Source organism: Yinghuangia sp. YIM S10712, assembly GCF_051388935.1.
In the GTDB taxonomy this organism is placed as follows: Bacteria; Actinomycetota; Actinomycetes; order Streptomycetales; family Streptomycetaceae; genus Yinghuangia.
Map to the genome: position 1 here is coordinate 208,592 of NZ_JBPKBI010000009.1, position 54,241 is coordinate 262,832.

Sequence of the window (54,241 nt, forward strand, 5' to 3'; positions counted from 1 at the left end):
CCGCGACCGGGTCACCGGGTCGGTCGCTCTGGCGGCGGTCGGCGGGCTCATCGCGGCGTCCGTGGTCGTCGGCATCGGCGCGGCCGACGCGATCCCCAAACTCGGCGACCTGGGCGCGTGGCTGCCGAACTCCGGTGACGGCAGTGCCTCGCACGTCAACGGGCCGACCGGCCGCACCGACGGCCGCGTCGCGCTGCCCGGTACGCAGGGACACCCCGTCCAGGTGGCCGAGGACGACTCGACCGTGCTCGTCGTCGACCAGGAGACCGGCGTGGTCTCGCGCATCGACCCCGCGGAGCTGTCCGTCCCGTACCGCTACGACTACGGACTGCCGGGCCTGCGGCTCGTCACCGGCGGCGGCAGCGCCTGGCTCGTGGACGAGGCGCAGGGCACAGTCCGCCCGATCGACCCCGTCGACCTCACGCCGCTCGCCCCGGCCGTCGACCTGGGGGACAAGCCGCTGGGCCGGGCCCAGGCCGACTCGCGGGCGACGCTGTGGGTTCCGCTGCCGGGCAAGGGGCAGATCGTGCCCGTGCGCGGCGCGGTGCCCGGTGTTCCGGTGCGCGTCGCCGAACCGGGCGGACCGCTGCGGCTCACGCTGGCCGGCGACCGTCCGGTGGTGACCGACCCGCGCGCCAAGACCGTCACCGTCGTCGAGGCCGGTGGGCCGACGCTGACCGTACGCCTCCCGGACGCACTTGGAAACGCCGACCCCGCAAGGGTGTTGACGCCGGAGACCACGCCCGGGTCCCTCGTCCCGGTACTCGCGGGCGACACCGGGACCCTCGTGCTCGTCGACCTCGACCTCGGCTCGGTGACCGCCGTGCCGCTCGGAATCGGCGCCCCCGCCGAGTCGTTCGCGCCGCCGCAGGTTCTGGGCGCCAAGGTCTACATCCCCGACCGCGCACACGGCAACCTGTTGGTGTACGACACCGCCAAGGCGCAGTTCGACCCGCAGATCAAGGTCACCGGGCAGCCGGGACCGCTGGAGTCCTTCGTCCGCGACGGCATGTTGTGGGTCAACGACCAAGACAGCTCGGCCGCGATGGTCGTCGACACGTCAGGAGCCGCGCACCCGGTCGGGAAGTACGCGTCCGAAGCCCCTGAAGGCACCGACGCCGAGGCTTCGCAGGCACCGCAACAGGTTCCCGGCGATCCTGCCGGGGGGCGCGGCAACGACCAGGGGGACACCGAAAGTTCGGGTGGCAGCAGCGGCAGCAGCGGCAGCAGTGGCGGAGGGGGCAGTGGCGGTGCCGGGAACGACCGGGACGACCGCGCGACGCCCTCGCGGCCGGAGCCTCCCGCGACCGTGCGCCCGTCCGCGCAGTCGGCACCCGCACGACCCACGGTGACCTCGTCGCCGAGCCGGCCGCCCGCGTCGCAGCCGGCCGGGCCCGGCGAGCCGACGGTGCCCGACGGGCCGCCGGTGCCCACGGGACCGGCCGTACCGGTGCCTCCGCCGGTGACGACCGTGCCCGAGGAGACCGGCGAAGCGCAGCCGACGACGGCCGCGCCGACGACATCGGCCCCCGCGACGACGGCCCCGACCACTTCGGCCCCCGCGACGCGCCCGCCGACGACGAGTGCCGCGCCGCCTTCGCCGACGCCGCCTCCCGAGCCCGTCACACCGCCCGGCCAGCCCGAGGCGACCTCCGGGCCAGGACGGATCGTCATCACCTTCGCTCCGTCGGCGGGCGCGCGCCCGACCCGGTACACCGTCAGCGGCCTGGCCGGCGGACAGACCGCGAGCCCTGCGGCCGTGGACGCCGACGGCCCGTTCCAGTTCACCGTCAGCGGCGGCTCCTGCACCGAGGAGTACGGCTTCAAGGTCGTCGCGCACTACGCGGACGGCCGTACGGCGACGTCGCCGGCGTCCACGCCGGTTCGCCCGTGCACCGTCCCGGGCTCGGTGGGCAAGGTGCAGGCCACACCGTCGGAGGGCGGCCACGGCGGCAAGGTCACCTGGCGCGCCGCGCCGAAGAACGGGGCGTCCGAGGTCTGGTACACCCTTGAGGTCGACGGCAAGTCACAGCGGATCGAGGGGCTTTCGCACACGCTGACCGGGTTGGAGAACAGCCGCAGGTACCAGGCCACGGTGACCGCGGTGAGCGAGGCCGGGCGGAGCACGGCGGGACGGGGCACGCTCGATCTGACGCCGCCGGCCAGGACGCTCAAAGTCGGCCCCAACATCCCCAACGGCGTCCCCGTCGGCGTGCGCAACGAGCCGACCACGCAGACCGGTGGCCGGGCCGGCGAGATCCCGGCGGGCTACACCGGGAACATCACCGTGCACTGCCAGGTCACCGGTGAGCGCGTGACCCGCCAGGGCGAGAGCACCGCGAGCGCGATCTGGGACCGGGTGACGTGGGAAGGCAAGCAGGGGTGGGTGAGCGACCTGTACATCCGCACGACCAACGCCGACAAGGGGACGTACTCGCCCGGCCAGTTGTGGCAGTGCACGTGATCCGTTTCCTGCCCCCGACCCTTGTCCGCCGCGTGCGAGGAGTGTCCCGGTGACCACGACTGTTCCGGTTTCCGCCGACGGAACCCCCACGGTGCCCGGCCCCCTCAAGCTGTTCGCCGAGTGCTTCACCGCGCTCGCGGACAACATCGAACGGGTCGTCAAAGGCAAACGCGACGTCGTCGAACTGGCCCTGGTATGCCTGTTCGCGGAAGGCCACGTGCTGGTCGTGGACGTGCCCGGCACTGGAAAGACCACGCTGGCAAGGGCGTTGGCGGCCTCACTCGACGGCACCTGCGGCCGCGTGCAGTTCACCCCGGACCTGCTGCCTTCGGACATCACCGGAGTGTCGGTGTTCCGGCAGGACAAAGGGCAGTTCGAGTTCCTTCCCGGGCCGGTGTTCGCGAACGTCGTCATCGGCGACGAGATCAACCGCGCCTCGCCCAAGACCCAGTCCGCGCTGTTGGAGGTGATGGGGGAAGGCCGCGTCACCGTCGACGGCGTCACCCATGAAGTGCCGCGTCCCTTCCTGGTGTTCGCGACTCAGAACCCGGTGGAGATGTCGGGTACGTACCCGCTGCCGGAGGCCCAACTCGACCGGTTCATGATGCGCGTGTCCGTCGGCTATCCGGACCACGCCTCCGAATTCGCGGTCGCCGCAGGCAACCTGGCCGAATCGGTCGGCACCCTGCCGACCATCGCGACGGCCCGGCACGTCGAGGAGTTCGCGAGAGTGGTCCGCGAGCGGGTGCGCGTCCCCGACCCGGTCGTGGACTACGCCATCCGTATCGCGGTCGCCTCCCGCGACCGCTCCGACGTACGCCTGGGCGCCGGACCGCGCGGCAGCGTCGCCCTCGTCCGCGCCGCCCGGGTACGCGCCGGCGCGCGCGGACGGACGTACGCCCTCCCCGAGGACGTCAAGGCGCTCGCCGGGCCCGTCCTCGCCCACCGCCTCCTCCTCGCACCCGAGGCGGAACTGTCCGGGGTGACCGCGGACGACGTCATCGCCGAGATCGTCGCCCGGGTCCCGGTGCCGCAGCCGACCGCCGTGCGGGACGGAAGCCCTGTTGGCACGGGGTGACGAGTCGCCGGACGCAGGCGCGGGCCACAGGGACGGGCCGGGCGCCGCGTCCGCAGCCGACAGCGCGGGGAGCGCAAAGACGCCGCGAGCTGCGGTCCGCGGCGCCGCGACACCGGGTCGCGGAAACTCCGGCCGTCCCGAAAATGCCGCGAACTCGGTCGTCCTGCCGGGCATTTCGTCCTTGCGCTTGCGAGACCGGTGGCCGTGGACCGCGCTGGGGACCCGCATCCTCGCCTTCGGGATCCTCCTGCTCGCCGCCGCGTGGCCGCTCGGCTACCCCGAAGCCGCCGTGCTCGGAGGCGCCGCGACCCTCGCGGCACTCGGCGCGCTCGCCTGGACCGTGCCGCCGCGCCACGTGACGGCAGGGCGCACCATCACCCCCGCCCGGGTGCCGCGCGGCGACCCCGCCGAGGCCGTCGTCACCCTCGTCACCCGCGCCCGGCGCGGCCTGCGGCGCTTGGATCTGGAGGACCGCTGCGGCGGGCACCCCGTGCCGGTCCGGGTCACCGGGCTCCGGCCGGACGAGCCCCGCGAGGCCCGCTACCGCCTGCCCACCGACCGGCGCGGCCGGGTGACCGTCGGACCGCTGTTTGTCGTACGCGCCGATCCGCTCGCCCTCACCCGGCGCACGAGCCGGTGCGCGGGGGAGACGGCGCTGCTGGTGCGCCCGCGCGTCCACCCCCTGCCGCTGCTCGCCTCCGGGCGGGCGCACCACATCGACGGGCCGAACTCGGCGAACGCGGACGGCGGCAGCCAGACCTTCCACGCCCTGCGCGGCTACGTGCTGGGCGACGACCTGCGCAGCGTGCACTGGCGGTCGTCGGCGCGCACCGGAGAGCTGATGGTCCGTCAGATGGTGGATGTGAGCATGCCGCACACGACCGTCGTGCTGGACACCCGGTCGGTCGCGTACGAAAACGCCACCGACGACGGGGAGTCCGCCTCGCACGACACCGAGGCGGCCTTCGAACTCGCCGTCGACACAGCGGCGTCGGTGGCCGGCGCGGCACTCCTGCGCCGCTTCCCGCTGCGCCTGCTGCGCGAGACAGGCGGCGCGCTGGCGGACTCGCGCCGGGGCCTGACGCCCGACGAACTCCTCGACGCCCTCGCGGTGGTCGGTCTGTCCCAGGAGCCGTCCTTGGCCGGGGTGTTCGACGACTTGGAGCGTGACCGGACCGGCGGCACGCTGGTGGTCGTGACCGGACGCCACGATCTGACCGGCGCGGGGGCGCTCGCGCGGCTCGCCGACCGGTTCGAGCGCACCGTGGTCGTCCGGACGGCCGCGCCGCACGCGGGTGAACGGACGGCGGAGCGCGCGGTGAAGCCCCGGCCGACCCCACGTCACCGCGAAACCGCGGAGGCACAAGGCACGTTGCCGGACGACATCCCCCGTCTGCTGGTCGACGGCCCGGACAGCCTCGTGGCCGCGTGGCGTCGTGAGGCCCTGCGATGACGCGACACGACACGGCCCCGACAACGGAGCGTGCCGCGAGTTCGCTTCGTCCCACCTCGATGCGAGCCGCCCCGGCGCGTGGCGGCCGTTCTGCCGCCGCGCCCGTGTCCGCGCGGCCCGCCACCGCGGTGAAAGGCCGTTCCAGACCTGCTTCCCGGGCCTCGGCGCCCGCGCTCGCCTTCGTCCTCGCCCTCGCCGCCGGGCTGGCGTTCCATCGAGCACACGGCCTGCGGGCCGTCGCGCCCGTCGTCGCCATCGCCGCCGCCGCACCCGTGGTCGTCTCCGCCCTGCTGTCCCGGTCGCACCGCAACTCACCCGCCCCACTGTGGCGTTCGCTGCTCGCTCAGCCTGTCGCCTGGTTCCTGGTCGCGTGGGGCATCCTGTACCGCGACGCCGTGCCGAGCGCCGAACTCGGCCGCCGCATGGGCGTGGACCTCTTGGACGCACCGCACCGCGTCCTGACGACAGTTGCCCCGGTGCCCGCCGAAGGTGCCTTGCTGGTCCTGCCTTTCACCGCCGTGTGGCTCGCGGCGTACGCCGGCGCCGAACTCGCCCTGCGCACCCGCACGGTGCTCACACCCGCGCTGCCCGCTTTCGCGGTGTTCGCTCTCGCGGTGGTGACGGGCGCGGGCGGGCCGGGCTCCAACGTGGCTCCGGCGGGCGGATTCGCCTGCGCGATTGGGGCGTTGGTCATTGTTCGGGCCGGCGCCGCGAACGAGCCGACCGATGGCCGCCATCCGCGGCCGTTCCGACTGGGGGCACTGGCGTCGTCGGTTCCCTTGGTGGTCTGCTGCGCCTTGCTCGCCGCGTTGTTCGCGCCGGCGCTGAGCGGTGTCGGCGGACGTACGCCGCTGAGCCCGCGCGACGAAGCCGCCGCACCCGCACCCGCCCCCCTTGCCGGAGCCAACCCCCTCGCCCTGGTGGGCTCATGGCTTGCCGACCCGCTGCGCCCGATGTTCCGTGTGCAGACCACGGCGGATTCCGTCGAGGAGGCGGAACGGCTCGCGGACCAGGATTGGCGCCTGGCAGTGTTCACCGACTTCGACGGCAGGACCTGGTCGCCCGCCCCTTCGCTGCAACCGACCGGAGGGCGCATCCCCGACGACACGGAACGCCGCCCCGCCGGCCCGGACTCGGGGGTGCGCACGGTCGCGCTCGACCAGAGGATCACCGTCCAGCGACTCGGCGGCGTATGGCTGCCGAGCGCGGACCGGCCGTCGCGGATCGAAGCTCCGGCGGACGTCGACGACTTGGCCGTGGACCCCGACAGCGGTGCGCTGGCGACCCGCGTGCCACTGCGGGACGGCGACACCTACCGCGTCGAATCGCACGTGCCCGTCTTCGACCCCCGGCGGATCCAGTTCTCCCGTCCCGCCGACGACCCGGCGATGACGCGCATGCCCGACAGCGAGATCCGTGACCGGCTGCGCGAACTGGCCCAACAGGCGACTGCAGGAAGCGAGTTCCCGTACCAACAGGCGCTGCGACTTGCCCAGTGGCTGCGTGACAACCACGTCTTCGACGTGTCCGCGGTGCCCGGACACACCTACCGCGCCCTGGAGTTCTTCCTCACCGAGTCCAAGCGCGGCACGTCGGAGCAGTTCGCCACGGCATTCGCCGCGATGGCGCGAACACTCGGCCTGCCCACGCGCGTTGCCGTCGGCTTCCACCGGGGCACCGAAGAGGCCGACGGCTGGCAGGTGTTCGGGCGCGACGCGGTGGTGTGGCCGGAGGTCGAGTTCGAGGGCGTCGGGTGGGTGCCGTTCCACCCGACGCCCGGCGAGGATGCCGGCGGCGGAGCGCCCGTACCGCCGCAGGCCGTGCCGGTCCCGGCCGAGCCCGCGCCCACCGGCCCACCGCCGGGCGCCGCCGAGCAGCGCCGGATCGAGGACGAGCGCATCATCGACGCCCACCGCGACGCCCCGCCGCCGGCAGAGCAGGTTGAGGACTCCGGCGAACAAGGTGGGCTGCGCTGGTGGTTCTGGCCGTTCGCCGCCCTTGGCCTGTCGGCCCTGGTCCTCGCCGTACTACGCCTCAACAGGGCTCTGGCCCCCTGGCGAAGGCGCCGGGGCGAGCGCCGCGGCGAGCCCGCCCACCAGATCATCGCCGCCTGGCGCCACGTCGTCACCGCCCTGCACCGCCTCGGCATGCCCGAGCCCGCGACCACCACCGCCGAAGACGTCGCCGCCTACGGCCTGACCCGCCTCCGCGACACCCCGGACACCCCGGGGCTCACCACCGTCCTCCCCGCCTTCGCGGCGCTGGTCAACGACATCACCTACGGCGACCACGCCCCCACCCCGGAGGAAGCCGCCGAGGCCTGGCGACATGCCGATGCACTCGCCCACGCGGCCCGCAAAACGATGGCCGCCTCATCGGCCTCCACACCCGCCCACGGCCAAGGCCCTGTCCGGTGGCTCTTTTCGTACCGGCCCGCGTGGTGTGGGGCGTGCGATCACCGGGGGCGGGAGAGGCTCGTACTCGGCGTGCTCGCTTGCCGGGGCCGGCGGCCCTCCTTCGCCCGCAACGCCGCGAGCATGCGTGCACGCCGCTCGCGCCCGGAGGGATCCACCGAACAGGCTCCGGCGGGCGACGCGTGCGCGCGTGCCGGGCGCATGTGCGGGCGCGATACGGCTTGGGTGTCCTCGGTAGCCTGGCCGGATCATGGAACTCTTCAGTACGGCGTGGGGCGACTTCGATCTTGTCCGGTTCCCGGAGGATCGCCGGGGGCTGCTGCGGGCCTGGGATGCGGCGGATGCCTACCTGTTGCGGTGGCTTGCCGACGCGGGTGGGGTCAAGGGCGAGCCGGTCGTCGTGGGGGATCGGTGGGGGGCGCTGACCACTGCGCTTGCGGGGTTCGGGGTGACGCAGGTCGGTGACTCGTTCACGGCACAGGAAGCCACGCGCGTGAACCTCCGGCGCAACGGTGTCGATCCGGACGCGGTGCGTTTGCTGGCGTCGCGCGACGTGCCGCCCGGGCGGGTCGACACGCTGGTGGTACGCGTGCCGAAAAGCCTCGCGCTGCTGGAGGACCAGTTGTGCCGGTTGGCGCCTTCCGTACACGCCGAGACCCTGGTCGTGGGCGCTGGCATGGTGAAGGAGATCCACACGTCGACGCTGGCGCTGTTCGAGCGGATCATCGGGCCGACGCGAACCTCGCTCGCGGAGAAGAAGGCGCGGTTGATCTTCAGCACGCCGGACCCGGGTGTCGCGTCACAGCACAGTCCGTGGCCGCGCAGCTACGAACTGCCCGGCGGGGTCGGCGCGGTGTCCGGGCGTACGGTGATCGAGCACGCCGGGGTCTTCAGCGCCGAACGCCTGGACGCCGGGACGCGGCTCCTCCTGGAAAACCTGCCGCGGCGCGGCGGACCCGAGCACGTCGTGGACCTCGGGTGCGGCAACGGTGTCGTGGGACTTGCCGCCGCGCTCGGCAATCCCGAGGCGCGGGTGACGTTCGTCGACGAGTCGTTCCAGGCGGTGGCCTCCGCCGAGGCGACCTACCGGGCGAACGTGCCGGAGGGCGGCGACGCCGAGTTCGTGGTCGGGGACGGTCTGGCCGGTTTCGCGCGCGGCAGTGTCGACCTGGTACTCAACAATCCGCCGTTCCACAGCCACCAGGCCACGACCGACGAGACCGCGTGGCGGATGTTCACCGGATCACGCGCGGCGTTGCGCCCGGGCGGCGAGCTCTGGGTGGTCGGCAACCGTCATCTGGGCTACCACGTCAAGCTGAAACGAATCTTCGGGAACTGTGAAGTCGTCTCCGGGAACCGCAAGTTCGTCGTGCTGCGCGCGGTGCGCCGGTGATGCCCGTCACCGGCCGACCGTGGTCACCGGCACCTGCACGACGACCTGCTCGCTGTCTCCCAGGTGTAGGACGCCGCGCCCGGGTTGCACGGGCTGGCCGACGAAGGCGCGCGGCAGGCGTACGCCGATCAGGTCGCCGTCGAGGGTGTTCTGCGGCGACAGGATCAGGCCGCGCCGGGCCTTCTTGGCCTCGACCTGCCACCCGGAGAACCCGCCGCAGATGCTGTCGGCGTCGCCCGCGAGGATCAGTCCGAGGTCGGGGCGCAGCGACCGGCGCGTGAGGCGTGCGAGGTCCGGGCCCGCGTCGCAGTCGCGGAGGAGTTCGGCGTCGTCGACGAGGACGACGCCGGGACCGGGGAGGGCCTCGACCGCTGCGAGGAATTCCTCGGCCGGCACATCGGTGCCATCGAAGACTCTTACCACGCCCGGGACTTCGCGCAGGCTGTGAAGCGGTGAGTCGCGCGGGGCCAGCACGATCAACCCCGTCCCGACCGCCAGGTACGCCTTCGCCGCAGCCGCGAGAGCCGTGCTGCGGCCCGACTGTGCGGGACCCGCGATCACGAACGCCGGGGCGCCGACGGCCAGATCGGGCCCGAGTGCGGTGAGGGAGTCGCCGCCGACCGCGACCATGCCCCACAGCGGACTCGCGGACACCGGCGTGCCGCCGCGCCCGCGCAGTGCCCAGGCTGCGGCGAACTCGATGCGCGACGGCAGCACATCCACACCGAACGGGCGTTGCGCACGCGGAATTTCCGCGTCCCGCAGCCGCGCTGCCTCGCCGATTGCGCGGAGTTCGGCGGCCTGTGCCTGGCCGGCCGGGTCGGGGCCGAGCATCGCGACGTGCAGTTCCACCGCGCCCACCCGGTACGCCCGCCCCGGCGCGAGCTCGTCCGGGGCCTGCCGCGACATCAGGCCGACCAGGCCGTAGTCGTTCTTGTCGCTGAGCCGGAACGCCAGACGGTTCTCGGTGAGTTGCGAGATCCGGCCGGTGAGCAGCGTGCGGTCGCCCGTCGCGATGACGTGCACGCCCGCGCTCGCGCCCTCGCGCATCAGCCGCAGGATCGTCTCGGTGTGCTCGCCGTGGTTGAGATCGCCGACGGTGTTCGTGAAGCCCTCCCACCGGTCCAGCAGGAGGACGATGTGCGGCAGTCCCTCGCCGGGGGCCGCGTGGGCGCGCTGCTCGCCGATGTCGGTGAAGCCGCGCTCGCCGAGCATCGCCATGCGCTGCTGCACCTCGTCGGCGAGCTTGCCGAGGAGGCGCACGGCCCGCTCGGTGTCGGAGGCGCGGACGACCGCGCCGCAGTGCGGCAGCGCCTCCAGCGGCAGCAGCGCACCGTTGCCGCAGTCGAGGGCGTAAATGTGTACGTCGGCGCACGCGTTGGTGGTCGCGAGGGCGCCCGCGATCGTGCGCAGGAGCTGCGATCGTCCGCTGCGCGGTGCGCCGGCGGCGATGAGGTGCCCGAACGACGCAAAGTCGATCGTGCGTACGTGGCGGGCCTGTTCGCTGGGGACGTCCTCCAGCGCGTACGGCGCCGGTGTCAGAGTTCCTGCCACCACCTCCGGTTTCCCGGAGGCGAGTTCGGCGAGTGTCAGGATGTCCGGCAGCGGCGGCGCCCACGGGCTGTGCTGGGGCGGGATGCCGAGTCGGTCGTTTGCGTCGCGGATCGCGTCGACCAGCACCGAGAGGTCGGTGAGAAGGTCGTCGTTGTCGGTTTGCGGTCCGCGCGGGGGCGGCGGCAGCGGCGACCCCAGCGCGGACCAGGGCAGTTCGACCACGCGCGGGGCGGGCAGCGCGGCTCCCACGGTCGGCGCGCCGGGGCGCCTCCCGCCGACGCGGGCGGACTGGAACGGCAGCAACGACGCTGCGCCCAGGCGCACGTACGCCCGGCCCGGCGTGGACTTCGCGATGCGGCCGGCGTCCGGCGCGTCGATGACGTCGGCACTTTCCGCACTGTCGGTGACGCGCAACGCGATCCGCAGGTTGGTGTTGGCACGGATCTCCGGTGACACCGCGCCGCTGGGCCGCTGCGTCGCCAGGATCAGGTGGATGCCGAGCGACCGACCGCGCCGGGCGATGTTCACCAACGCCGCGACATAGTCGCCCATTTGCGTGACCATCTCGGCGAACTCGTCGATGACGATGAGCAGGCGTGGCAGCGGACGGAGTTCGGGGTTGGTGCGCCTCGCGACCTGGTAGTCCTCCAGGTCCTTGGTGTCCGCGTCGGCGAGGATGTGCTCCCGGCGCCGCAGTTCAGCGGCCAGCGACTCCAACGCGCGCTCCACGAGGCGGGCTTCGAGATCGGTGACCATGCCCACGGTGTGCGGGAGCCTCGCGCAGTCCTTGAACGCAGCGCCTCCCTTGAAGTCGACCAGGGCGAACGTCATCTCGTCGGGGCGGTTGGCGATCGCCAGCGATGCGACGATGGTTTGCAGCAATTCGGACTTGCCCGAACCGGTGGTGCCCGCGACCAGTCCGTGTGGCCCGTCGCGGACGAGGTCCACACCGAAGGCGCCGTCGAAGGACTCGCCGACCACCGCGACGGTCGACCGGCCGCCCAGCGACCAGCGTCCGGCGATCAGCTCGGCGTCCGGCGGCTCCATGTCGAGGACGTCCAACAGCCTTGAGGAGTCCGGGAGTCCGGCGGCCTCCTCGGTCTTCGCGTCGCGCAGCGGAGCCATCGCGCGGGCGACCTCCTCGCACCACGCGGCGGAGACCGCGTCCGGGCGTACGCTGTCGGCGGTGTCCGCGCCGGTCCGGGTCACCGTCAGCAGGCCGTACCAGTCCTCCTCGACCACGGCACCGCATTCCTGCGGCAACAGGCTGCGGTCCGCGTCGAGGCAGACGGCGTACAGGCCCACCGATGGCCCGTCGCGCAGGAGTTGCGTGACGCCCGGGACGGAGCGCAGGCGCCGGGATCCGTCGAGGACGACGAGATGGTCGGGGCCCGCCGGGGCGCCGGCGGCGCCCGCGCCCTTCACCGCGTCCTGGCGGGCCGTCAGAAGGGCCAGCAGTTCGGCGATTCGGCGGCCCACCGACTCGGCGTCGGTGCCGAGCAGCGCGACCGCCTGGGTGTCCTGCTCGGGGCGCGCGTGCGGGAGCCAGCGCACCCATTCCCAGTCGGGGGCGCCGGCATGGTCGGTCAGCACGCACACCCGCAAATCGCCGGGACTGTGCAGCACCGCCGCCTGCGCCACCAGCCAACGCCCGATCGCCCGGGGGAGGTTCGCCCGGCCGGCGACGCCGAGCACGCCGCTGTGCGTGAGCGGCACGGTCACCGGGACATCGAGGAGCCGACGCGGATCCGCCCGCCGGTGTTCCTCCCGCCGCGGGTCCATCACCTCGATTTCGGACGGCAGTTCGCCCGTGCCGACGCGCAGCACCAGGCGGTCCGCGTCGCTGTGCCGGCGCTCCCACAGCCGCCGCCGCGGTCCCGTCGCGATGAGTCCGATCTTCGCCGGATCCGGCGACGCCGCGCGGCGCTGCAACGTCTCCAGCCGGATGGCGTGCTCGACCTGCTCCTCGATCGACGCCTTGCGCTGGTGGTAGCGCGCCAAGCGCTTGCGGTAGGAACGGCGGCCGTGGCGCTTGTTGGTGAAGTACATGCCGATCATCGACAGCGGGCTGAGGACGGCCAGGATGAGGAACCGCGGCGTCTTCATGACGTACGCCATGACCAGCGCCCCCACCAGCGGCCCCAACACCATCAGCCACGGCAGCGGCTGCGCCTCGCCCTGCTCGGGGCGCGTGGGGATCTGGAACTTGCGGCGGCGCGGCAGCGGCAGCACACGGGGCGGGCGGTTGAAGTCCAGGCCCGCCCCGTCCTCGGCCGGGCGCAGCGCGCTGTCGGGGAAGGTCGGCACCACGCGCTCGAACACCGTGTGACCGCACGTCAGCACGCCGCGCAGCGGCCATTCCGCGGCGCCGTCGAGGAGTTCGCCGTCGACGCGAACCTCGGCGCCGGGCAGCGCGTGCACGGTGACCGCTCCGTCGACCGCGACGTCAACCTCGGCCGCGGCCGCCGGCAACGCCGGGTCGGCGACGCGGAGCCACGCGTCCGGCCCCGAACCGAGCACCGCGGTGCTCGGGCCCAGTCGGAACACCGCGCCGGCGTCGGGGCCACCGGTGACGTGAACTTCCGTGTGCCCCATGGATGTCGGCGAAGGCGTGGGACCGGGTGCGCCCACCCCGACGACGATGCCGTCCCGCAGCGGGGATTCCGCCACGGTCGCCGCGGCGTCGAGGCGGTGGCCCGAGACGTACAGGTCCGGGGGAGCGCCGTGCGGGCCGGTCGTGCCGACCGCGTGGCCGAACTCCGCGGCGAGGGCGGCGACCGGTACGTCGGGGTCGGCTTCGACGACGACATCGGCGGTGGTGTCCGCCGCGGCCAGGCTGAGTCGAATTTCCACGATCCCCCTTGGCGTTCCGGTCGGATTCCCGATATCCCTGATAGTGCAGAGCACCGCTCGCCGAGTGGATATCCGAATTTCCTGGAAGGGTACAACGATGGCATTCACCACCGGAGACCTGGTCGTCGATCTTCCGGCTCTCGACATCTTTGCCAGACGCCTGGACCTGATCCGCCAGACGATGAACGACACACCGAAGGAAGTCGACCGCGTCGACGCCGCTTTGGGGCATTCCGGTGCCTCGGACGCCCTGCACGGCTTCGCCGACGGATGGCGGGACGGCCGGAAGAAGCTGGAGGGCACCATGAAGGCACTGTCCGAAATGGGTCACTCGGTGGTCCGCGAGCTCACCGCCACGGATCAGAATCTCGCAAATGCGGTGAGCCGGAACAAGAATTCACCGTGACATTTCCGGGTGTTCACCTTCGATATCCCGAGTGCTTCTCCACAGGCCGCTAGAAAGCGAAGAAGCGCGTTTCACGGGGAAGCGGGGGCAGGGTGCGGAGCACGCGTTCCACGGCACCGGTCGGTGTGTCCATCACGGTGCCGCAGCACTGGTACGAATTCGACATCCATCCGGCGAGCCGCGACGACAACATCCGCCGCGCGGTCAACGACCGCATCCGCGAGGCTCCCGAACTGGCGGAACATCGCCCGGCGCTGCTGAAGCTGCTGCGTGCCATGGCGCGCGACGCGTGGGACTCCGGTGCGCTGTACTGCGGTTGCCACGCGGAGGAGGTGGACGGCACGCCGGTGACCGCGAGCGTCACCATGGCCGTGGTCTCCACGCGCTCACCGACCGGGGAACTTCTCGACACCGACCCGCGTGCGATGGCCGCGGCGCTCAAGCCGAAGACCGCGCAGCACGAAAACGACACGTGGCAGCGGGTGTCCACGGTCGACATCCCCGAAGTCGGTCCGGCGGCACGGTCCGAGGGGGTCGAGGACGTTCAACTCCCGGGCAGCCCGCGCCGGGTGCGGCTCGCGACAATGCAGACCTTCGTCCGTGTGCCGGGAAGCGCCGAGCACCTCGCGGTCATCACCGGCAGCACGCCGGCCGTCGCGCTCCAGGACTCCTTCCTCGATCTGTTCGACGCCATCACGTCGACGTTCCGCTTCGACCACGCCCCCTGACCGGGCGTACCACCGCGAGCCGCACCGGCCCCGAACGCACCTCACGCAGTCAACGCACCCACGCACCGACAACGAAGGGCACCCCATGGCCAACGTCAACGTCACGTACGAGGAGATGCGCAAGGCCGCGCAGGACCTCTCGGACGGGCACGCCGACATCATCGACAAGCTGACCGTGTTGCAGACCCTCATCAAGACCCTCGTCAACGGCGGTTACGTCACCGACAAGTCCAGCAAGGCTTTCGAGACGTCGTACGAGGAGTTCAACCGCGGTGCCTCGCAGACCATCGAGGGCCTACAGGGCATGAGCGGCTACCTCAAGAAGGCCGCCGAGACGTTCGAGCAGGCCGACCAGCAGCTCGGCCAGGGCCTGAGCTGACACGGAGCGCACCGCGCGCCCGGCGTGCGCGCGCCGAACAGGGCGCCGAGACGGGCGCCTTCGAGGCGTGGACGCGGAACGGGGGACACCGCGTCCGCGCCGCGCGACCACCACGAGGGGAGAACCACCATGGCGCGCCCGCCCGACTGGAGTGCCCTGCCGCCCGGCACCGATCCCACGCCCGGCGACCCCCAGCAGGTCGAGGCGCTGGGCAAGGCATTCACCGCGCTGGCGACCCGCGCCGCGACCATCCACAACGAGACCAGCCAGATGCGCGCGGACGGCGTGATCCAGCAGTGGGTCGGCTTCTCGGCCCAGGCCTACAAGAAGCACATCGACCCGGTGCCCCCGGACGTCGCCAAGCTCCGAGACTCGTACGAGACCGCGGGCAACGCGCTGATCGCGTATGCGTCGGCGCTCACCACCGCGCAGGGAATCGCCGACCGCGCGCTCAGCGCCGCACAGACCGCGCAGACGGACAAGCGGACGGCGGAACGCGCCAAGACGACGGCCGACGCCTGGGTCACGCGCGCCACGAACCACCTGGACAGGCTGGAGAACCACAAGGCGCACAACATCCCCGAGCCGACTCCGACGGAGCTCCAGGCCGCCCGCGACGACAAAACCAACGCGCTGTCGGCGCAGACGAAGGCCGGCAACGACATCACGGCCGCCACCAACGCCCTGAACGACGCGGTCAAGAACCGCGCCACGGCCGTCACGAACCGCGACACCGCCGCGAGCACTCTGGTCACGAAGCTCCAGGAGGCGTCGAAACAAGGCATCCAGAACCTCAACTGGTTCGAGCGTGCCGCCGACTGGTTCTACGACAACGTCGTCCCGTGGCTCAAGGTCGCCGTCGCCGTCCTCGGCGTCATCGCGCTGTTCGTCAGCGGTCCCCTCGGCTGGATCGTCCTCGCCCTCGCCGCCGTGGTGCTGGTGTCGACGATCGTCCAATACGCGCGCGGCAAGGCCGGGTTGGGGGACGTCTTCATGGCCTTGTTGGACGTGATACCGGGCATGAAGAACCTCACGCTGATCGCGAAGAACGCCAAGTGGGTCACCAAGGCCGCGAGCGGGCTGACGAGGGCCGGCCGCGCGGTGCGCTCCAGCAAGGCCGGGTTCGTCGTCAAACCGGTCGCGTGGGCGGGCCGTACGACCAGGAACACGGTCGCGGCGTTCGGCAGGAACAGCAAGGTGATGCGCGGTTACAACGGCAAATGGACGGCGACCGGACGCTTCGCCAAGACCAAGGTCGCGGTCACGAAGTACAGCATGCAGTACGCCGCCAACGTCGGCACGAAGTACACCACGACCCTGTCGGCGAACTACCTCAACGGCAAGGACGTCCGCCTGTGGGACCCGGCCGCGTTCGTGAACGCCGCCGCCGGCGCGGTGGTCAGCGTGGGCGGCAAAGGCGTCGGGGACAAGATCAAGCACCGTTTGTCCACCGGTCGTTGGAAGTCCACCGAGCCCGACGCCAACGGCACGCCGCGCAACCAGCCCGACCCGTCCCGCCAGGGCACCGAGCGCCCGGCGAGCCAGCGGACCCAGGAACGGCACACCGAGCAGGCCGACACCCACCGGCAGGCCGCGGAACGCCACGAGAGGTCGGCCGAGACCAGCCGCCAGGAGGCGGACACCCACAGGCAGCAGGCCGAGAACGCGACCTCCCGCGCCGACGGCCACGACCAGACCGCACAGCAGCACCGCACCGACGCCGAGACGCACAGGCAGGACGCGAAGACCGCGGCCGAGGAGAGCAAAGCCGCCGACACGCGCGCCGACCGGCACGAGAACCAGCGGGTGGAGCACCAGAGGGCGAGCGACGAGCACCGCGCCGCCGAGCAGACCCACCGCGACGCGGCCGCGCAGCACACCAAGGACGCCGAGCGCCACGAAGGCACCGCGCACAACCGCACCGCCGACGCCGAGCGGCACACCCAGACAGCGAACGACCGCTCCCAGGACGCTCAGACCCACCGCGACGCCGCGGACCAACACCGCGGCGAGGCCCGGACCCACCGCGACACGGCCGAACAACACAACAACCGCGCGCACGACCACGAGACCAGGGCCCGCGAACTCGACGCCAAAGCCGACCGCGACCCCGCGAACGCCCAGCAGCACCGCGACGCCGCCTCGGCCGAGCGCGACGCGGGCGTCAGGGAGCGGGCCGAGGCCGACACGCACACCGCCAAGGCCCAGGACGCCGAGACCAGGGGCAGGGACGCGGAAACCCAGGCGAAGCAGGCGGAGCAGGACGTCAGGACCGCCAGGGATGCCGAGACGCAGGCCCGCGAGGACGCCAGGCAGGCCAAGGACGACGCCCAGACCTCGCGCGACCAGGCGAAGACGGAGACGGACCGGGCCGACCAGGCCAGGGACAAGGCCGACGAGGCGCAGGCCAAGGCCGACGAGGCCGCGAACCACCGCGACGACGCGAAGACCGAGGCCAAGCAGGCGGACGACGCGGCGAAGAAGTCCGAAGAGGCCGCAGCGCAATCGACACACAAGGCCGAGACCGCCGAGAAGAACGCCGCGACCGCACGCGAGGAAGCGGCCGGGTCACGCGACCAGCAGCAGACCGCCGAACGGAACGCGGAACGCTCCGAAGCCCGTCAGCAGGACGCCGAAACCCGGACCCGGATGCACGAGAACCGGGCGGCCGGGAAGGACGCGGACGGCGGCCTGCGGTACGAGAAGCCGTACCACCGCCTGCTCGACACGACCGCCGACACCCTGAACTTCCGCCGCCACTGGTACACCGGCGGACTCAACAGCATGCTGTCCAGCATGGTCGGCAAGTCGGCCGAGAACGTCTACCTCATGACCGCGCAGAACCAGGCCATGACGGCCGGATCCTTCGCGTCGAGCGTGGCGTGGAGCGGCGCGGGCGGCTTCGCGGGAGGCGCGATGCAGCAGGTCGCCATGAAGTACCAGTTGCACAACCCCGCCTTCACCGGCCCGGGGTTCCGCAACCCGCCGGGCGACCACGCCTTCCAACTGCGCCCCAACTCGCCCGGCTGGCAGCACTCGACGACCATCGAGATCGCCACGAAGCGCGTGGGCAAGGTGCTTCCCGAGGCGCACATCCTGGCGCAGGACCTGTGGACGAACGCCACCGACTGGCCCCTCAGCCCGGCGCCGTAGGGCCTGTCTTCGAACTAGCGTCGCGCGGACCGCGTCGTCCGGTGCCGTGCGGCCAGGCCAGGCCAGGCCTGGCGTGCGGCCGCGGCGGCTGTTCGAGGACAGGCCCCGGGCGCCCCGACTCCTCGGGGGATCAGGCGGGTTGCTCCGCTCCGCCCGCCTCGCGCGCTACATGCGCGGGCGCGTGGGAAATGAACCGCCGCGGAGTTCGACCCGCGTCCTCGGCGCCTGCGGCGATCGATCCCGGAACCGCCCAGGTCGCCGGTGCGGCCGTTGTCGTTCCCGATGGACCGGGGGCGGCGGGGAGCGTGCCGGCGGCGCTCGGCAGGCCGGTGGTCGGTGTCGGCCCCGAACTCCCCGGCCCCGTGGAAGGAGTGCCGCTCGGGCGCGCGGGGCACACCTGCGCGGCGGGCGCCAGGCCAAGAGTGTTGTCGGGCAGGCGCACCAGCGTGGTGACCGTGTAGCAGACGGGGCCGGTCGGCGTGAGCCCGGCGCGCGGCAGCGTGAACACCGCGTTCGTCATGGTCGACGGGGTGTTCCTGCGGTCGACCGCGGACCCCTGCGCGTCCTGGGCGAGCACCAGGTAGCCGGCCACCTGGGCCTGCGCCGCCGCGTCCGCCGGAGGCTGCCATGCCACCTGCACGCTGTCCCCGAAGGCCACGGTCGTGACGTCGCGCGGCGCGTACTGCGAGCCCTCAGACGGCGTCAACAACCTTGCGGGGCCGCCCGGTCCGCTCGCGCCGGGCGGGGCGCTCGGCGAACTCCCCGCCGCGGGGGCCTTCTTCCCGCCTCCGTCGTCCATCCGGACGATCGCCCACGCCCCGCCCGCGAACAACAGCGCGCCGGCGACGGCCATCGCGATCAGCCAGCGCCGCCGTCGGCGCTGCCGGGCCTCGTGCTCGGGGTCGTCCTCCTCGTCCTCGTAGGGCTCTTCGGGAGGATCGGGCTGCAACAGCGGGTCCGGCTCGTCCGGTTCCGGGTCGAGGCGCGGAACGCGATCCGCCACGGTCGCCGGCGCCAACGCGCACAACGCGCCGTGCACTTCCGCGACTGATGGCCGGTCGGCGGGATTCGGGGCGAGCATGCGCCGCAGCAGCGCAGCCAACTGCGGCGGCAACGGCCCCCCGCGCGGTGTCGCGACCCGGCCCTGCGCCAACGCCCGGTACGCCGCCTCGACTTCGTCCGGTGGGGCGACCAGCGGCGCTAGTGCGGGGTCCGCGCCGATGGGCTCGGGCGGCAGGGTGAGCGACGCGCCCGCGACGGGCCGTCCGGGACGCTGATCCCCGGAACCGTCCAGCAGCGCATACATCGTGGCCCCCAGCATCGCCACGTCGCACGCCGGGCCGGGGGGCTCCCAGCCGGTCAACTCCCGGGGCGCGTAAGCCGGATCGTAGGAGCGCCGGATGCCGGGTGCGGCTCGTTCCACCGCGCGGGCGACCCCGTGCCCCGACAGGTACACCTCGCCGTCCGTGCCGCGCAGCAGCGCTCCGGGCCGAACGTCCAGGTGCAGCACGCCTCGCCGGTGCGCGGCGCGCAGCGACAGCGCGGCGCGGATGCCCGCAAGCACGACTTCGTCGACGGGGACCGGTTCGTCGGCGGGGAACGCGCCGCCGGGGTACCAGTCCATCACCAGGCAGCAGTCGCCGTCCCCGGTACCGACGACGTCGCGGACCAGCGCGGTGCAAGGATGCCGCGCGGCGGCTGCGGCGGCCAGTAACTCCGTGTGGAAACGCGCGCGTTCGGCGGGCGCGGCGGGCCGGGGCCGCAGCACGACCAACACGGTCTCGCGATCGCCGGCGGCCGGCTCGCGGCACAGCAGGGTCATGCCGTAGACGCCCGTGCCGAGCACGCGGACCGGCTCGTAACCGTCGGGAGGCCGGACCGCGAGGGAGTCGGTTGGAGACCAGGCGGCGACCTCGGACCCCCGCACGCGTTCTCCACCCCCACAAGTCCGTCCACCCGACTCGGCTATCCACGCATCCCCGGGTGTCCTCGGGGTGAACACCGCAGGGCGCGGGGGCGACGATCGGGAGCTTCACCGAAAGCCCCGCCAGGCGAGGCCGGGCCTCGCGAAGGCGGTGTGCACGTGGCGCCGGCGCGGGGCTGCGCCCGCCTGCCCGTTACGACGATGAGCCGTTTCCTGTCCGCCCGCGCGCGACGCGATAATCGCGACCATGTCGCGACGCAAGACCGCCCGCCCGCAAGACCGCTCCGCCCGGCCCGTTCTCGACCCGGCGGGGCCGTGCCCGTGCGGCCTGGACGCCTCGTACGCGGACTGCTGCGGGCGCTTCCACCGCGGCGAGGCCGCCGCGGCCACGGCCGAGCGGCTGATGCGGTCGAGGTACTCGGCGTTCGCGGTCGGTGACGAGGCGTACCTCCTGGCGACGTGGCATCCCGGGACGCGGCCCGCGCGGCTCGGACTGGATCCGCGCACGCGCTGGACGGGGCTCGATGTGCTGGCCACGACCGACGGGGGCGTGTTCCACCAGGAGGGGACCGTCACCTTCCGCGCGCACTACCGCGAGGGCGGAAGGGACGCGGTGCTGGAGGAGCACAGCACGTTCGCGCGCGTCGACGGGGCGTGGGTCTACGTCGAAGCCGTCTGAACGCGGCCGCGCCGTCGGCCGCCGCCCACCCCGGTGGCGCCGACTCTGGCAGGAGGCAGCCCGCGTTCGCCGGCGCGCGCGTTCGCTCACGCGCCCCGAAACCGGGTGGCGGCGGCTCGGGCACGGGATGCCGGCGGATGCCGGCGCGCGTTCGCTCACGCGTTCCGAAACCGGGGGCGGGCGCTCCCTCGGGCACGGGGAAGCATGCGGACGCGCCCGCCACGGACGTCACTCGTCCCTGACGCGCCCGTCCGCGACGGTGATCCGGCGGTTGGTCGCGACCGCCTCCAACATCCGGCGGTCGTGGGTGACCAGCAGCAGCGTGCCGTTGTACGACGCCAGAGCCGATTCGAGCTGTTCGATCGCCGGCAGGTCGAGGTGGTTGGTCGGCTCGTCCAGCACCAGCAGGTTGACCCCGCGCGCCTGGAGCAACGCCAGTGCCGCGCGCGTGCGTTCGCCCGGTGACAGCGTCGCCGCCGGGCGCAGGACGTGCCCGGCTCCCAGGCCGAACTTCGCCAGCAGCGTCCGCACGTCGCCGGGAACCATGTCGGGTACCGCCGCGCCGAACGCGCCCAGCAGCGCGTCGTCGCCGTCGAAGAGGCCGCGTGCCTGGTCGATCTCGCCGACGACGACGCCCGGCCCGAGCGCGGCCTGTCCCTCGGCGAGGGAGATCCGGCCGAGCAGAGCGCCGAGCAGCGTCGTCTTGCCGGAACCGTTGGGGCCGGTGATGGCGACGCGGTCGCCCCAGTCGATCTGGAGGTCGGCGGGGCCGAACGTGAAGCCGCCGCGCCGCACGACCGCGCCGCGCAGGGTCGCGACCACCGCGCCCGCCCTCGGCGCCGCGGCGATCTCCATGCGCAGCTCCCACTCCTTGCGGGGTTCCTCGACCACCTCCAGGCGTTCGATCATCCGCTCGGTCTGGCGGGCCTTGGCGGCCTGCTTCTCGCTCGCCTCGGAGCGGAACTTGCGCCCGATCTTGTCGTTGTCGGTGGCCTTGCGCCGGGCGTTCTTGACGCCTTTGTCCATCCACGCGCGCTGCGTGCGGCCGCGTTCTTCGAGGGCCGCCCTGGTGTCGGCGTACTCCTCGTATTCCTCCCGCGCGTGGCGGCGCGCGACCTCGCGTTCGTGCAGGTACGCCGCGTACCCGCCGCCGTACGAGCGGACCTGCCGTTGGGCGAGGTCGAGCTCGACGACGCGGTTGACGGTACGCGTCAGGAACTCGCGGTCGTGGCTGATCACGATCGTCCCGGCGCGCAGCCCGGTGACGAACTTCTCCAGGCGGTCCAGGCCGTCCAGGTCCAGGTCGTTGGTCGGCTCGTCCAGCAGGAACACGTCGTACCGGCTGAGCAGCAGCGAGGCGAGCCCCGCACGGGCGGCCTGGCCGCCGGACAGCGACGTCATGGGCTGGTCGAGTCCGACGGTCAGCCCGAGGTCGGCGGCGACCGCCTCGGCGCGTTCGTCCAGGTCGGCGCCGCCGAGGCCGAGCCAGCGCTCCAGCGCGACCGCGTACTCGTCGTCGGCGCCCGCACGGCCCTCGACCAGGCCCTCGGTGGCGCTGTCGAGGGCGGCCTGCGCGGCGGTGACGCCGGTCCGGCGGCCGAGGAACGCGCGTACGGTCTCGCCCTCCCGTCGCTCGGGTTCCTGCGGCAGGTGTCCGACCGTCGCCGTCGGCGGGCTCACATGGATCGAACCGCCCTCGGGCGCGTCCAATCCGGCGAGCACGCGCAGCAACGTCGACTTCCCGGCACCGTTCGCCCCGACCAGGCCGACCACGTCGCCCGGTGCGACCACCAGGTCCAGCGCGGAGAACAGCACCCGGTCCCCGTGCCCGGCGGCGAGGTCCTTGACGACGATCGTGGCGCTCATGGGCACGTGATCGTATCGGCAGACCGCACAGCGGCTCGCCCGCGTCGCGCACGGCGGCGGGGGGGGGGGGGGGGGGGGGGGGGGGGGGGGGAGGGNGACGATCGTGGCGCTCATGGGCACGTGATCGTATCGGCAGACCGCACAGCGGCTCGCCCGCGTCGCGCACGGCGGCGGAACGGCGGAACCGGGGAGGACAAGGCACCCGGTGCCCGGTCCTCCCCGGTTCCGCCGTTCCGGCTCGCCCGCGCCGCCTACCTGCGCCCGCCCAAGTACTCCTTGACACGCGGGTCACTCCGGGACGAGTCGGAGGCCGGGGGTTCCTTGGGCCACACGCTGTAGGTCAGCGCGATGATCGCGTTGATTCCGACGATCATGCCCATGCGCCCCTGCCACGCGCTCAGTTGGTCGGTGCGCGACGCGTCGTCCACCCACCAGACCGCCAGTTGCAGCAGCCCCGCGGCGATGCCGCCGGCCAGCGCGGTCATGCCGGCGATCCGCCACTCGTGCGCCGCGCGGGCCACACCGTACTTCGGCGGTTTCACCGGCGCCGGGCCGCCCGCGAACCGGTGTGCGAACCGGACGTCGGCCCACTTGACCAGGTAGTGGCCGTACGCGACGGAGAAGCCGATGTACGCCGCCGACAAACCGTGCTTGAAGTCCGCCGTCGCGCCGCCGCGCAGGTCCATCACCGTCGCCACGAGCAGCACCACGTCCACCAGCGGCACCGCCACCAGAAGCGCGGTGCTCGTCCGGCGCATGCGGAACACATAGCGGGCGCTCAACGCGAGGCCGAGGATGACCCAGAACGCGACCTCGCACGCGATGATCAGGCCGATCAGCATGACGCCTCCCTCGGGGTTGCCGGTTCGTCGCGGTGTCCGGCGGGAGCCTCGTGCTCCAGGGCCCCCGCCGTCGCTTCCAGGCTCCCGGCTCACGGCCCTCGGATCGTCGTCGGCGCCGACGATCGGCCGCTGCATACTTCGATGTACGCCGCCTCCGCACGGACACGACCCGGTGGGGACGGCACGGCGTAGCCGACCGTGGTGCGATGGACCCCGGCGCACCTTCGAGCCACCCCGATGCGCCGCCGACCCACCCCGACGACCGGCACGAAAGGCGGGGCATGGCACGCAGACGCCCCCACCCGCACGACTACGCGATCGCCGCCGCAGGGCTGGTCAGCGGGATCGTGCTGCTCCTCGTGGACCTCATCGCCGACTACGGCGACCTGCCCGACGAGTGGACCCTGCTGCCCCTGGCCCTGATGACCGTGGCCGAAGTGCTGCGCCGCGTCGCGCAGAAGACCGCGCTCGCCGTCGCCCTCGTCGCGCTGGTCGGCGACCAGTTCCTGGGCTCCAACGTCGCCACGATCGTGATGTTCACCGACGTCGTCTACGCCGCGACGCTGTACGGGCCCGAACGCCTTGCCCGCCGCCTCGCCCCCGCCGCGGTCGTCGCCACCGTCGTCGCGACCGTCGTCGCCGTGGGACTGGCGCGCGACGCCAAAGGCCTCATCGTCGGTGTCTTCGCGGGCCTGGTCACGCTCACGCCGTGGTGGACCGGCTGGACCATCCGCACCCACCGCGAGGAGGCCGCCGCCGAACGGCTGCGGGCCGAACAGACCGCGCTGCTGGCCGAGTTGGACCGACGTGCCGCCGTGGAGCAGGAACGCGCCCGGATGGCACGCGAGTTGCACGACGTGGTGGCGAACCACCTGTCCGCGATCGCGATCCACTCGACGGCGGCGATGTCCGTCGCGAAAGGCGATCCGGAGGCCACGGCACGAGCGCTGGCGGTGATCCGGGAGAGCAGTGTGCAGGGGCTCGCCGAGATGCGTCGCCTGATCGGGCTGCTGCGCAACAGCGGGGGCGGCGAGGCGGCGGCGGGTGAGGGGTCGGAGGCCGCCGTACCGCGCCTGGACTCGCTCGACGCGCTGATCGCCCGCGCTTCGCGCAGCGGCGCCGACAACGGGCTGCGGTTCGCCCTGGACGACCGCAGGCCGCGCGACGAGACGTTGCCGGCGCCGGTCGAGCTCGCGGCGTTCCGGATCGTGCAGGAGTCCTTGACGAACGTGCTCAAGCACGCCGCCCCGGGGACGGTGACGGTACGCCTGGACCGGTCGGCGACGGCACTGCTGGTCGTGGTGGACAGCCCGTACGCCCCCGATCCCGAAGGCCCCCGCGCGCCGGGGGCCGGGGCGGGACTGGTCGGCATGCGCGAGCGCGCCTCGTTGCTGGGCGGCACCTTCGACGCCGGCCCACGGGCCGTCGCGAACGCCTGGCGCGTCCGCGCCGAACTGCCGCTGTGCGACGCCGAGGAATGACCGCGCGACCGCGCGAGACCTGCCGAACCGACGAGAGAGGGAACACCAAGTGCCCACCGACACCCCCGCGATCCGCATCGTCGTCGCCGAGGACCAGGCCGCGGTACGCGCCGGGCTGGTCATGATCCTCGGGGCGGCACCGGGCATGGAGGTCGTCGGCGAGGCCGCGGACGGCGAGGAGGCCGTCCGCCTCGCACGCGAACTGCGCCCCGACGTCGTGCTCATGGACGTGCAGATGCCGCGCATGGACGGCGTCGCCGCGACCCGCGAGGTGGTCCGCGAAGGGCTCGCGGACGTGCTGGTCCTCACCACGTTCGACCTCGACGAGTACGTGTTCGGCGCGCTGCGCGCGGGCGCCTCGGGCTTCCTGCTCAAGGACTCCGACGCGGAAGCGCTGACCGGCGCCGTGCGGCTGGTCGCCCGCGGCGAGGGCATCATCGCCCCGGCGGTCACCCGCCGCCTGATCGCCGCCTTCGCGTCCGGCCCCGGGACGACGGCCGGCCGCCCGCACCAGGAAGCGCTCGCCGCCGTGCGGTCGCTGACGCCGCGTGAGCGGGAGGTGCTGGTGTGCCTGGGCCGCGGCATGTCGAACCAGGCGATCGCCGAGCATCTCGCGATGGCCGAGGCGACGACGAAGACGCATGTCAGCCGCATCCTCCCGAAGCTCGGCGTGCGCAGCCGCGCCCAAGCGGCGGTATTGGCCCACGAGTTGGGCCTGGTCGACGGCCGCGACGCGGACGTCTGACGGTCGGCGCGCCCGCCGGACACCGGCTTGGTCGTCCCGCCCGACGTCGCGCACGCCACACCGCCGTCACTTGCCCTGCGTCGCCGCGCTGCGCGAAGCTGTCCCCGCACCGACCACCGTCGGTGCGGGGAGGGCGTGGCCAGGAACCCGGTGCAAGTCCGGGACGGTCCCGCCACTGTGACCGCGCGTCGCCGCCCGCAAGGGGCGACGTGTCGGAAGTCAGGAACTGCGCGTCCGCCCCGTTGTCCGATGGGGCGAGGACCCCGGAGAGGCGCGCACCGTGACGACGCCGTCGTGCCCGCAGCCACCCGCCGCCACCCGCGCGTGCGCACCCGCATCCCGCCGCCCGGGGGTGGCCCGGTGATTCTGTTCCTCTCCACCTCCGACACGGACCTGCTGAGCGCCAAGGCCAGTGCGGGCGACTGGCGGCTCGCCAACCCGGCCCGTACGTCCGTCGACGACCTGCCCGAACTCCTCGACGGCACCGATCTGGTCGTCGTACGCCTCCTCGGCGGACGCCGCGCGTGGGAGCAAGGCCTCGACGCGCTGCTCGCCGGCCCGCGCCCGGTCGTGGTCGTCTCCGGCGAACAGGTCGCCGACGCCGCGCTCATGGAACTCGCCACCGTGCCCGCCGGGGTCAGCGCCCAGGCGCACACCTACCTCGCGCACGGCGGCGCCGAAAACCTGACGAACCTCTACCGGTTCCTGTCCGACACTCTCCTGCTCACCGGGCACGGCTTCGACCCGCCCGTCGAGGTCCCCGCCTGGGGCCGCCTCGACCGGCCCACGCGCAACCCGGACGCGCCCGGCGTCGGCGTGCTCTACTACCGCGCCCACCACCTCGCGGGGAACACCGCGTTCGTCTCCGCGCTGTGCGACGCCATCGAGGACGCGGGCGGCCGGCCCGTCCCCATCTGGTGCGCGTCGCTGCGGGGCGCCGAGCCGTCGCTGTTCGAGGCGCTGGCCGAGGTCGACGCGCTGCTGGTGACCGTGCTCGCCTCGGGCGGCACCCGCCCCGCCGAGGTGTCCGCGGGCGGCGACGACGAGGCATGGGACGTCGGCGCGCTCGCCGATCTCGACATCACCGTCCTCCAGGCCCTCAGCCTCACCACCAGCCGCGCCGAATGGGAGGCCGGCGACACCGGCCTGTCGCCGATGGACGCCGCCACCCAGGTCGCCGTGCCCGAGTTCGACGGGCGCCTGATCACCGTGCCGTTCTCGTTCAAGGAGACCGGCGCCGACGGGCTCACCTACTACGCAGCCGACCCCGAACGGGCCGCGCGCGTCGCCGGCATCGCGGTACGCCACGCCCAACTGCGGCGTGTGCCGGCCGCCGAGCGCCGCATCGGCGTCGTGCTGTCCGCGTACCCGACCAAGCACGCCCGCATCGGCAACGCCGTCGGCCTCGACACGCCCGCCAGCGCGGTCGCGCTGCTGCGCGCGATGCGCGAAGCCGGGTACGACGTCGGCCCGGTCGACGGGCCCGACGCGCTGCCCGGCCTCGAACCGGCCGACGGCGACGCGCTGATCCACGCCCTGATCGCCGCGGGCGGCCAGGACCCCGAATGGCTGACCGAGGGGCAGCTCGAAGGCAACCCCGTGCGCATCAGCGCCGCCGAATACCGCGAGCGCTACGCCCGGCTGCCGGTCGGCCTGCGCGCGAACATCGAGGAGCACTGGGGGCCGCCGCCCGGCGAACTCTACGTCGACCACTCGCGCGACCCCGACGGCGAGATCGTCCTCGCCGCCCTGCGCGCCGGCAACATCGTCATGATCATCCAGCCGCCGCGCGGCTTCGGCGAGAACCCCGTCGCGATCTACCACGACCCCGACCTGCCGCCCAGCCACCACTATCTGGCGGCGTACTGGTGGCTGGACGCGGCCCGCGTGGACGGCGGCTTCGGCGCGAACGCCCTGGTCCACCTGGGCAAGCACGGCACGCTGGAGTGGCTGCCGGGCAAGAACCTCGGCCTGTCCGCCGAATGCGGGCCCGACGCCGTGCTCGGCGACCTGCCGCTCATCTACCCCTTCCTGGTCAACGACCCGGGCGAAGGGGCCCAGGCCAAGCGGCGCGCCCACGCGGTCATCGTGGACCACCTGGTGCCGCCCATGGCACGCGCCGAGACCTACGGTGACCTCACGCGCCTCGAACAACTCCTCGACGAGTACGCCAACGTCTCCGCACTCGACCCCGCCAAGGCCCCCGCCGTGCAGGCGCAGATCTGGACGCTCGTGCAGGCCGCCCGCCTCGACCACGACCTCGGCATCGGAGACCGGCCGCACGAGGCCGAGTTCGACGACTTCCTGCTGCACCTCGACGGCTGGCTGTGCGAGGTCAAGGACGCGCAGATCCGCGAGGGCCTGCACGTGCTCGGCACCGCACCCTCCGGGGAGGGCCGGGTCAACCTCGTCACCGCGATGCTGAGGGCCCGCCAGGTCTGGGGCGGTCGGACCGCCGCGCTGCCCGGACTGCGCGAAGCCCTCGGCCTCGTGGAAGGCGGCAGCGCCGGCCGCCGCGAGACCGACGACGCCGAAGCCCGTGCCCACGCGCTCGTCGCCGCGATGGAGGCGCGCGGGTGGGACCCGGGTGCGGCGCCGTCCGTGTGCGAGGAGGTGCTGGGCACCGCGGCCCCCGCCGTCGCCGAGGTGCTGGCGTTCGCCGCCACCGAGGTCGTGCCGCGCCTCGACCGCACCGGCGACGAAATCGGCGCCGTGCTGCACGCGCTGGACGGCGGGTACGTGCCCGCCGGCCCGTCCGGGTCGCCGCTGCGCGGGCTGGTCAACGTCCTGCCGACCGGCCGCAACTTCTACACCGTCGACCCGAAGGCCGTGCCCAGCCGTCTCGCGTGGGAGACCGGCCAGGCCCTCGCCGAATCCCTCTTGGCGAAGTACCGAGCGGACAACGGCGATTGGCCGCGCTCGGTGGGACTCTCGGTGTGGGGGACCAGCGCGATGCGCACCAGCGGCGACGACGTCGGCGAGGTGTTGGCGTTGCTCGGCGTCCGGCCCGTGTGGGACGACGCGTCGCGCCGCGTGACCGGTCTCGAAGCCGTGCCGCTCGCCGAACTCGGGCGCCCGCGCGTTGATGTGACGGTTCGGATCTCCGGCTTCTTCCGCGACGCGTTCCCGCACGTCGTGGTCCTCCTCGACGACGCAGTCCGGCTGGCCGCCGGATTGGACGAGCCCGACGACCAGAACTTCGTCCGCGCCCACGTGCGTGCGGACGTTGCCGCACACGGCGACGAACGCCGCGCCACGACACGGGTGTTCGGATCACGGCCGGGAGCGTACGGGGCCGGGCTGCTGCCGCTCATCGACGCACGTACCTGGCGCGACGACGCCGACCTCGCCGAGGTCTACGCGACGTGGGGCGGCTACGCCTACGGGCGGGGCCTGGACGGGGTGTTCGCGCGCGAGGACATGGAAGGCGCCTACCGCCGCATCGCCGTCGCCGCGAAGAACACCGACACCCGCGAGCACGACATCGCCGACTCCGACGACTACTTCCAGTACCACGGCGGCATGGTCGCCGCCGTGCGCGCGCTGACCGGCACCGCGCCGGCCGCGTACATCGGCGACTCGACCATGCCCGACGCGGTACGCACCCGCACCCTCGCGCAGGAGACCGCCCGCGTCTTCCGCGCCCGCGTGGTCAACCCGCGCTGGATCGAGGCGATGCGCCGACACGGCTACAAGGGCGCGTTCGAACTCGCGGCGACCGTCGACTACTTGTTCGGCTACGACGCGACCACCGGCGTCGTACAGGACTGGATGTACGAGAAACTCGCCGCCGAGTACGTGCTCGACCCCGCCAACCGCGACTTCATGCGCACCTCCAACCCGTGGGCGCTGCGCGGCATCGCGGAACGCCTCCTGGAGGCCGCCGACCGAGGACTGTGGGCGGAACCCGAGGCGGCGACCCTGGACGGGCTGCGCGAGGCGTACCTCGAAGTCGAAGGCGACCTCGAAGGCGGCGAGGATGTCTGACCGGGCGGCGTCGGCGGTCGCCGTTCCCGGCCTGCCCGACGCGGCGTACGAGCACGACGGCCAGCTCACCAAATGGGAGACCCGCGCCGTCACCCTCGCCGCGCTCGCCCCGCGCCCCGGCCAACTCCTGTGGGACATCGGCGCGGGCAGCGGCAGCATCGGCATCGAATGGTCCCGCGCCCACGCGACCTGCCGCGCCGTCGCCGTCGAGGCCGACGCGGAGCGCGCCGAGCGGATTCGCGGGAACGCCCGCGCCCTTGGCGTGCCCGGCCTCCACGTCGTCCTCGGCTCGGCACCCGGCGTCCTCGACGAACTCGCCGGAACCGGCGCCCCCGACGCGGTCTTCATCGGCGGCGGACTGACCGTCCCCGGTGTCGTGGAGTGCTGCTGGTCCGCGCTGCGCCCGGGAGGGCGGCTGGTCGCGAACGCGGTCACCGCCGAGACCGAAGCCGACGTGGTCCGGCACCGCGCCGTGCTGGGCGGTGAATTGACGCGGATTCAGATCAGCCGGTCGGCTCCGGTCGGCCGCTTCACCGGCTGGCGCGCGCTCATGCCGGTGACGCAGTGGACCGTCGTCAAGAACACCCGGAACGCCACGGCGACGGGAGCCACCGCATGACCGTGCATTTCGTCGGTGCGGGTCCAGGGGCCGCCGACCTGATCACCGTGCGCGGCCTCCGGCTCATCGAGTCCGCGGCCGTCTGCCTCTACGCCGGCGCCATCGTCCCGCGCGAACTCCTCGACGCCGCACCGGCGGACGCGCGGCTCGTCGACACCGCGAACCTCACCCTCGACGAGATCGTCGCCGAATTCGAGACTGCGCACCGCGCCGGGCACGACGTCGTGCGCCTCCACTCCGGCGACACGTCCTTCTACAGCGCGATCGGCGAACAGACCCGCCGCCTCGACGCGTTGGGCATCGACTACGACATCACCCCGGGCGTCCCCGCGTTCGCCGCCGCGGCGGCGACGCTCGGCCGCGAGCTCACCCTCCCCGGCATCGGCCAAACCGTCGTCCTGACACGCGTCTCCAACAACTCGACCGCGATGCCGCCGGGCGAAGACCTCGCCACCCTCGGCCAATCGCGTGCCCTGCTGGTCCTCCACCTGGCGGTACGCGAAACCGACCGCGTGGTCGAGGAGTTGGCTCCGATCTACGGCCCCGACTGCCCGGTGGCGGTGGTGGCGCGCGCCTCACGCCCCGACGAACTCGTCGTACGCGGACGCCTCGCCGACCTCACCGCACTGGTCAGGGACAACGGCATCAAGGCCGTCGCGGTCATCATGATCGGCCGCGTCCTCGCCGACAACGAACCGGGCTTCTGCGAAAGCCACTTGTACTCACCGACCCGCGAGCGCGGACGGTAGGCGACGGGCGGCCTGGCCGTCACGACCGTCGTGACATGACTCCTCTCGGGATAAGCCGAGTTGCGTCTCGTTGTCAGGACAGTGCCTCGGCGCGGTCGACCAGGCGGGCCAGTTCGACCCGGGAGCGAACTCCGAGCGTCGCGAAGACGTTGCGGAGGTGGTGGTCGACGGTGCGGATGCTCACCGACAGATACGTGGCGATTTCCCGGTTCGTCGCGCCCTCGGCGACGTATCGCGCGATACGCAACTGCTGCGGCGTCAACTCGCCCAGTCCCGCCGACGGTTGCGAGGTCGGTGGGGCTCCCGTGGCACGCAGTTCGGCCGCCGCGTGGGCGGACCAGACTCGGGCGCCGCACCGGTCGAAGGCGGCCCGGGCGTCGCGCAGCACGTCACGCGCCTTGGCCGGGCGGCGGGTTCGCCGCAGCCACCGGCCGTACGACAGCAGCGTGCGGGCGTGCTCGAAGCCGTTGTCGGGCTGGGGGTGGCGGGACAGCGCCGTCTCGTACAACGCCTCGACGTCCTCCGGCAAGCTGCCGTCGAAGGCGGCCAACAGCGCCTGGCAGCACGCGAGTTGAGCCGGTGCCTGCGGGTCGGTCTGGAGCTCGGCCCACACCGCGAACGCGGCCAGCGGACCGCGCGCGGGCTCGGGAGTGCCGGCCAGGACCGCGGCCTCCACGAAGCACGGCACCGGCAGCATGCGCAGCGCGAAGTGGCCCTGCCCCGAGTCCTCACGCAACATCGGCGCCAGACGCGCGGCGGCTTCCACGGGCCGACCCCGGGCCAGATCGGCGCGGGCGAGCGCCCACGACACCAGGGTGGCCGGCTGCCGCAGGCCGTGGGCCGCGGCGATGGCCTCGACCGTGTCGGCGTGTCTGCGCACGGTCGTCGCGTCGTCGTCGAGGGACGCCACCAGCGCCAATACCGCGTGGTGGTGGGCTACCAGGTTGCGCTGACCGATCCGGCGGGCGGCCAGCGCCCCTTCCTCCGCGTGGGTGCGTGCCTGCATGTGCCGGCCCGCCCGCAGTTCCGCGTAGGCGAGGTGTTCCAGGATCCGCGGCACGGCCGTGACGGGACCGGACACCCGGGCAAGTGCCAGCGCACGGCCGCTGATCCGGCCGGCCGCCGCGACGTCGCCCACCATCAGCGCCGCGCCACCGGCCCGCAGCAACTGCTCGATGTCGTCCGCGTGTTCGGCGCGCGCCACGACACCGCGCAGGACGGCCGACCCGGTCGCGAAACCGGCCAGGCCGGGGTCCAGCATCGCCCGCGTTCCGACTCCGTAGGCCACGGTGTCGCCCGGACCGGGGGCCGGTTCGCGGGTCAGGGGCTCGACGGCGTCGCGGAATCCCGAGGCGTCGCCCAGCGCCCAGGCCGCCTCCGCCGCGTCCAGACGGCAGCGGACCGCGGCCTTCGGGGAGTGCCGCGCGAGGAGGCGCGTCGCGAGCAGCAGCGACTGTTGGGCGTCGGCGATCGGCCCGTCGCGCAGGGCGATGAGGCCGTGTACGTGCGCTGCCATGCCCCGGGCCACCGTGCCCGCAGGCAGGCCGCGGGTCTGTGCGGTCCACCGGCGAGCCCAGTCGGCCCGGCCGATGCGGTAGGCGTGTTCGGCGGCTTCCGCGAGCAGCGCGGCGCGTTCCGGTGCATCGGGTGTCAAGGTGGCGGCCCGCCGCAGGGCGAGGGCACGCCGGGCATCGGTGACCGCGGACGCGGGGGTGCGGGCGGCGCCGGCGAGGTCACCGGCGAGGTCGGGGGCGGGCGCCGGCGTGGCCAAGGCCAGGTGCAACAGGTGGGCCAGCCGGTCGTGTTCGGCGTCGAGCAACGACGCGAGCAGCCGGTGCGCGGTCTGCCTGGCACGCAGCGGGGCGGCGTCGTACACCGCACGCGCGGTCAGCCTCGGCCCGAACGACACGTGCTCCGCGTCGGCCCGCAGCAGCCCGGCTCGTTCGGCGGACTCCAGGGTGTCGGTGCCGAGTTCGGCGGCCTGCGCGGCCCGTAGAACCAGGCAGGCGGACGCCGGCGTGTCGGGGGCGTCCTGGTGCGCCGCCGCTGCGAGCAGCAGCAACGCCTTGGTGTCGGACGGGAGTCGGGTGAGACGGTGGAGCACGTGTCCGGCGACCGGCCGGGGGTTCCACGTGCCGAGGCGCCGGAGCGGTCCGGCGCTCTCAGGGCCGATTGCGGCGGATTCCGTGCGGATCGCGTCGCGACGCGGTTCGTCCCGCACGAGCGCTCACCTCCCGGCGGCATCAGGCCGAGCGACGACGGACGCCCCCTGGTTTCCGGTCCCCGTCGCGGGGCGGGTACGGGAGCAGCGGTCACGTTACCGTCGTGTAAATCCGGGCGGAAGGCCGCCGTTGCACCGGTGTCGGCCGTGCGCTGACGCTTCCTCACCTGCGGTTTCGCGTGTGCATGCGGCGCTTGGCGGGCGCGTGTTCGGCGGCGCAAGGCTGTGGGCCGCCACAAGGAATCGCGCGAAGGCTTGCCATTAAGGCTTGCCATTTCGGCAGGTGCGCACGGCAAGGACGGTGGCGACCGCGGCCAGGGCGGTCGCCACCGTCCCCGGCGGCATCGGGTCAGGAGACGTGCGGGCAGTTGCCCCGGTACTCCGCGATCGCCGTGTTCGGCCTCGGGATCGGGCACAGGAACTGCTCGTAGCGGGTGTCGTTGTCGATGAACCGCTTCAGCCAGGAGATGCTGTACTTCGCGATCGTCGTGTTCGACGAGTTCGGCGTGAAGTGGGTGGCGTTGTTGAGCTCCAGGTACGCCCGGTCCAGCGACGACGGCAGCGACGTGTAGAACGGCTCCGAGTGCGACGAGACGGGGGCGATGGTGTCACCGTCCGCACCCACCACGAGGGTCGGCGTCCGCAGCTCCGGCCACGACTTGTCGGTGTTCCAGCCGGTGAGCGGGATCGCCGCCTGAAGCGAGGGGCGGTCCTTCGCGGCCTCCAGCGTTCCGCCGCCGCCCATCGAGTGGCCCATGACACCCAGCCGGCTGCTGTCGATCCGGTCGCGGACCGAGCTGCGCTGCGTCAAGTAGTCCAGCGCGGCGAGGAGTTGGTCGCCACGGCTGGCGGGCTGGTCGAGCGTGGTGTTCGTGTCGATCGTGAAGACCACGAAACCCTGCGAGGCCAGGCGCGGTCCGAGCCATGCGATCGACGACTGGTATGCGGTGAAACCGGGGGAGATCGCGATCGCACCGAAGGTGCCGTCGGTGCGCGTCGTCGGGTAGTAGATGGTCCCGCCGCCGAAACCGGTCACCGACAGGGACGACACGCTGGTCTCGGAGACCGCGTACGGGCCGCGCAGGGCCTCGATGCTCGCCACGGTCGGATCCGGGCCGCGCTCGTAGGGGTTGTCCGCCGCCTGGGCGCCGCCGGGGAGCTGGGTGGCCAGCATCGCGCCGCCGGCCATCAGGCACGCGATGCCCGCCTTGACCACGCGGCCTCGCGGGCTCTTGGCCGCCCGCTCGGTCGAGGCGCTGTGACGGCCTTTGCGTTTGAGCTGCACGAGCAGTCCTCTCAGTGGGGGTTTGGCGGATCCCGCCGGGCTTACCGCTCCCGCACGCGCGAGGGAATCGGCCTGCCTTCCCGGGACCCGCCGGGGGGGTGGTGCTGCGCCCACCATCGCGGTGAGCGTCGCCACAGGGCATCGGTGAAATCACCGGTTCCGTTCCGCTCGGTGGCGCCGCCCAACGCGCGGGTGCCGCGCGGCGCGGGGCGGCGATCCGTGCGGGCGTCGGAGCCTGCCTCCTCGGTGTACGCCAGAGCACGTCGCCGGCCTGCCGCGAAGCGTCGACGCGGTTCTCCGGGCCGGGCGTCGGACTCATTACGGAGCCGCGTCGTGCCCGGCGTGAAGGCGCCCCGCACCTCCGCGTCGGCCTCACGCCGCCGTTTCGTACCGCCCCGGCGCATCTCCGCGCGCACTGCCGTGCAGCCCGTTGCCGCGCGCAGACCCGCTACCGCGCCGCGGCGCTGCGTTGTGCGGGGGAGCCGGTCGGGCCTGGCGCCCGGGAAGCCCACGGCCTGTGGAGGCCCCGAGGCCGTCACGGGCGACGCCGCTCCGGTCCGCCGAGAGGAGCCCGACGGCACGGCCGCAGGTCACACGCTCAGGTGTCGCCGGGTGCTCGGCCGACGATGGTCCCGGCACGATCGATGGCTATGGTGTCGACCTCGACCGGAACCGACGCGCCGGACAGGATCGACCGGGCGGTCTCGCGCGCGGCCGCCGCGACGGCCGGGCCGAGAGGGAGGCCTGCGGCCTGCGATATTCGCAGTGCATGCAGGGCGGTGTTGGCGCCCAGGATTTCGGCGGTGAGTGCCTCGGACGCGCCCAAGGCCGAGGCCCGTGCGGCCAACGACGAGAAGTCGACCTGCGATCGCGCCGAGTGCAGGTCCAGGTGGCCGTCGGCGAGTTTGGACAGCTTGGCGAAGCCGCCCGCGATGGTCAGCCGCGGAATCGGATGGCGGCGCAGGTATTTGAGCAGCGCGCCCGCGAAGTCGCCCATGTCCAGCAGCGCGGTGCCGGAGAGGCCGTACAACTCGGCGGCGACCCGCTCGGACGTCGTGCCCGTCGCGCCGACGACGTGCGTGTCGCCGGCCGCACGCGCGACGTCGACGCCCCGGCGGATCGAATCGATCCAGGCCGAGCACGAATACGGGATCACGATTCCGGTCGTGCCCAGAATCGACAGGCCGCCCAGGATGCCCAGACGTGGATTCCACGTCTGACGGGCGATCACTTCGCCGTTGTCGACGGACACTTCGATCTCGACGTCGGCGGACCTTCCGTGTGCGGCGGCGAGCGCCTCGACGTGCTCGCACATCATGCGGCGGGGAACCGGGTTGATCGCGGGCTCGCCGACGTCGAGCGGCAGGCCGGGGAGGGTGACCGTCCCCACGCCCGGGCCCGCGCGGAACGCCACACCCGTCCCGGGCGCCGCGGGCCGGACCGTCGCGCGGACGAGGGCGCCGTGGGTCACGTCGGGATCGTCGCCCGCGTCCTTGACGACACCGGCCATCGCCGACCCCGCCGTGCGTTCTTCGACGGCCAGGGCGAACGCGGGCGTCTCCCCGCCGGGCAGCGTGATGGTCACCGGGTCGGGGAACTCGCCGGTCAGCAAGGCCTGGTAGGCCGCGGTGGCCGCGGCGGTCGCGCACGCCCCGGTCGTCCAGCCCCGGCGCAGCGGCCCGGCGGGCCGGGTCACCGGTCCGCTCCGCTCGGCCGGATGGTGGGATGGGGGTACGGAGAGAGAGGGACGACGCGGTGGCGAGCGAGCGGCGATTGGTGTTGGTTCTGGGAGGTACGTCCGATGCTCGGCAGTTGGCGGCGCTGCTCGACGGAGCCGACCCGGTGCGCGTCGTGTCGTCGTTGGCCGGGCGTACGAAGGCTCCCGTGCTGCCCGCGGGCGAATCCCGGATCGGCGGTTTCGGGGGCGTGGAGGGCCTGACCGCGTGGCTGCGCGACAACCGTGCGGCGGCGGTGGTCGACGCGACGCACCCCTTCGCGGCCCGGATTTCGGCGAACGCGGTGGCCGGCGCCAAGGCTGCGGGCGTCCCGCTGCTGAGGCTCCAGCGCCCGGGCTGGACCGCCCGCGACGGCGACGACTGGCGCCGGGTCGCGTCGGCGCGGGAGGCGGCGGACGCGCTGCCCGGGATCGGGCGGCGCGTGTTCTTGACGACCGGCCGCATGGAGACCGCTCCGTACGCCCGTCTCGACGACCTCTGGTTCCTGCTTCGCAGCGTCGAGGCACCCGACGGCGACGTACCCCGCAACCTCGAACTCGTGTTGGACCGTGGCCCGTTCGCGCTCGACGACGAGGTGGCGCTGATGCGCCGGCACCGCATCGACGTCGTGGTGACCAAGGACAGCGGAGGCACGCAGACCGCCGCGAAACTCGACGCCGCACGTGAACTGGGCCTGCCGGTCGTCATGATCTCCCGGCCCGCGACCGCGGCGCGGGAATGCGTCGCGTCGGCGTCCGAGGCGGCGGAGTGGGTTCTCCGCGTGTGCGGCGCCTAGGACGGCCCGCACAGCCGTCGGGGCGGGAGTCGCGTGGTACGGCACGGCAACCTTCCGAAAAGCACTGATACGTCGGCAATCCGGACTCACTGTCCCACAGCCGCGCGCACCGGCTACGCGGGGTACCGGCGCGGCGTGTAGACCCCGACGCCGCCGTCCGGCCGCGGATAGGTCCGCGTCGTCGACGAGCCGACGATCAGCAGCGTCCGCATGTCCACGATCCCGGGGTCGAGTTCGCCGAGCGGTACGACCCGCACGGACTCCGTCGGGCCGCCCACGTCGCGCCCCACCACCACCGGCGTCGCGGCGTCGCGGTGTGCCAGGAACAGATCGCGCGCCTCGGCGACCTGGTGCCGCCTCGTCTTCGACGCCGGGTTGTAGATCGCCACCGCGAGGTCCGCCCGCGCGGCGGCGGTCAGCCGGTCTGCGATGACGTCCCACGGCTTGAGCCGGTCGGACAGGCTGATGACGCAGAAGTCGTGGCCCAGCGGAGCGCCCGCGCGGGACGCGACGGCCTGCATGGCCGACAACCCGGGCACCACCCGCACCGGAACCGGGCTCTTCGTCTCGTCCGCGGCCTCCAGCACCGCCGACGCCATCGCGAACACGCCCGCATCACCTGACGAGACGACCGCGACCCGCGCCCCGGCTTCGGCCAACGACAGTGCGTGGCGGGCCCGTTCGGCCTCGACACGGTTGTCGGTCAGGTGACGCCGCTGCCCCGGGCGCGGTGGGACCCGGGCGACGTACGGCCCGTAGCCCACCAGGTCGTCGGCCGCCGCCAGCGCTGCGTGCGCCTCCGGCGTCAGCCACGCGGGACCGGCCGGACCGAGCCCGACGACGTCCACCGAACCGAGTTCGCCGGTGGGAGCGGGCACCGCGTACGCCTCGTCCACGACGACGCCGGGCATCCGGTTCGTGGCGAACGGCGTCCCCGGTGCCGTCGACGGCGCGATGACCAGGGAGAAGTACGGCACGGTCGCGGCGTCCACCTCCGCAAGCGGCGCGACACGCTGCCGGGGCGTGGTGGCGCGTTCGACATACCACGTGCGGTCGGCGGCGCCGGCTTCCTCGAAGGCGGCGCGCACGTCGGCGAAATGGCGGCGGCCCAGCTTGATGACCGCCGCCGAGTCGGAGGTACGCAGTCGCGCCGCGAGCACGTCGGGCGGCAGCGTGCCCGGCAGGATCGTCAGGACCTCGTCGTGCTGTACGAGCGGGCGGCCGAGTATCGCCGCCGCGCCGCTGACCGAGGTGACGCCCGGCACGACCTCGGTCGGGTAGCGGTCCGCGAGGCGCTCGTGCCAGTACATGTAGGAGCCGTAGAAGAAGGGGTCGCCTTCACACAGCACCGCGACGTCGCGTCCGGCGTCCAGGTGAGCGGCGATCTCGGCGGCGGTGGTGTCGTAGAACTCGGCGAGGGCGCCGTCGTACCCGCCGGGGTGGTCGGTCTCCTCGGTGGTGACCGGGTATTCCAGGGGCAGCCGGATCTGATGGGGGCTCAGGTATTGCCCGGCGATGGTGATCGCGACGCCCGCGGCGCCCTTCTTGACGGGATAGGCGACCACGGGCACCGAGGTGATCAGCCGATGCGCCTTGAGGGTCAGCAACTCGGGGTCGCCGGGACCGAGGCCGACACCGTAGAGGCGGCCGGTCGCGGAGGGCGCGGGGACGTGGGCGGCTTCGGTCACGGGAGGCTCCGACAGGTCTGTTCCGGTGCGTACGGGTGGGACGGCGGTACGCCGCGGGCTCGGCGCGCTCACTCCTTCTCGCTCGCCATCGCGTTGAGGGCGGCGGCGGCCATCGCGCTGCCCCCGCGTCGGCCGTGCACCACCAAGTACGGGATGTCGCCGACGCGTTCGGCCAGTGCCTGCTTGGACTCGGCAGCCCCGATGAACCCCACGGGCACGCCGACGATCGCCGCCGGAGCGGGCGCCCCGGCTTCGAGCAGTTCGAGGAGCCGGAACAACGTGGTGGGCGCGTTGCCGACCGCGACGACAGCCCCGGCCAGATCGTCGCCCCACAGGTCGACGGCCGCCGCGCTGCGCGTGGTGCCCTGCGCGGCGGCGAGCGCCGGGACGCGCGGGTCGGACAACAGGCACTTGACCTCGTTGTCGCGCGGCAGCCGCGCACGCGTGACACCGGAGGCGACCATCTGCGCGTCACACAGAATCGGCGCGCCGGCGTGCAGCGCGGCACTCGCGGCCCGCGCCACGTCGGGGTGGAATCCGATGTCCGCCGGCAGATCGGTCATGCCGCACGCGTGGATCATGCGGACGACCACGCGCGAGACATCGTCGGGAAAACGCGAGAGATCGGCTTCGGCGCGGATCGTCGCGAACGACCGGCGGTAGATCTCGGCGCCGTCTTTGAGCCAGTCGTCCACGGGGGGCTGCCTCTCGGGAAGTGGGGGATTGACCGTTCGTACGCGGTTTTTGCCGGACTGTCCGGCGACGCCCGGGGGAGCGGTCCGGGCGGCGGGGTACGGGGACTTCTCGTCGGGCGGATCGGCCGTGGTTCGCCGGTGTCCGTCTTTGGGTCCGCCTTCGGTCCCTGCGGGGGCCGGGCGCGCGGGACCAATCGCGGCCGCAGTCACATCGGCGGAGGGCCGTACGGCCCGTATTGCGGCGGTCAGCGTCCGTGCCGCGACCGGGCTGGTTGCGATCACCTCGAACCGGGCGTTTTCGCCGGGGTGCGCGAGGTCGCCCGTCGCTGCGTCACCGACAGAGGGCTTGTCGGGGGCGGCAATCGGGACGACCGGACACAGGGCGGTCGATCGCACCTCGTTCGCGTCGACCGCCGCCGCGCTCCCGTCCGCAGCCTGTGCGCGGCTCGCGGCCGGGGCCACGGGTGCCGCACCGACCGACTCCACGGCCACCACGGCCGCCGCCCCCGCCGGACGGCCGCATGCCCGCTCGCAGGCCGCGAAGTGCACCGCGCCTGTGCGTCCGTTCGGCTCGCGGGTCCGGGCCTGTTCCACGAACGCGCCCGCCAGCGCCCGGATGTCCACGCGCGCGCGGCGGCACTCGCCCAGCCCGCTGCACGCGCTCACACCCCACCACGCCGACGCGGCCGACGTCGGCAGACCGAGCGCTTCGAGGGCGGCGACGACGCGTTCGACCTCCTCGGGGGCCACATCGCCGACGACCACGCCGCGCCACGGCGCCAGGCGTACGCGTGCTTCCCCGTCCGGTACGGCGGATTCCGCAACGTCGGCGAGCACGACGAGCTGTTCCGCCGTCAGGCGCCCGAGGGGAACGAGTGCGGAGACGGCGAAACGCCCGTCGTGTTGTGCGACGACCCCGACGGCGGGCGAGGCCGCGCGACGCGGCGGGACAAGTCGGTCACCATCCCTGCGGCCGGGCTTTCCGGCGCCCGGTGATCCGGCGCCGGCAGCTCGGATCTCGGTGGATTCGGCCCCCGAACCCGCGCCCGACGTTGTCACCGTGGTCACGCCGGCGGCGATGAGCCCGCCGGAAGCACCCAGTTCGGTTGCGAAGTCCTCCGCGCCGCCCGGTAGTTCCCGAACGTGCCACGCGCCGTTGCCGGCACGGGCCCGCAAAAACCCACGTGCCGCGACGAGTGCGAGATCCGCCGCCGTCTCCGGGCCCGCGCGCAAGCCGGTGTCCACGCCGGCGACATGCAACGCGATCGTGTCGCCGGCGACGGCGACGAGCGCGATGTCGTGCCGGCGCGTGGCGACGCGTACTCCGCCGTCGTCCACGGCGAACTGGAAACGGCCCGGCAGGGCCGCGAGTTCGGGATCGGCACACAGCTTGGCGTCGAGTGTGGTGACCAACCGCTCGGCGTCGACGAGCGCGTCGCGGTCGCGTCCGGCGAACGGGCTCGCACTGATGTTGCGCACCCGGTCGTGCAGCGGCGACGGCATCAGCCCGACCGCCGCCAGGCGCCCGCCCAGTGCGACCACCCCCTGGGGGGACAGCCCGCGAACCTGGGTGTTCGCGCGTACGGTCAGATCGACGAAACCCTTGCCGAAGTGCCGCGCACCCGCCGCCAGGGCGCGCAGTTGCGCTGTGGACACCCGACCACCGGGCAGCCGGACGCGGGCGATCAGGCCGTCGTCGCCCTGCGCCGCGTCGAGCGTTCCCGGGCAGGCGTCGTCCCGGTCCCGCACCCGCGCCCCCGTGCCATCGGCCACGCAAGCAGGTTCCGATATCCGCGTCGTCGCGTCCATGGCCACCGCCCTCCCACGTCGCCCGGCCAGATGCGACACTGTTGCATATGGACGACGGAGCAGTGCACCCCACCCCCGACGGCTCCTCGCCCGGGGCGACTCCCGATCCCGTCGAGGAAGCGGTACGCCTCATCCGCGCGCACGGCGAGCGCGTCACCGTCGCCCGCACGTCCGTACTGCGCGTCCTGGCCGACGCCGACGGCTACCTGACGGCGGATCAGGCCTTTGTCGCGGTCAACCGGGCCGCGCCCGGGGTGCACCGCACGACCATCTACCGCGCGCTGGATGCTCTCGAACGCCTGGGCCTCGTGGTCCAGACGCGGATGGGGCCGGACGCCGCCGCGTACCAGCTCTCGGCGCTGTTGCGCGGCGAGACCGGGCCGCGCCTCCACGTGATCTGCCGGGCGTGCGGCCACGTGAACGAGGCAGCCGCCGACTTGCTCGACGAGGTCGCCGAACGCCTCGCCCGGGAAAGCGGCTTCCGCCTGGACCCGACGGGCGTCGCTCTCACCGGCCACTGCAAGGCGTGTACGGAGATCCCGACCCGCCGGCGTGGAGCCGGTTGAACCGGTGACGCGACGCAGCGGGAACAGGGCCGTGCCTCGCCGGACTCCGCCTCGTCGGGTGACGTAAGGAGCCCTGCCGGGGCCGTTCCCGACCGCTTCCGCGTGTGGCTGCCACGGCCGCCATTCGAGCTGTCGTCTCACGCACGTGCCGTCGCGGTGAGGCGCCCGCTCGGCCACGCGTGCACAGGGCAATGTCGCCTGCGACTTCTCAGCCTTCGTCCGCTGTCCGGGTGCGGCCCGATGTTCCAAACCCTGCTTTTCCGCCTGCTCCCACGGATCTTGTCGGCCACCGTCGGACGACGTGCCGCGGCTACGCAACAATGGGCCCCAACGCCCGTCGCGCTGCCCGCTGTTGACGTGGCGTCATGGCTTCGCTTCGGGGTGCGCTGCTTGGCGTGGGACATCCGGTGCGAGCAACAACGGCGGTGAGAACGGCGCGTGGCCATGGCGCTCGCCACATACGGACTGGACTTCGAGGAGGCCGCTGCGTGACCGGGTGCGCGAAATGCGGCTCCACGACCTCTCCGCTCATCCTCGCCGGGGTGCGCGGCGGTCGGGGGCAGGCTTACTACGTCTGTCTCGGTCACACAGCACAAGAACTCGCGAAACACCGTGGGCTGTGCACCTGGTGCCGGCCCGACGACCCGTGCGACATCGCGTCCGGCCTGCGAGTCGCACTTCGGGCCATAGCGTGACCCCCCGGTCCCGTCCCATCCTGCGGCGCGCGTCTCCCGGGGAACCGGTCCTGACCTGGACGAACACGGTCTCGGCCGATCGGGCGACTACGATCGACGCGGCACGCCGGCCCACGGACGAAACGGGCGGCGGAAGACGGAAATGGGTGGTGTCACGTGGGTCCGGTGGTCCTGGGCATCGAGACGTCCTGCGATGAGACAGGGGCGGGCCTGGTCCGGGACGGGGTCGTTCTCGGGCAGGCCGTCGCGTCCAGCATGGACGAGCACGCGCGCTTCGGCGGAGTCGTGCCCGAGATTGCGGCGCGGGCCCACCTGCACTCCGTGACGCCGGTCGTCCGCGCGGCCCTTGCCGACGCCGGGCTCACGCTCGCCGACGTCGGCGCGGTCGCGGTCACCGCCGGACCCGGGCTGGCCACCGCGCTGCAAGTCGGCGTCGCGGCGGCCAAGGCGTACGCGGTCGCACTCGACGTCCCGTTGTACGGCGTCCACCATCTCGCCGGGCACGTGGCCGCCGCGACGCTCGAGGGTGACCCGTTGCCCGATCCGTCGATCGTGCTCATCGTCTCCGGCGGGCACACATCGCTGCTCTACGTGCGCGACCTCGCCCGCGACCCCGTCGAACACCTCGGCGACACCGTCGACGACGCGGCCGGCGAATGCTTCGACAAGGCCGCGCGCGTACTCGGACTGCCGTACCCCGGCGGCCCGAACGTCGACCGCGCCGCCCGCGACGGCGACCCGGCCGCCGTCGCCTTCCCACGCCCGATGACCGGCCCGCGCGACGACCCCTTCGGTTTCTCGTTCTCCGGCCTCAAGACCGCGGCCGCACGCTGGGTCGAGAACGAACGCCGTTCCGGCCGCGAACCCGTCGTCGCCGACGCCGCCGCCTCCCTTCAGGAAGCCATCGCGGACGTGCTCACCCGCAAGGCCGTCGCGGCGTGCCGGGCCCGGGGCGTCGACACCCTCGTTGTCGTCGGCGGCGTCGCGGCGAACTCCCGCGTGCGCGCGATGGCCGAGCAGCGCTGCGCGGCGGCGGGCATCACACTGCGCGTACCGCCGCTGCGGCTGTGCACCGACAACGGCGCCATGACCGCGGCCGTCGGCGACCTGCTCATCCGAGCCGGGCGCCCGCCGGCCGGCCTCGACCTCACGATCGACCCGTCCGCACCGCTCGCCGACGCCCTCCTCCAGCCGCGTCCCGTCGAATGGGCCGCCGCCGGGTGAAGGCGGGCACGACGACCGGTCATCCGCGCACCACCTCGCGCGACCAGGGAAGGGAGTTCCGCGCGTGACCCGCTACATCGCCCTCCTGCGCGGCGTCAACGTCGGCGGACGCAGCAGGCTCCCGATGGCCGAACTCCGCGCCCACCTCACGGGACTCGGCTACTCGGACGTGCGGACCCTGCTCCAGAGCGGCAACGCGGTCTTCACCGCACCCCAGGCCCCGACCGCGGACGTAGCCCAGGCGATCGAAGCAACCCTCGCCACCGCATACGGACGCGACCTCAAGGTCATGGTCCGGACCGCCGACGAGATGCGCACGGTGATCGACGCCAACCCCCTGAACGTGGAACACCCTTCGCGTTTCCTGGTGACGTTCTACGCCCGGCCCGTCGATGCCGCACTGCTCGCCGACATCGACACCGAGGCGTGGCAACCCGACGAGATGGCCGTCGGCGGGCGGGAGATCTACTTCAACCTGCCGCGCGGCATCGCGGAGGCCAAGCTGCCCCTCCTCGTCGACCGCGCCCTCAAGGTCACCGGTACTGCCCGCAACTGGAACACCGTCACCAAGCTGCTCGCCATCGCCGACGAGGGTTGAGCGTACGTCGCCGCCGTGCGCCGTCGAGGCGACGGATGCCGCGGACCCGCCGCCGACCTCCACCGCCTCGGACGGATCCCACCAGCGCACAACAGCCACCGATACCACCACGACCACCGCACCGACCGCCACCCGGCGCACGGCGACGCGGTGCCCGCCGACGTGGACCGGCGTAGGCGGCCGTGCCGGGGGAGCAGAACCGCGCCGCCGGTCGACCGCAGCGCGGACCAGGTAGCCGAACAGCGCGGCCGCGGCGACGACGAACATGCCCAGACCCATGACGAACGGCCCCGGCACCGCACTGACCATCACCTGCCCGGCCTTTCCGTACCACCCGCACTCGGCACCCATCACGCCGATCCCGGGCACGCACCCCTCCGTCGACGCCAGCAGGTACGTGCCCGCCAATCCCACACACATCGCCATTCCGGCGGACGCCAACGCCACCGCCGCCCGGCACCGGGTCGCCAGTGCGGCGCATGCTGCGGCCCAGACCGCACACGCGGCGATCAGCGCCACGCCGTGCCACCACGTGACCTGCAATATCCACGCGCTGCCGTGCGAATCGGGGCCCGGGGTGTCCGGCCGCAGGAACAGGCGCGCGACGACGACCGAGCCCAGACACAGGGTCCCACCGGCGAGGCCCAGCAGCACGAGCGACCGCAGACGCGGCAGCGCCGCCTGCGGGATCGTCTTCGGCACACGGCCCGAGAAGGCCCTGCGCAGCCACTCCGGTGGCCCCGGCCCGATCTTCCGCGCCCACGCGATCAGCGGGAAAAGCCACAACGCGGCACCGCCGGTCAGGACCAGCGGGTGATGGATCAGCACCACGATGTTGCGGTAGAGCGGCCACCACGAACGCAGTGCGTCTATCTGCGCGGGCGTGCCCGTGTAATGCTCCGGTCCGAACGCGTCGGCGTCGACGCCGCCCCCGGGCACACCGGCGAGATACAACCGCCCGATGGTCTCCCACCACACCAGCCACGCACCGACCATCACGAAGAAGACGCCCAGCGCGGCAAGATGGATCGGCCGCAGACTGCGGCCCCGGCTTCCGGCCACCCACAGCTCCGCGCACTGCGCGGCCCACCAGGTCAGGACACACGCCACCCCGATCGGCACCAGCAGCCATCCGGGCTGTTCGGGCAGCCAGCCGCGCCCGGCCGCCCGGAACGAGACCAGCTCGCCCAGGGCCACCCCCACGCCGAGCCAAAAGCCCGCGCGCAACCCCGCCGGAACCGGGGCACCGGTCGCAATCGCGTACACGACCCGGCGCCACAGCGCGACGCCCGCGATGCCTGCCAACAAAGCCGCCATGAGCCAGGTCGTGGCACTGCCGCCGAACACCGGCATGCGATCCGACGTGCCGTGGGGCCGCACCGACGTGAGCCCGACCATCGCCACCACGGCCGCGATGCCGGTGATGACCATCGTCGAGGAATGCGTCCCGAACAACACGTCCGGCTGCCGCAGCGACGCGGCGCGCTCCGCCCAGTCAGGATGCGTGCGGAACAGCCGCACCGCACGCTTCCGGGGCCTGCGCAGACGACGCCGCCACGTGCGAAAGGCGACGGTGCACCGGTCACGACGGGCCGTCCGTGCGGACGGTCCCGCCAGGCGCGGACGAAGGCTCCACACAAAAGCGGCACGGGCGCGCTCCCCGGCAGTCACGGAAACGGCAGCCGCGACAAGCCCCACAGGCTCCGGAGCGTTCGCGGGGCGCCCGCGGACCGGTTGCCCGGCGACGCCGTCCTCGGTCGTCGGTCCCGGGACGGACCCCTCGGGGCCGGCCGGAGGCGTCGACGGCGGGTCCGCCCACCTCACCGCATCCAGGTCCGCGTACAACTCGCGTGTGCGCAGGACGTCGGCCCGGGTGAGCAGGATCATCGCGGTGAGCACCACCATGTCGAGCAGGCCGCGTACGCCCAACTGCGCGTGGCCGCGCAGGAGTTCCCCGCCCATGCCGAGGTCGCGGCCGATCCTCGGAAGGACCGCGAGCACGAGCGTCGGCATGAGGACCACCACGGCGGACACCCGCCACAGGGCCTCCGTCGCATAGGCGATGTCGACGTCGCGGTTGCGGATGTGCGCGAGCTCGTGGAGTACCACCGTGCGAAACGCCTGCGGGTCGGCCGCCCTTCGCGCGACCAGGCCGCCGTGCAGGCACACCGTGTGGTGCTTCCAGCGCCCGAACGCGACCGCTCCGGTCGTGTGCGCGGCCGGATCGATCACGAATCGAGGCCCCCGCGAAAGCCCGGCACGCCATGCCAACGCATGAAGCTCCGCACCGAGTTCGCCGTCGGCGCGCACCGGCACCAGGCGCCTGTGGCGGCTCCGCCACAGCGGCAACCACCAGTACACGGCCGCCGCGAGCGCGTACACGACGACCGCTGCCGCGACAGCGTCACGCCACGTCCCCGGCGCGCTTCGTGCGACGCATTCACGGAACGCCGGAGCGACACCGCCGACCGCCTTGTCGATCGTCGGAAGCCCTCGCTGCGCGGGCTTGAACCCGACCGCGCGGGCGCACCACGCGGAGAGGTCCGACGGATCCGTTCCGCGAAATGCCGTACGCAGGATCGACGACAACTGCACGGTGGCCGCGGTGGTGAACACCACCAGTAGTGCGAAGCGCAGGGTCGTTCCGGACCGCAGCACCCGCCGGTCCAGATCGCCCGTGCGCATGGTCACGGCTCACGTGCGGGCGGGGAGGTGGTGTCGGACTCGGGGGAGGGCGACGGCTCGGGCACACGCCCGGGCCGTGTCTCGACGCCCGGGCTCGGCGCGGACGACGGGGCCGAGTCGGCCCGCGGTCCGGAAGTTGCCTTTGGGGGATTGCGCCCCGAATCCTCCTCGGTATCAACGGAGTTCGCGTCACCATCCGACACGTCACCGGTCTCGGGCACGGGTGCCGAGCGGGGCTCGGGCACCGAGGGGCGGGGCGGGCCGGTGCCGACCTCGACACCGGGCACGGTCGCGCTGCCGACCTCGATCTCACCCTCGGTCCCGATCTCGGCTGCGTCCCGTGAGTCCGCTTCCGTCCGCCCCCCGGCCTCGGGGATCTCCGCATCACCCTCGACACCTGTCGCCGTCTCCGGTTCACAGGGCTCCGCATCGTCCGAGCCGGAATCGCCCGCCTTTTCTTCGCCCATCGCCAGCACGAGCCGCACCGCGACGGCGTCCGCCAACGCCTCGGCGCGCTCAGGGGGTAACGATGCGGCGATGCTCTGCGCCCGCACACGCTCGCGTACCTCGGCGATCTGTTCGTGGGAAAGCTGCGGCAACATCAAAGGCGCGGCCTTGCTGTTGCTCGCCCGGGCGCCTCTGCGGAACCACAGCAGGACGCGCAGTTTGCGCCAGCCGGTGGTGATCGCCGCCGAGGTGGCGTGCCGTGCCGTCTCTGTCAACACCAGCCACAGCACGGGAAGAACGAGTTGCACCGCGTCGTTCATGCCGAACGCGAGCGGATCCCGTCGGCGGCGCGACCGTGTCACGACGCGCCCGATCGCCTCGTCGTCGAGCTGCCACAGGCTTTCCAGCAAAGGCAGTTCGTTCGGCGCTGTCTGCTCGACGGCGTACCGGACGACATCTCGGACGGCAATGGCCATGGCGCACCCCCGCGATCGGTGGTTCCGCGCCTTGCGGAAGATCCGCGCGGCGCCTCGACATCGAGTGTCGCCGGAATCCAACCGGTCGGGGGCCATCCGGAGTACGTTCCACTCAAACGGAGGAAGAGCAGGGATTTTCGAGCAGAATGTTCGAACGGTGCACGTCAGGGCCCGAACGCCATCACTGTCATCGCGCCGATCATCGCCACCGAACAAGCAGACGACACCGAGGATTTCGCGGCCCCGAGCCAAACGCCCGCCCCGGAGTCCATCTCACCCCGCGCATCGAACCCCGGCTCCCGCCCCGCACACCGCCGGTACTCGGCAGCCGCCACCACCACGCGGGCCAGCGCCCACACCACCAACAACGCCGCGTACGGCCCCGACCACCAGTCCGACGCCGCATCGCCGCCCGTCTCGTGGGACGCTCCGGAACCATGGCCGCCCCCGTGCACCGCCGGCATCAGCAGCGTCAACACCCCCATGACGTACAGGTCCATGGCGACCCCGGCGCGGCCCCCGCCGCGCTTCCGATTCCCAGTCGGGCGCCCCCACGCCCACGCCGCCGCACCCCCCAACACGAGCATCCACCCGCCGGGCCCCAGCGGATCGTGTTGCGGTAACGCCATGGCACCCATGGCGCCACCCATGATCAGATGCGGCAGCCACGCCCCCCTTCCTCCGCGCCGGTGCGCGTACGCCCCGACAAGGCCTGCGGCGATCCCGAGTTCGGCGGCAAGCAACTGTGCGTCCATTTCGGGTTTCTTCCCCGCGAACCCACCGCTTGCCCTCACCGACCGGCCGCGCCCGGTGACCACGCGTACCCGAAGTGCGCCGTGCGGCAAGCCGGTTGCGCGCCCCGCGACCCCGCGAGCGCTGCACCGGACCGCCCGGTCTACCGCCGCCCGGGCCGCACGAGACCGGTCTCGTACGCGAACACCACCAACTGCGCCCGGTCACGTACCGCCAACTTGACCATCGCCCGGCTCACATGCGTCTTCGCGGTCAGCGGACTCACGACCAGATGCTCCGCGATCTCCTCGTTCGACAGCCCCTGGCCGACCAGGGCGACGACTTCGCGTTCACGCGCGGTGAGAAGTTCCAGGTCGGGAGTCTGCGCCGGGGGGCTCGCCTGCGCGGTGTACTCCTCGATGAGGCGGCGTGTGACACCGGGCGATAGGAGCGCGTCGCCTACCGCCACCGACCGTACGCCGCGCAGCAGTTCCGCCGGTTCCGTGTCCTTGACCAGGAAGCCGCTGGCCCCGTTGCGCAGCGCCTCGAAGACATATTCGTCCAGATCGAAGGTGGTCAGGATGACGATTCTCGTGTCCGCCAGCGACGGGTCGGCGGTGATCGCACGCGTCGCCTCCAGCCCGTCGCCGCCCGGCATGCGGATGTCCATGAGCACGACGTCGGGCCGGTGTTCGCGGACCGCCGCGAGTGCGGACGCGCCGTCGGCCGCCTCGTCGACCACGGTCATGTCGGGCTGCGCGTCCAGCAGCGCGCGGAAGCCCGCCCGGACAAGCGCCTGGTCGTCGGCGAGGACCAACCTGATCACGCGGAGCGCCTTTCGGTGGATGCAGAGTCGGCCCCGCCACCGGGGCCGCCACCATCTTGTCCGCCCAATGGCAGCACGGCCACCACCTGATAGCCGCCTTCCGCGCGCGTACCGCTCGCCAGCGTGCCGCCGAGGGCCGAAGCGCGCTCGCGCATATTGCGCAGGCCATGCCCACCGCCGACACCGACGCCCCCCTTCGCGTCCGGCACCCGGTCGGCCGGTGCCCCCCTCCCGTCGTCGTCCACGGTCACCCGCAGCGCGTCGCCGTCCGGGGCGTGGTCGATCGCCAGCCGCACGACCACGGTCGACGCCCCCGAGTGCCGCACCGCGTTCGTCACCGCCTCCTGCACGATCCGATATGCCGCAAGCCCCACCGGACCCGGCAAGTTCCCCACGTCGTCGGCGCGTTCGAGCCGCACCGCGAGATGCGCGGTGGACGCCCGAGACACCAGCTCGTCCAGGTCCGCGAGCCCGGCCGTCGGCGTACGCGGCGCGGACTCGCCCTCGCCCTTCAAGACCGCGAGCACACCACGCAGCTCCCCGAGCGCTTCGCGGCTGGCCTGCTTCACCGCGGTGAGCGCCGTACGAGCCTGCTCGGGATTGGCGTCCATGAGTTCGAGTCCGACCGACGCCTGAACGTTCATGAGCGAGATGTGGTGGGCCAGAACATCGTGCAGCTCACGCGCGATACGCAGCCGCTCCTCGCCCGCGCGAGCCCGGTCCGCCTCCTCGCGCGCCGCCTTCTCCTCGGCCGCCCGCCGGCGTTCGGCCGCGACATAGGCGCGCCTGACCCTGACCACCTCGCTGAACGCCGCCAGCACGAGCAGCCACGCCGCCACGCCACCCGCCCACGCCGCACCCGGCATCCCCTCGCCGCGCGCCCACGGCCCGAGCCAGCCCATCACGGCGTACCCCACGACGAGTACGCCGTACGACACCGCGCGGTGTCCGGCCGTCATCGCGGTGAACAGCGCGACGATCAAAGCCAGGAAGACCGGCCCCGGCGGATAGTCGCGGAGCGTGTAGACGACGGTCGGCAGCAGCGTCCCGACGAGAACCTGCACCGGATACCTGCGCCGCACCAGAAGCATCGGCGGGCCGAGGGCGATCAGGACGTACGCCAGTACATCCATTCCGCGCACATCGTCGCGGCCGCGCTGATTGTGCGACGCCGCGATCGTGCCGCCGATCTGAAGCGCGCCGACCACGAGCACCAGCAAGGCGTCGCGCGGAATCCGTACGAAGGGCGGCGGCAACAGCGGCCCGAACAACGGAGCCGCGGCACGGTCGCGCCCCACCTCGTCGTATCCGGAACCGGAACCGGAACCGGGACCGGAACCGGTACCCGGGCGGGAAGTCGATGCGTTCACCCGCCCAATGTAGGTCCGGGCCCGCGGCCGATTCGTCCCTCCGCCGACGGCATCACGCCGCCTCCCCACGGCGCAGCCGACCCTGCCTCACCTGCTCCGGAAGGAGTACGTCCGCCCGCTCCGGAGCCCGTCGCTTGCTGCCGCGGAAGGCGCCCGGGTGCCTCCCGGTGCGGGACGAAACCGTACTCGGGCCGCAGCAGTCTGGAGGCGTTCGACGGCGGCGCCGCCCAGCGACTCGGCGCACGAGCCGTCCCCATTCCTCGCGACCCGGGAGCCGTCATGCCCAGCACGTCCCCGCCCCATCCGTCCGCAGGCCACGACCCCGGCCACGAGCCCGGGCGCTACGCCGCCTGCACCGTGCACGCGGTCCGCGCGTACGGCATGGACGACACCGAAGTCCGCGCGCTCGACGACGTCACCGTAGGTTTCGCGCGCGGCCGTTTCACCGCCGTCATGGGCCCGTCCGGTTCCGGCAAGTCGACGCTGCTGCACTGCCTCGCCGGCCTCGACACGGTCACCTCCGGCCAGGTGTTCCTCGGCGACACCGACCTCGGGTCGCTGTCCGACAAGCGCCTCACCCGCCTGCGCCGGGACCGGATCGGCTTCGTCTTCCAGGCATTCAACCTGCTGCCGACACTGACGGCGGGCGAGAACATCGCGCTGCCCGCGTCACTCGCCGGTGCCCGCGTCGACCCCGACTGGATCGCCCGCGTCGTGGACGCCGTCGGGCTCGGCGACCGGCTCGCCCATCGGCCCTCGGAACTGTCCGGCGGCCAGCAGCAGCGTGTCGCGGTCGCCCGCGCGCTCGCCACGCGGCCGGAGGTGATCCTCGCCGACGAGCCGACCGGCAACCTCGACTCGCGGTCCGGCGGCGAGGTTCTCCGCCTGCTGCGCGACGCGGTCGACACGCTGGGCCAGACCGTCCTGATGGTGACGCACGACCCGGTCGCCGCCGGATACGCCGACACCGTCGTCTTCCTCGCCGACGGACGCATCGCCGACCGCATGGACGCCCCGACCCCGCAGGCCGTCCTCGACCGCATGAAGGCGTTCGACGCGCCGAGCGTGCCGAAGGCGGGTGCGTCGCGATGACACCCGCACCGGCCCTCGGCGTCGGCCGCCTGGCCGCGCGCAATCTGGTCGCCCACAAGCGCCGCGTCTTCGGGCTGGTCCTCGCGGTGCTGCTCGGCACCGCGTTCCTGTCCGGTGCGCTGATCCTGTCCGACACCGTCAAGTCCTCGATCACCGGGCTCATCCGCGACAGCGGCGCCGGCACCGACGTCGTCGTGCGCAACGCGACCGACGTCACCGACGACCCCGGAACGACGCGGGCCCCGATCCCGGCCGGCACCGCCGACCTCGTACGCGGCGTTCCCGGCGTCGCCGCCGCCGAACCGGTCGTCGTCGGATACGGGCAGCTGGTCGGCAGGGACGGCGACATGCTCACCGGCAACGGCCCGCGTACCGCCGGGAACTGGGTCCCGGACCCGGCCCTCAACCCCTACGAGCTCTCCGCCGGACGTGCGCCGCAGACCCCCGACGAGGTCGTCATCGACCGCGGGTCCGCCGAACAAGGCGACCTCGCGCCCGGCGACCGCGTCACCGTGCTGACCCCGTCGCCGGTGGCGGTCACCGTCGTGGGTGTGGCGACTTTCGGCGACGCCGACGCGTTCGGCGGCGCCTCGTACACCGGCTTCTCGCTCGAAGGCGCGCTCGCCCACGTCGCCCGCGACCCCGGCCTGATCAGCTCGGTGTCGGTGCGCCTCGACCCCGGCACCGACCAGCAGGCCGCGGCCGACGCCATTCAGCGCGTACTGCCGCCCGGCATCCAGGCGCTGCCGGGCGCGGACGCGACGCAAGAGCAGGTCGACGCCGTCTCGTCGGGGTTCCTCAGCATCCTGCGGACGTTCCTGTCGGCATTCGCCGTCATCGCGCTCGTCGTCGCGGCGTTCTCGATCAACCACACCTTCTCCGTGGTGACCGCCCAACGCATGCGCGAAGCCGCCCTGCTGCGCGCGCTCGGTGCGTCGCGGCGCCAGATCCGCGCGCAGGCCCTGACCGAGGCGGCCGTGATCGGCGTCGGAGCCTCGGCGCTCGGTCTCGCCGCGGGAGCCGGCCTCGCCGCCGGACTGGGGGCCCTGTTCGCGGCCTTCGGCTTCGCGTTCCCGGTCGACGGACTGGAGTTCCGTGCCGAGACCGCGCTGATCGTGCTGCCCGTCGGCATCGCCGTCACCCTGGTCTCGGCGCTGATCCCGGCGATCAAGGGCTCGCGCGTCGCCCCGATCGCGGCACTGTGCACCTCGGCGGCCGAGGCCGCAGAGGTGCACAGTGCCGCGGGCGCAGGCCTCACGGCCCTCGGCATCGGCCTGACCGTGATCGCCGACAGCGCGTGGCTGCTCGCCGCGGCGGCGCTCGCCACCGTGGCCGGCGTCCTGTCGGCCGCGCCCGTCGTCGTGCGGCTGCTCGGCGGCGTGGTGACCGCGCCCTTCAAGCGCCTCGGTGCCGGTCCCATGCTCGCGCGGGGCAACGTGCTCCGCAGCCCGCGCCGCACCGCCGGCGCGGCGACCGCGATGGTCGTCGGTATCGCCGTCGTCACCGTCTTCGCCGTCTTCGCGGCGTCGCTCAAGGACGGCGCGGCGGCGGAGACCCGGGACAGCCTCACCGGCTCGGTCGTCATCGGCGGCTCCTCGCCCGGCGGCTGGGCGGGCGGCGGCCACAGCCCCGAACTTACCGCCCGTGCCGGGCAGTTGCCGGGCGTGACGACGGCCGTCGGTGTCCAGCGCGGCAACGCGCTGCTCGACGGCTCCGGCATCCAGGTCGCCGCGGCCGACACCGCACGCCTCGACGCGGCCCTCGACCTGGGCCTGAGCGAGGGCACCGCCACCGGCCTGGGCCCCGACAAGATCGCGGTCTCCGAGCCGAAGGCCGAGGACCACGACCTCACGGTCGGCTCCGCGGTCGAGATCACCTACCCCGACGGGGTACGCGCCACGATGACCGTCGCCGGGATCTACGAGCGGTCCATCGTCGTCGGCGACTATCTGATCGACCGTCAGGCCTGGGGCCCGCACGGGGTGACCGACGTCGACACCCTGGCAGTCCTCGCCCTCGCCGACGGCGCGCGCACCGGTCAGGTGAAGGCCGCAGTCGAGGGCCTGGCCCGGGCGTACGGCAACCCGCCGGTCGAGGACCGCGACGGCTACATCGAGGACTCGATCGCCATGGTCGACCAACTCGTCACCATCGTCTACGTGTTGCTCGCCCTGGCCCTGCTCATCGCCCTCGGCGGCATCGCCAACACCCTCTCGCTCGCCGCCCACGAACGCCGCCGCGAACTCGGTCTCCTGCGCGCGGTCGGCGCCGAACGGGGCCAGGTCCGGGCCTCCCTTCGCTGGGAGTCCACCTTCGTCGCCGCCCTCGGCGCCCTCACGGGCCTCGCCCTCGGCGCCTTCCTCGCCCGGGCGGCCGTCGACGTCCTCTCCGGCGACCAGCGACTCCCGTACGTCGTCCCCGCGTCCCAACTCGCGATCCTCTTCGCCGCAGGCACCTTGGGCGGCCTGGTCGCCGCCACCCGCCCGGCTGCCCGGGCGGCGAAGATGGACATCCTCCGAGCCGTCTCGGCGGAGTAGCCACCCGCGCCGCCGCA

The 54,241-nt window shown here is 73.1% G+C and carries 31 protein-coding genes, 5 pseudogenes and 1 riboswitch; of the genes and pseudogenes, 21 read left to right on the plus strand and 15 right to left on the minus strand.

Features of this window, described 5'->3' with window-relative positions:
- The 5 genes and pseudogenes from ACRX5W_RS19990 to ACRX5W_RS20010 form a co-directional block, all read left to right on the plus strand.
- Positions 1-2,464 (plus strand): annotated as a pseudogene (locus tag ACRX5W_RS19990) (hypothetical protein); the annotation flags it as partial.
- Between the two features lie 49 nt (positions 2,465-2,513).
- Positions 2,514-3,542 (plus strand): AAA family ATPase, encoded by a 1,029-nt coding sequence (locus ACRX5W_RS19995; RefSeq protein WP_436789578.1) that lies wholly within the window; start codon positions 2,514-2,516, stop codon positions 3,540-3,542.
- Between the two features lie 187 nt (positions 3,543-3,729).
- A complete protein-coding gene (locus ACRX5W_RS20000) occupies positions 3,730-4,995 on the plus strand; it encodes a DUF58 domain-containing protein (RefSeq protein WP_436789579.1) in 1,266 nt (421 codons plus the stop codon).
- 59 nt (positions 4,996-5,054) lie between these two features.
- Positions 5,055-7,313, plus strand: a pseudogene (locus tag ACRX5W_RS20005) (DUF3488 and transglutaminase-like domain-containing protein); the annotation flags it as partial.
- 346 nt (positions 7,314-7,659) lie between these two features.
- On the plus strand, positions 7,660-8,802 hold the full coding sequence (locus ACRX5W_RS20010; protein WP_436789580.1) for a methyltransferase: 1,143 nt from the start codon (positions 7,660-7,662) through the stop codon (positions 8,800-8,802).
- 6 nt (positions 8,803-8,808) lie between these two features.
- Here the strand turns inward: ACRX5W_RS20010 and ACRX5W_RS20015 are convergent, their stop codons facing one another.
- Positions 8,809-13,209: an FtsK/SpoIIIE domain-containing protein gene (locus ACRX5W_RS20015; protein ID WP_436789581.1), complete on the minus strand. Its 4,401-nt coding sequence runs from the start codon at positions 13,207-13,209 to the stop codon at positions 8,809-8,811.
- A 97-nt stretch (positions 13,210-13,306) separates the two neighbouring features.
- Here ACRX5W_RS20015 and ACRX5W_RS20020 point away from each other — a divergent pair, with 97 nt between their 5' ends.
- The 4 genes from ACRX5W_RS20020 to ACRX5W_RS20035 all read left to right on the plus strand — a co-directional run bounded on the left by ACRX5W_RS20020 (position 13,307) and on the right by ACRX5W_RS20035 (position 17,875).
- The gene (locus tag ACRX5W_RS20020; protein WP_436789582.1) at positions 13,307-13,615 is read left to right on the plus strand and encodes a hypothetical protein; all 309 of its coding nucleotides are present in this window, start codon (positions 13,307-13,309) and stop codon (positions 13,613-13,615) included.
- A gap of 92 nt (positions 13,616-13,707) precedes the next feature.
- Complete coding sequence (locus ACRX5W_RS20025; RefSeq protein ID WP_436789583.1) at positions 13,708-14,343, plus strand: hypothetical protein; 636 nt, start codon at positions 13,708-13,710, stop codon at positions 14,341-14,343.
- An 85-nt stretch (positions 14,344-14,428) separates the two neighbouring features.
- Positions 14,429-14,722 (plus strand): WXG100 family type VII secretion target, encoded by a 294-nt coding sequence (locus ACRX5W_RS20030; protein ID WP_436789584.1) that lies wholly within the window; start codon positions 14,429-14,431, stop codon positions 14,720-14,722.
- Positions 14,723-14,851: 129 nt separating this feature from the next.
- Positions 14,852-17,875, plus strand: a complete 3,024-nt coding sequence (locus ACRX5W_RS20035; RefSeq protein ID WP_436789585.1) for a hypothetical protein — start codon at positions 14,852-14,854, stop codon at positions 17,873-17,875.
- 130 nt (positions 17,876-18,005) lie between these two features.
- On the opposite strand, the gene ACRX5W_RS20040 is transcribed toward ACRX5W_RS20035, so the two are convergent.
- Positions 18,006-19,802, minus strand: a complete 1,797-nt coding sequence (locus tag ACRX5W_RS20040; protein ID WP_436789586.1) for a protein kinase domain-containing protein — start codon at positions 19,800-19,802, stop codon at positions 18,006-18,008.
- A gap of 244 nt (positions 19,803-20,046) precedes the next feature.
- Between ACRX5W_RS20040 and ACRX5W_RS20045 the strand changes: the two genes are divergently transcribed.
- Positions 20,047-20,478, plus strand: coding sequence for a YchJ family protein (locus ACRX5W_RS20045; RefSeq protein ID WP_436789587.1), 432 nt, complete (start codon positions 20,047-20,049; stop codon positions 20,476-20,478).
- A 228-nt stretch (positions 20,479-20,706) separates the two neighbouring features.
- Here ACRX5W_RS20045 and ACRX5W_RS20050 read toward each other — a convergent pair whose 3' ends face one another.
- Both ACRX5W_RS20050 and ACRX5W_RS20055 read right to left on the minus strand, forming a co-directional pair.
- Complete coding sequence (locus ACRX5W_RS20050) at positions 20,707-22,344, minus strand: ABC-F family ATP-binding cassette domain-containing protein (protein WP_436789588.1); 1,638 nt, start codon at positions 22,342-22,344, stop codon at positions 20,707-20,709.
- A gap of 251 nt (positions 22,345-22,595) precedes the next feature.
- Positions 22,596-23,186 carry a hypothetical protein gene (locus tag ACRX5W_RS20055; RefSeq protein ID WP_436789589.1) on the minus strand — a complete coding sequence of 197 codons (591 nt, stop codon included), beginning with the start codon at positions 23,184-23,186 and terminating at the stop codon, positions 22,596-22,598.
- A 281-nt stretch (positions 23,187-23,467) separates the two neighbouring features.
- Here ACRX5W_RS20055 and ACRX5W_RS20060 point away from each other — a divergent pair, with 281 nt between their 5' ends.
- The 5 genes and pseudogenes from ACRX5W_RS20060 (at position 23,468) to cobM (ending at position 30,767) form a co-directional block, all read left to right on the plus strand.
- Positions 23,468-24,667 carry a sensor histidine kinase gene (locus ACRX5W_RS20060; protein ID WP_436789590.1) on the plus strand — a complete coding sequence of 400 codons (1,200 nt, stop codon included), beginning with the start codon at positions 23,468-23,470 and terminating at the stop codon, positions 24,665-24,667.
- A 49-nt stretch (positions 24,668-24,716) separates the two neighbouring features.
- Positions 24,717-25,412 carry a response regulator gene (locus ACRX5W_RS20065; RefSeq protein WP_436789591.1) on the plus strand — a complete coding sequence of 232 codons (696 nt, stop codon included), beginning with the start codon at positions 24,717-24,719 and terminating at the stop codon, positions 25,410-25,412.
- 140 nt (positions 25,413-25,552) lie between these two features.
- A riboswitch (cobalamin riboswitch) is annotated at positions 25,553-25,641 on the plus strand.
- A 131-nt stretch (positions 25,642-25,772) separates the two neighbouring features.
- Positions 25,773-29,399, plus strand: coding sequence for a cobaltochelatase subunit CobN (gene cobN, locus ACRX5W_RS20070; protein WP_436789627.1), 3,627 nt, complete (start codon positions 25,773-25,775; stop codon positions 29,397-29,399).
- 19 nt (positions 29,400-29,418) lie between these two features.
- Positions 29,419-30,018, plus strand: a pseudogene (gene cbiT, locus ACRX5W_RS20075) (precorrin-6Y C5,15-methyltransferase (decarboxylating) subunit CbiT); the annotation flags it as partial.
- On the plus strand, positions 30,015-30,767 hold the full coding sequence (gene cobM, locus ACRX5W_RS20080; RefSeq protein ID WP_436789592.1) for a precorrin-4 C(11)-methyltransferase: 753 nt from the start codon (positions 30,015-30,017) through the stop codon (positions 30,765-30,767). The pseudogene cbiT and the gene cobM, both read left to right, overlap by 4 nt.
- Positions 30,768-30,840: 73 nt before the next feature.
- On the opposite strand, the gene ACRX5W_RS20085 is transcribed toward cobM, so the two are convergent.
- The 3 genes from ACRX5W_RS20085 to ACRX5W_RS20095 all read right to left on the minus strand — a co-directional run bounded on the left by ACRX5W_RS20085 (position 30,841) and on the right by ACRX5W_RS20095 (position 35,969).
- Positions 30,841-32,988, minus strand: a complete 2,148-nt coding sequence (locus tag ACRX5W_RS20085) for a LuxR C-terminal-related transcriptional regulator (protein WP_436789593.1) — start codon at positions 32,986-32,988, stop codon at positions 30,841-30,843.
- A 349-nt stretch (positions 32,989-33,337) separates the two neighbouring features.
- Positions 33,338-34,273 carry a bis(hydroxyethyl) terephthalate hydrolase gene (bdeA, locus tag ACRX5W_RS20090; RefSeq protein ID WP_436789594.1) on the minus strand — a complete coding sequence of 312 codons (936 nt, stop codon included), beginning with the start codon at positions 34,271-34,273 and terminating at the stop codon, positions 33,338-33,340.
- A 598-nt stretch (positions 34,274-34,871) separates the two neighbouring features.
- On the minus strand, positions 34,872-35,969 hold the full coding sequence (locus ACRX5W_RS20095; protein WP_436789595.1) for a cobalt-precorrin-5B (C(1))-methyltransferase: 1,098 nt from the start codon (positions 35,967-35,969) through the stop codon (positions 34,872-34,874).
- A gap of 29 nt (positions 35,970-35,998) precedes the next feature.
- Here ACRX5W_RS20095 and ACRX5W_RS20100 point away from each other — a divergent pair, with 29 nt between their 5' ends.
- Positions 35,999-36,784, plus strand: coding sequence for a cobalt-precorrin-6A reductase (locus ACRX5W_RS20100; protein ID WP_436789596.1), 786 nt, complete (start codon positions 35,999-36,001; stop codon positions 36,782-36,784).
- A 113-nt stretch (positions 36,785-36,897) separates the two neighbouring features.
- Here ACRX5W_RS20100 and ACRX5W_RS20105 read toward each other — a convergent pair whose 3' ends face one another.
- From ACRX5W_RS20105 to cobG, 3 genes and pseudogenes are all read right to left on the minus strand, one after another.
- Positions 36,898-38,472: a precorrin-2 C(20)-methyltransferase gene (locus ACRX5W_RS20105; RefSeq protein WP_436789597.1), complete on the minus strand. Its 1,575-nt coding sequence runs from the start codon at positions 38,470-38,472 to the stop codon at positions 36,898-36,900.
- A 68-nt stretch (positions 38,473-38,540) separates the two neighbouring features.
- Positions 38,541-39,167 carry a precorrin-8X methylmutase gene (locus tag ACRX5W_RS20110; RefSeq protein ID WP_436789628.1) on the minus strand — a complete coding sequence of 209 codons (627 nt, stop codon included), beginning with the start codon at positions 39,165-39,167 and terminating at the stop codon, positions 38,541-38,543.
- A 495-nt stretch (positions 39,168-39,662) separates the two neighbouring features.
- Positions 39,663-40,976, minus strand: a pseudogene (gene cobG / locus ACRX5W_RS20115) (precorrin-3B synthase); the annotation flags it as partial.
- 47 nt (positions 40,977-41,023) lie between these two features.
- Here cobG and ACRX5W_RS20120 point away from each other — a divergent pair.
- The 3 genes from ACRX5W_RS20120 (at position 41,024) to ACRX5W_RS20130 (ending at position 44,059) form a co-directional block, all read left to right on the plus strand.
- Positions 41,024-41,542, plus strand: coding sequence for a Fur family transcriptional regulator (locus ACRX5W_RS20120; protein WP_436789598.1), 519 nt, complete (start codon positions 41,024-41,026; stop codon positions 41,540-41,542).
- Positions 41,543-42,402: 860 nt separating this feature from the next.
- A complete protein-coding gene (gene tsaD, locus ACRX5W_RS20125; RefSeq protein WP_436789629.1) occupies positions 42,403-43,461 on the plus strand; it encodes a tRNA (adenosine(37)-N6)-threonylcarbamoyltransferase complex transferase subunit TsaD in 1,059 nt (352 codons plus the stop codon).
- A gap of 124 nt (positions 43,462-43,585) precedes the next feature.
- Positions 43,586-44,059: a DUF1697 domain-containing protein gene (locus ACRX5W_RS20130; RefSeq protein ID WP_436789630.1), complete on the plus strand. Its 474-nt coding sequence runs from the start codon at positions 43,586-43,588 to the stop codon at positions 44,057-44,059.
- Positions 44,060-45,535: 1,476 nt separating this feature from the next.
- Here the strand turns inward: ACRX5W_RS20130 and ACRX5W_RS20135 are convergent.
- From ACRX5W_RS20135 to ACRX5W_RS20155, 5 genes and pseudogenes are all read right to left on the minus strand, one after another.
- Positions 45,536-46,744, minus strand: a pseudogene (locus ACRX5W_RS20135) (M48 family metalloprotease); the annotation flags it as partial.
- A gap of 2 nt (positions 46,745-46,746) precedes the next feature.
- Complete coding sequence (locus tag ACRX5W_RS20140) at positions 46,747-47,667, minus strand: hypothetical protein (protein ID WP_436789599.1); 921 nt, start codon at positions 47,665-47,667, stop codon at positions 46,747-46,749.
- 164 nt (positions 47,668-47,831) lie between these two features.
- Positions 47,832-48,422: a DUF5134 domain-containing protein gene (locus ACRX5W_RS20145; protein ID WP_436789600.1), complete on the minus strand. Its 591-nt coding sequence runs from the start codon at positions 48,420-48,422 to the stop codon at positions 47,832-47,834.
- A gap of 140 nt (positions 48,423-48,562) precedes the next feature.
- A complete protein-coding gene (locus ACRX5W_RS20150; protein ID WP_436789601.1) occupies positions 48,563-49,225 on the minus strand; it encodes a response regulator in 663 nt (220 codons plus the stop codon).
- Complete coding sequence (locus ACRX5W_RS20155) at positions 49,222-50,595, minus strand: sensor histidine kinase (protein ID WP_436789602.1); 1,374 nt, start codon at positions 50,593-50,595, stop codon at positions 49,222-49,224. Before ACRX5W_RS20155 ends, ACRX5W_RS20150 begins: the two co-directional genes overlap by 4 nt.
- A gap of 279 nt (positions 50,596-50,874) precedes the next feature.
- On the opposite strand from ACRX5W_RS20155, the gene ACRX5W_RS20160 reads away from it, so the two are divergent.
- Entirely contained in the window at positions 50,875-51,687 is an 813-nt protein-coding gene (locus ACRX5W_RS20160; RefSeq protein ID WP_436789603.1) for an ABC transporter ATP-binding protein, read from the plus strand.
- Positions 51,684-54,224, plus strand: a complete 2,541-nt coding sequence (locus ACRX5W_RS20165; RefSeq protein ID WP_436789604.1) for an FtsX-like permease family protein — start codon at positions 51,684-51,686, stop codon at positions 54,222-54,224. Before ACRX5W_RS20160 ends, ACRX5W_RS20165 begins: the two co-directional genes overlap by 4 nt.
- The last annotated feature ends 17 nt before the right edge of the window (positions 54,225-54,241 follow it).

Excerpts from the sequence above, each read along its gene's own strand:
- ACRX5W_RS20010 (WP_436789580.1), top strand. The coding sequence starts at position 7,660 with ATGGAACTCTTCAGTACGGCGTGGGGCGACTTCGATCTTGTCCGGTTC.
- ACRX5W_RS20020 (WP_436789582.1), top strand. The coding sequence starts at position 13,307 with ATGGCATTCACCACCGGAGACCTGGTCGTCGATCTTCCGGCTCTCGAC.
- ACRX5W_RS20030 (WP_436789584.1), top strand. The coding sequence starts at position 14,429 with ATGGCCAACGTCAACGTCACGTACGAGGAGATGCGCAAGGCCGCGCAG.
- ACRX5W_RS20035 (WP_436789585.1), top strand. The coding sequence starts at position 14,852 with ATGGCGCGCCCGCCCGACTGGAGTGCCCTGCCGCCCGGCACCGATCCC.
- ACRX5W_RS20045 (WP_436789587.1), top strand. The coding sequence starts at position 20,047 with ATGTCGCGACGCAAGACCGCCCGCCCGCAAGACCGCTCCGCCCGGCCC.
- ACRX5W_RS20050 (WP_436789588.1), bottom strand. The coding sequence starts at position 22,344 with ATGAGCGCCACGATCGTCGTCAAGGACCTCGCCGCCGGGCACGGGGAC.
- ACRX5W_RS20055 (WP_436789589.1), bottom strand. The coding sequence starts at position 23,186 with ATGCTGATCGGCCTGATCATCGCGTGCGAGGTCGCGTTCTGGGTCATC.
- ACRX5W_RS20060 (WP_436789590.1), top strand. The coding sequence starts at position 23,468 with ATGGCACGCAGACGCCCCCACCCGCACGACTACGCGATCGCCGCCGCA.
- cobM (WP_436789592.1), top strand. The coding sequence starts at position 30,015 with ATGACCGTGCATTTCGTCGGTGCGGGTCCAGGGGCCGCCGACCTGATC.
- ACRX5W_RS20100 (WP_436789596.1), top strand. The coding sequence starts at position 35,999 with ATGGGGGTACGGAGAGAGAGGGACGACGCGGTGGCGAGCGAGCGGCGA.
- ACRX5W_RS20120 (WP_436789598.1), top strand. The coding sequence starts at position 41,024 with ATGGACGACGGAGCAGTGCACCCCACCCCCGACGGCTCCTCGCCCGGG.
- ACRX5W_RS20130 (WP_436789630.1), top strand. The coding sequence starts at position 43,586 with ATGGCCGAACTCCGCGCCCACCTCACGGGACTCGGCTACTCGGACGTG.
- ACRX5W_RS20140 (WP_436789599.1), bottom strand. The coding sequence starts at position 47,667 with ATGGCCATTGCCGTCCGAGATGTCGTCCGGTACGCCGTCGAGCAGACA.
- ACRX5W_RS20145 (WP_436789600.1), bottom strand. The coding sequence starts at position 48,422 with ATGGACGCACAGTTGCTTGCCGCCGAACTCGGGATCGCCGCAGGCCTT.
- ACRX5W_RS20160 (WP_436789603.1), top strand. The coding sequence starts at position 50,875 with ATGCCCAGCACGTCCCCGCCCCATCCGTCCGCAGGCCACGACCCCGGC.
- ACRX5W_RS20165 (WP_436789604.1), top strand. The coding sequence starts at position 51,684 with ATGACACCCGCACCGGCCCTCGGCGTCGGCCGCCTGGCCGCGCGCAAT.